The following is a 57,431-nucleotide window of genomic DNA, read 5'->3' as shown; positions in this document are numbered from 1 at the left end:
TCGATCTGGAGCGTCAGCGGCTTTGGCAGCGCAGGGTTCATCCCGTTGAGCCCGACGCCCTCGCCACTGATGAACGTCTTCCAGTCCTTCAAGGCCGGCTCGACCTCGCCATAGCCGGCCATCGCCCACACGCCGTAACGCTCCAGCGCGAACACGGGCCCGAGCGCGCGGAGCGCCTCATAGGCAGGATAGGGGTTCAACAGGAAGTCAGGTGCAAACGGGTCGACCTGACTGGAGGCGATGCCGCTCATGGTCAGCTCCGCTTCTATGGCTTGCTGAGCGGGCACTGGCCATCGCTCTCCGAGCGGAACGCGTCCTCGCCCTTGATGGTGGCGACGACCTTCAGCAGATCCCACGCCGAGGTCGATTCCTCCGGCGACTTGACCTGCAACAGGTAGAGCGGGTGGATCTTGCGACCGTCCTTGCGGATATAGCCTTTGCCGAACAGAACATCGTCGGTTGGCATCTCCTTCATCGCGGCGACGACGGTCTTGCCATCCTTGGCGCCTCCGACCTTGTCGACCGCCTTGAGATAGTGAATGACCGAGGCATAGACGCCGGCCTGCATGTCGTTCGGATAGGCTTTTGACGGAATGCGCTCGGCGAAGCGTTTGGCGAAAGCGCGCGTGCCGTCGTTCAGATCCCAGTAGAACGGGTTCATGATCTGCGCGCCTTGCGCGAATTTCAGGCCGAGGGCGGGAAGCCCGTTCATGCCGAGGATCAATCCGACCAGCTTGTGGTCCTTGGTCAGCCCGAACTCGGCGGCTTGCTTCATCGACGTGATGGTGTCGTCACCGGCATTGGCGAAGCCGACGACGTTCGCGCCCGACGCCTGGGCCTGTAGCAGGAAGGAGGCGTAATCGGCCGTTCCCAGCGGATGCCTCACGCTGCCGAGCACCTCGCCGCCGGACGCTTTCACCGCCTCCGCAGCCTGCTTTTCCAGATCGTGACCGAAGGCGTAGTCGGCGGTGATGAAGAACCATTTCTTGCCGCCCTGCTGCACGATCGCTTTGCCGAGACCGCGTCCGTAGGCATAGGTGTCGTAGGTCCAGTGCACGGTGTTCGGCGTGCACTTCTCGCCGGTCAGCAGCACCGTTCCGGCACCCGATCCGACGAACACCTTGTTCTTCTCGGCGCTCATGCCGGCCACCGCGAGCGCGATCGAGGAGTTCGGAAGGTCGAAGATCGTATCGACGCTCTCGTTCTCGTACCAGCGGCGAGCGATGCCGATCCCGATGTCGGTCTTGTTCTGGTGATCGGCTGCGACGACCTCGACCGGCTTGCCCGCGGCTTTTCCGCCGTAGTCTTCGACGGCCATTTTGGCGGCAACGACCGAGCCGATGCCCTGGTAGCTCGCGAACGGACCGGACTGGTCGTTCAGGATGCCGATCTTCACGACGTCCTGGGCAAACGCCGGCGCCGTGGCGAGCGTTGCGGCCAAAATGCACAATTTGTGCAGGAATTTGCTGTTCATTGTGTCCCTCCGATAGGCGGTCTTGGTGCCGCTGAATAATAGTTATATTTTATAGCTATTTTTGAGAGTGTCAATTCGGCCGTCCCTGGGATTGAGAATCATGAGCCCGAAGCCTCTAAGACCCGGAGCCAAATCCGCTCCGCAAAAGTCCGCTCAGCAGACGGAGAAATCCCTGGACCTGCGCGCGCTCCAGCGCACCCCCGGCTTCATGCTGCGCCTGGCGCAGCTGAAATTCTTCGAGGGTTTCTACGAGGAGTTCGCCGCCTTGGGCCTGACGCCCGCGACCTATGCGATCTTCGCCGTCATTCGTGACAACCCCGGCGTGCCGCCGAGCAGCCTCGCCAGCCTGCTGCGGCTGCGGCTGCCGAACCTGATCAAGATCCTGAACGAGCTGGAATCATCCGGCTTCATCAGGCGCAACCGCTCGAAGTCCGATCGCCGCGCCGTCGAGCTCATGCTCACGCCAAAGGGCGCAAAGCTCATTGCGGAGGGTGCAAGGCTGACGGAGCCCTATAATCGGAAGATGCTGGCGCCGCTCAGCGAGGCCGAGCAGCGCACGCTGCTCGAATTGTTGAACCGGATGCTGCCATTTTAGCCATTCGCGAGCGAGGATGAGGCCAATCGTCGCAAAGCCCGGTCGCGCCGGCAGGCGTGCGGTGGGAGATCGCGCCCGGAGGGGATGGAGGCCGGTTCCGTGCCCCAAATTCCACCCAATCGGCCGTCACTAAGCCCGCGAGGGAGGTGATCGCCTCCCGTGGCGGGACTGCTGGACTGATGATTGATTTGAGGCGACTAGTCGCGCTGGCAGCCGTTGCGCTGCTCGTCCTGAGCCCCGGCATGGCCGCCGCCTCACCTGCCAAGTCCAAGGCTACCGCGGCCGCACCCGCCGCGCCGCCGCCTCCGCCGTTCGAGCCGTTGCCGCCGCCGAAAATCTACCTGTTCCGCGGCGCCATGGGGCCGATCTTCTCGACCGGCATGGACCGGCTCGGCGAGAAGCTGACACAAGCCGGCTTTTCCGCCGATGTTTATGAATTCACCCTCTGCCGGTTCATCGGCAGCCGCGTCATCGCCAGCTACAAGGAGAAGGCGGCGCCGATCGTGCTGATCGGTCATTCCATGGGTGGACTGTGCTCGATCGTCATCTCCGAGATGGCGGCCAAGGAGAGCATCCCGATCAGCCTCGTCATCGCCATCGATCCCGCGCATGCGACCGGCGACGTGCCGCTCAATGTCGAGCGCTTCATCAACATCTTCCTGTCCGATAGCGTGCTCGGCGGCGGCGACGTCGTCGCGGTCCCCGGCTTTCGCGGCCATTATGCGAGCTATGACCTCAAGGAAAACGCGCGCGTCTCCCACATCAACATCGAGAAGTCCGACGATATCCATCGCCAGATCGTCGAGATGGTGACGCAGTTGCCGCGCATTCCGCCGCAGACCCAGGCCGGTGCCGTGCCGCTGCGTTATCTGGTGCCTCCGGATACGCTGGTCGAATTGTGGGATAGCGGCGTGCGGGTGCCGGTGCGCCGCGGCGACACCATGGAGAGCATCGCTGCAGCCAATCGCGTGCCGCTGTGGACGCTCGCGCAGAGCAACTCGCTTGCAGAGAACGCGCAGCTTACGCCCGGCCAGACCATCATCGTGCCCCGGCATCTGACACCGCCCGAGCCTGCGGCCGCGATGGTGACGCCGCCGCCGGCTCCGGCGAAGCGGAAGTAGGGATGTTCTCCCTCTCTCCCCGCGTGCGGGCAGAGAGGGAGAGAGCTACAGGTTCGACCCGTTGATCGCGTCGATCACGGCGTCCGTCACTTCCTTCGTCGTCGCCTTGCCGCCGACATCAGGCGTCAGCACGCCCGCTGCGCAGACGCGCTCGACCGCCGCCATCAGCCTTGAGGCAGCATCCTGCTCACCGAGATGTTCGAGCATCTGCGCACCGGTCCAGAAGGTCGCGACGGGGTTGGCGATACCCTTGCCGGTGATGTCGAAGGCCGAGCCGTGGATCGGCTCGAACATCGAGGGGAAGCGGCGCTGCGGATCGATGTTGCCGGTCGGCGCCACACCCAGGCTGCCGGCCAGCGCGCCGGCGAGATCGGACAGGATGTCGGCATGGAGATTGGTCGCGACGATGGTGTCGAGGCTCTTCGGATGCAGCGTCATGCGCACCGTCATGGCATCGACCAGCATCTTGTCCCAGGTCACATCGGGGTATTCGCCGGCGACCTCGGCCGCGATCTCGTCCCACATCACCATGCCGTGGCGCTGCGCGTTCGACTTGGTCACGACGGTCAGGAATTTACGCGGGCGCGATTGTGCGAGCTGGAACGCATAGCGCATGATCCTGGTGACGCCGACGCGGGTAAAGACCGCGACTTCGGTGCCGACCTCTTCCGGCAGGCCCTTGTGGGCGCGGCCGCCCATGCCGGCATATTCGCCTTCCGAGTTCTCGCGCACGATCACCCAGTCGAGATCGCCGACACCGACATTGCGCAGCGGCGAGGCGACGCCGGGCAGGATCTTCGTGGGGCGCACATTGGCGTATTGGTCAAAGCCCTGGCAGATCGGGAGCCGCAGGCCCCACAGTGTGATGTGGTCGGGCACATCGGGCGCGCCGACCGCACCGAAATAGATCGCGTCGAACTTCTTCAGCTCGGTGAGGCCGTCCGCCGGCATCATCACGCCGTGCTTCTTGTAATAGTCCGAGCCCCAGTCGAACGTCCTGACGTTGAAGGCAAGATCGCCGCTGCGTTTGGCCAGCGCCTCCAGCACGCGGACGCCGGCCGAGATCACCTCGGGGCCGATGCCGTCGGCGGGAATGGCCGCGATCGAATGGGTGCGCATGAGAATGCTCCGTTTGGGATGTCAGTGGGTTTGCGGGACGGGTTCGACGGGCGCGATTTTCACCCGTGACAATAGCAAAGTGAGGGCCGCGGAGAGAACGAGCAGGCCGGAAACGAAGTAAAGCCCGCCGACGAAGCTGCCGGTCTGGTCCTTGATCCAGCCGATCATGGCGGGGCCGACGAAGCCGCCGAGATTGCCGATCGAGTTGATGGTGGCGATGCCGGCCGCGGCGGCGGGGCCGGACAGGAACAGCGTCGGCATGCTCCAGAGCGGCGGCTTGGCAGAGGAGATGCCGATATTGACGAGAGCGAGCGCGAGCAGCACCGCGACCACGCCGGTCGCAAGTCCGGCATAGGCAAGGCCCGCGGCAGCGATCAGGCAGGCCCACACCACGTGCCAAGTGCGCTCGCCGGTGCGATCCGAATGCCGCGCCCACAGGATCATGGCGATGACGGCGGCCGTTGCCGGCAGCGCATTGAGGAAGCCAACCTGGAGCGAGGACAGGCCGAACTGCTTGATGATTTGCGGCGCCCAGACGCCGAGCGTGTAGAGCCCGGCCGAGGTGCCGAAATAGATCAGCGACAGTGCCAGCACGCGCGGATCGGCAAGCCCGCGCCAGATGCTGTGGCTCGCGGTCGCGGCCTTGCTGGTGGTCTCCAAGTTCATGGTCTCGACCAGCCAGCGCCGCTCGTCCTCGGCAAGCCATTTCGCTTTCTCGGGACGGTCGGTCAGAAAGCCGAGCACGACGAAGCCGAGCACCACGGCCGGGAGCGCCTCCAGCACGAACAGCCATTGCCAGCCCTTGAAGCCAAGCAGGCCATCCAACTCCAGCAGTGCGCCTGAGATCGGCGATCCCAGCACGGTCGAGAGCGGGGCGGCGGCCATGAACAGTGCGGTCACCGCGGCGCGCTGGCGCGCCGGGAACCAGTAGGAGAGATAGAGGATGATGCCCGGGAAGAAACCGGCTTCGGCGACACCGAGCAGGAAGCGAAGGATGTAGAAACTGGTTGCGCCCTGCACGAAGGCCATCGCGGCCGAGACGAGGCCCCAGGTGATCATGACCCGCGCGATCCAGATCCGCGCACCGATCTTGTGCAGGATGATGTTCGAGGGCACCTCGAACAGGAAATAGCCCCAGAAGAAAATGCCGGCGCCGAAGCCGTAGACCGCGGGCGACAGGCCGATATCTTTGTTCATCGTCAGCGAAGCGAAGCCGATGTTGACGCGGTCGATGAAGGCCACGAAGTACAGCAGCATGATGAAGGGAACGATGCGCCAAGTGATCTTGCGCAGCACGCGCGTCTGAATCTCGCTTGTCATCCTTGCCTCCCTCGAGTTCCGGTTGTTGTTGTGAGGCGGACCGAAAGGTCCACGCCGGCCATGAGCCTAGGTTGGGGGAGGAGGCATACTCAATCGGCGCTGGTTTATACAAAAAAATGATATAATCAGGTCGGTGCGAGACGAGAGGACGGTATATGGAATTGCATCAGTTGCGATGCTTCGTGGCGACGGCCGAGCAGCTGCATTTCGGCCGCGCGGCGCAGCAGCTCCAGATGCTGCCTTCCGCGCTGGGCCGCCAGATCAGGCTGCTGGAGGAGGATCTGGGCACGCGGCTGTTCGCGCGGACGACGCGTGCGGTGTCGCTCACCGAGGACGGCGCAACCCTGCTGCGTGATGCCCGCGCCATCCTTGCCCGGGTCGAGGCGGTCGAGAGCAATCTGCGCAACCGCTCCCGGGCGGGGACCGCGCGGCGGCTCCGGATCGGCGCCATCGACAGCGCAGCCGCCGGGCTGCTGCCGACGCTCTTGCGCGATTTACGCGCCAAGCATCCTGACATCGGGGTGCAGCTGCTCGAGGACAAGACCGTCCGGCTGCTGCCGAAGATCCTGACCGGCGCGCTCGATCTCGCCTTCGTTCGCCCGCCCGATCGTGCGGACAAGCGGCTCGAATTCCGCGATCTGCTCCAGGAGACCGCGATCGTGGCGTTCCCGCAGCGGCACGCGCTGGCCGCGCGCAAGTGGGTCACGCTGGCCGACATCGCCGACGAGGCGATGCTGGTGCCGGACCGCCGCTCGCGGCCGCACAGCCATGATCTCACGATCAAGCTGTTCGAGCAGGCAGGCCTGACGCCGCGCATCGTGCAGGTTGCCGACGAGAAGCAGACCATCATCAACCTGGTGGCCACGAAGCTCGGGGTTGCGATCGTGCCGCGCTGGACGGCGCGGATGGCGGTCACGGGCGTGCGCTTCGTGCCGTTGCGGCCAAGGCAGAGCGGGCCGGTCGGCCGGCTGCCGCTCGCCGCCGCGTGGCTGCGCGGCTCGCGCGATCCGGCCCGCGATGCCATGCTGGCGGTGCTCGAGGCGCGGCTGCGCAGCTATGCGCGTGAGGCGTGAGGCGCTATGACGGAAGCCCGGGAAAGGTGAGTGCGATGACTGAACAGAGAGCTTCGAGCGAGTTGCGGGTCGCCATTGCCGGGCTGGGCTCTATCGGCACGAAGATCGCGACCGCGCTCGATCAGGGCATCGAGGGGCTGGCGTTGTCGGCCGTGGCCGTGCGCGATCCCGCCAAGCATCAGACCTTCATCGGCGGTCTGCGTCATCCGCCAAAGATCCTGCCGATCGATCAGCTCGGCGAGGTCGCCGATATCGTGGTCGAGTGCGCACCGAGCAGCCAGTTGCGCGCTATCGTCGAGCCTGCGGTGAAGCGCGGCAAGGCGGCGGTCGTCGTCAGCGTCGGCGGATTGCTCGACAATTTCGATCTCATCGATCTCGCGCGTGCCAATGGCGGCCGCATCATTGTGCCGACCGGCGCGCTGATCGGGCTCGATGCCGACAACGCCGCTGCAATCGGCACCATTCATTCCGTGAAGATGGTGACACGCAAGCCGATCGACGGGTTGAAGGGCGCGCCCTTCATCGTTCAGAACAAGATCGACATCGACAATCTGCGCGAGCCGCTGAAACTGTTCGAGGGCAGCGCGCGCGAGGCGGCGAAGGGCTTTCCGGCGAACGTCAATGTCGCCGTTGCGTTGTCGCTGGCGGGCATCGGGCCTGATCGTACCCAGATCCAGGTCTGGGCCGACCCGACCGTGACGCGCAACGTTCACCGCATCGAGGTCGAGGCGGATTCGGCGCGGTTCTCGATGGGCATCGAGAACATCCCGTCCGAGAATCCCAAGACCGGTTTGATCACCGCGCTGTCCGTGATCGCGCTGCTGAAGAAGCAGCGCGCCACGCTTTGCGTGGGGACGTAACCTTTACGCCCCCGTCACGCGCCAGATCACGTTGCCGACGTCGTCGGCCATCAGCAGCGATTTCTTGTCGGGGCCGATCACGACGCCGACCGGGCGGCCGTAGGATTCCTTCTCGTCGGGGGACAGGAAGCCCGACAGGATGTCGCGACCGGGGCCGGACGGCTTGCCGTTCTCGAACGGGATGAACACCAGCTTGTAGCCGGACAGCTTGCTGCGATTCCACGAGCCGTGCTGGCCGATGACCATGCCGTCGGGGAAGCCTGGCAGCGTGCCCGCGGGCATCCAGCACAGGCCGAGCGAGGCGGTGTGGCCGCCGAGCGCGTAGTCCGGTTGAATCGCCCTAGCGACCATCGCAGGATCCTGGGGCACGCGGTCGTCCACCGTCTTGCCCCAATAGCAATAGGGCCAGCCGTAGAAGCCGCCGTCGCGCACCGACGTCAGATAATCCGGCGGTGTTTCGTCGCCGAGCCCGTCGCGCTCGTTGACGACGGTCCAGAGCACGCCCGTATTCGGCTCCCACGCAAGCCCGACCGGGTTGCGCAGGCCCGCGCCGAAAATGCGGTGCGTGCCGGCAACGAGATCGAGCTCGTAGACCGCGGCGCGGCCTTCCTCGACCTCCATGCCCATCTCGGCGATGTTGCTGAGCGAGCCGACGCCGGCATAGAGCTTCTTGCCGTCGGGGCTTGCCAAAAGACTGCGGGTCCAGTGTCCGCTTGGCTTGAACGTCGTGAGCCGCTTGCCCGGCGCAGTGATGCGGTCGGCATTGGTGACGTAAGGGAAAGCCATCACGCCGTCGGTATTGCCGACATAGAAGGTGTCGCCGACCAGCGCCATGCCGAATGGCTGGCTGAGATTTTCCATGAACGCGCCACGCACATCGGCGACGCCGTCGCCGTCCTTGTCACGCAGCAGCGTGATGCGGTCGGCGGACACGCCGAGCGCCGCGGCGCGCCGCATCGTTGCCTGCATCGCGTAGTGAAACACGCTGCGCGGCGCGCCTGCGATCTGCGTCGCTTCCGCGATCAGCACGTCGCCATTGGGCAGCACCTCGATCCAGCGCGGATGGTCGAGCCCGGTCGCAAACGCATTGACCTTGAGCCCGGGTGCGACCGTCGGCTTCTGGCCCTCGCTCCAGCCGCGCGCGGTCGGCATCTTCAAGGTCGGGATCGCGCCTTGCGGCTTCGCCTCGGGAATGGCGGGCTTCTCTCCCCAGGCCGGCGCAGGCACGGTGCCCGACAGCTTCCGCCATTGCAGTGCGATGCCGCCGAGGAGCGCAACGAACTGCGCAAAGATGCTGGAAAAGGTCATGAGAGGGCCCCTGATTGCGCGCGCATCCAACTGGCTGACGGGGCAGACGTCAACCTGTGCGGGGTGCCCGCCGGGCCTATTCCCGTGGAATGGCAGCCGATCGATTTTGCATGGGACGAACGCCGATGGCCTTTGCCCGGAGATCAGCGAGGGATTTGACGCTCCAGCCGCCGTGCCGCGCGAAAATCGTCGAGGTGATGCATGTTCGGCACCAGCGCGGCCTCCTTGGACAGGAGATGATAGACCCGCGCCACTGTGCGCTGCTTCTGCTTCGGCCGCCCACGCGGCAGCGCCCGCGCCTTGCGGACGGCGGCGATCGCATGCTCGCGAAAATAATCGTAGGCGTCCGACATGGCTCGATGCTCGCGCAGGTGGCAGCTGTCGAGGGGTAACGGGATTGGGGAGGCGCGGTTCCTAGATGGGTCAGATCGTGCGCTCGTGCCCCGGACGCAGCGCAGTGCGCCTTCGCGGTGCGCTGCAGAGCCGGGGCCCATCTCACCGCGCACTGTGTCGCTATCTGGGTCCCGGCTCTGCGCAGCAGCGTTGCACGCTGCAGCGCGTCCGGGACACGAGAGCGGCGCGAGCTGCTAAGCCCTCACCGCGGCGACAGGAACGGGATGATCATCGGCACGCGGCGGCAATAGGCGCCGTAGGCGTCTTCGCCGAGCTCCTTGGACAGGAACACCTCTTCCATTCGGCCCTTTTGCCACATGCCGAGCGAGATCAGGATCGCGCCGAGGATCGTCGTTACGAGGCCGATTGCGATGCCGGTGACGAGCATGCCGAAGATCAAGCCGGTGTAGATCGGGTGACGCACGATGCCGTAGGGGCCGGTGTCGATAACGCGGTGATCTTCTTTCTGGGTGATGGTGTTCGACCAGAATTTTCCGAGATGCAGCCGGCCCCACCATGCGAAAGCGATGCCGGCGGCCGAGAGGACCGCGGCGATGTAGATGCCGGTATTGCCGAGCACCCAAAGCGGCTTCCAGCCCAGGAGCTGTGCAACCCACGGGGTGTACAGGATGCCGCCGACCAGGATCGGCAGACGATAGCGCTGCGACTCCAGCGTCATGACCTGCTTCTTGGTCCGCCCCTGCCAGAACGAGGCGCCGACCCAGCTGGCGAGAAAGGCGAGCCAGACCAGGGCCAGAAGTTCGGTCGGCCAGGCCGTGGTCCAGCCACCCCAGGCGACGGAGAGAAGCTTGCTGAAATCGAAGGACATGAAGGTTCTTTGCGTTGGGCGGCGGCTTTAGCTCGCGCGCGAGGAGAGCGCGTGATGCTTGATGGCGCCGGAGGGCTGCTGGCCGTTGCGGGCGAGCAGATGGGTGATGGTTTCGCGCAGCACCGGCTCGATCGGACGCGGCGCGTAGCCGAGCTCGGTGCGCGCCTTGCCGATCGAGAGGTCGCTCGCGGCGAGCGCAATGCGCACGCCCTCGGCGGTGCCGTTGGGCGGCCGGCGCGTGACACGATCGGCGAGGTATTCGAGCATGATGCCGGAGAGCTCGGCGATCTTGCCGGGCACGACGACCGGGAACTGCCGGCGGCCGCTCATCGCCGACATCATCCGCAGGATGTTGCCGAGCGGGACGCAGTCGCCGCCGAGGATGTAGCGCTGGCCGGTGCGGCCGCGCTCCATGGTCAGCACGAGGCCCATGGCAACGTCGCGGACATCGACGAGGTTGACCAGGAAGTTGAGATGCGGCTGCACCTTCTTCTGGAGGAAGTACCACAGCATCGCCGTCGGCGGTGTCAGATTGTGGTCGGCCGCACCGATCGGCATGGTCGGCGTGCCGATCACGAGCGGAAAGCCGCTGGCCGCGGCCTTCGCGGCATGATGCTCGGCGAGCGACTTCGAGCGCGTATAGGCACCCGGCATCGCGTCGGCCGGCTGCAGCGCCTCTTCGGCGGCAGCGCCTTTGAGGTCGGAATAGGGGAACAGGATCGATTCCGTCGAGCAGTGCAGGAAGCGCGAGACGCCGCGCTTCATTGCGGCCGCGAGCATGATTTCGGTGCCGCCACAGTTGACGTCGTGAAAGTCCTGCTTGTTGGCGACCCACATGCCGGGCAGGCCGGCGAGGTGATAGACCTGATCGACCCCGGCAATCGCAGTATCGACCGCGGCGCCATCGAGCACCGAGCCGTGGACGAATTCAACATCCGCGTTCGCCGCGGCAGGCGCGCGGACATCGAGAACGCGCACCCGCTGCCCACGGGCGCGGAGCGCTTCGACGAGGTGATGTCCGATGAAGCCACTGCCACCGGTAACCAGTACGAGAGCCATGCAGAAGGTTGCTGTTTCGCGTCTAGAGCTATCGGGTTGAAAGGGAATTGGTCGGAAGAGGCGCCAGAATCGCGGCAAGGTCGCGACGGAAGCCCAATGCAATGAATAATTTTGCCATCACGAACATCGGTCCAAGCAAAAGATGCGAAGGAAAAGTGAACAACGAGGCTTCGCGGCCCTCAAAAACCTTGTGGCCGATGGCCTGCGCGGCGAGGCCGAGCGCCACCAGCGCGGCGAAAATCGCCCACATCGTCGCGGTGCTGACTTGCGCCGCAACGGTCGTCGCAACCGAAAACAGCACGATCGAGACGACCAGAATGCCGATCCCGAGCGCCACATCGAGCAGCAGCCAATACATCAGGACCGGCAAGGCCAGGATCACGGCGAGGCTGACATCGAAACCGAACAGCGGAAGCCTGACCAGCGTCAGCGGCATCACGGCGCCTGTGAACAACAGGAGAATACCGACCACATGCATCGCCGTGTTCCGTGGGTCGCGATGGTACTCGACATAAACGGCAAGTTGGCGCTGAAAATAGCCACCCATTTCGGTCTCATGCAGCACGGGGTCGGGGAAGGGCGAACAGAGGCTATAGCACTGGACCGGGCGGTGCACAAACCGGCGCTTTTGTCGCGTGAAACCGTATTTGTGCGCCCCGGACAGGTTACAAAACGATCGGGACTTCAAGGGGTTCCGTCGGATGCGAAGCTGCGTTCGCTCAGCGCTTCTTGGCGGGCTTTTTCGCCGCAGGCGCAGACGCCGCAGCCGGATGCGCAGGCGCGTCCTCGGGTACCTTGGCGTAGGTCAGGATTTGCAACTGGCCGTTGACGGTCGAGGTCGGCTTGGCCCGGTCGAGAAATTGCTCCTCGCCGAGGCCGATCGGATGCAGCCGCTTGGTCGAGATCTTGAACGTGTTCACCAGCACGTCGCGGATCGCGTCGGCGCGGCGCTGGCTCAGGATCGCGTTGGTCTCGCGCGTCTTCGAGTTGGATTCGACGTGGCCGACGATCAGGAACGTGTAGGGCAGCAGCGAGGAATGAACCAGCGCGTCCGCGATGCGGCCGACGGTCTGGTAGGAGGTCGGCTGGATGATCGGCGTGTCGGCATCGAACTGGATCTGCGCGTTGAAGGCCGGCAGCTTGGCGAGGTCAGGCGCGATCGGCGGCCGGTTCACCGGACCCGGATCGTTCTTGATCCTGGCCTTGGCGCGCTCCATCACCTGCTGCTTCAGCGCGGGAAAGTCGACCTCGGCGGCCTCTTCGAAATGGTTGAGCTTGCTGACGATGTCGTCGCGGGTCGGTGCCGCCGTCTGGGCGACGGCAGTGCTCGCGAGCAAAGCGAGACCGAGCGCGACTGCAGTTCCGGCAATGAAAAGCCTGCTCGCGCGCATCAGCGGTACCCCGCGTCGTCGACGGCTTTCAGGCAGTTGTTGCTGATGCCCTTGGGCGTCGAAACCAGGCAGGGGATCGACTTGCTGGTCTCCTTGGTCGAGCCGCCGCAGACCTTGACGATCTCGCGCTGGCAGGCGTTCGCCACCGTGACACGCGCGGCGACGCGCTTCTGGATGGCGTCGAACGCGCCGAGATAGTCGCTCGCGCACTGCTGGGACAGCACGTCGCGATTGCGCGACAGGCACTCCTTCAGGCGGGTCGAATCCGGGTTGACGCCGCGGCAATTGGCGACGATTTCCGCACCGCAACTCTTGGCCAGCAGCCCGATCGAATCGCCAAAGCTCATGGTCTCCGCCGCCGCAAGCGACGGCATCCCCAATGCCAGCAAGATCAGTGTGATGGAGCCCCGGACCATGGCTGCATCTGATACGGGGAAGTTCGGGCGGGTCAAGGGCTGTTCGGACGAGAACTGTCGAAGGCCCGGCGAGTGCGGCGAACAGTCCTCACTCGTCGGCGTCTTCACGGGGCGGCCATTCGATCAGGGCGACCGTGTGTTTCCTGAGGTCGTCGGCGAACTCAGGCTCGGCCTTGAGCTCGTCCAATGTTCTGGGCGGAGGAAGCTGCCGGCCGTCCGCGATCAGCTCCTGCGCATAGAAGGCGAGTGCCTCGGGTGCACTCTCCAGGGCCTCGTCGACGTCATCACCGCCGGAAATGCAGCCGGGCAGGTCGGGAAACCATAGGCTGACAGTGTCGGGATCGGTGTCTTCGATGATGGCAACATACGGAGCCATATCGGGCGCTCACGCCCGCTGCACAAAGCTGTCCACGACCTTCTTCTCGCCGGCCTTGTCGAAGGCGATGGTGAGCTTGTTGCCGTCGATCTTGGTGACGCGGCCGTAGCCGAATTTCTGGTGGAAGACGCGATCGGACAACGAGAATTCCGAGGTGGTGCCGGTCGATTTGGCGACCAGCTCGCCCTCGATCGTCAGGGGACCGCGGCGGCGTGAGGAGAAGCTGCCGAAGTCGGGGCCTGATGACGAGGAGGATGAGAACGACGAGGCCTGTTCCTCGAAGCCACCGCCACCGCCGCCGGTACGGCCGCCGCCCCGGTTGCGGTTGGCCTGGGCACGCTGCCAGCCCGGCGTCGAATAGGTGGAGCCGAACGCCTCCATGTCGTCGAAGCGCGAGGCGCCGTAGCCGCCGGTGCCGCCCCAGGCCGAGCCGCCCTTGGATTCGGTGATCTCGACATTGGCCGCCGGCAATTCGTCGAGGAAGCGCGACGGGATCGTGGTCGACCAGGTGCCGTGGATCCGGCGGTTGGTGGCGAAATAGATCATCGCGCGGCGGCGGGCGCGGGTCAGGCCGACATGGCCGAGCCGACGCTCCTCTTCGAGGCCGGCGCGGCCCTGTTCGTCCAGCGTGCGCTGGCTCGGGAACAGGCCTTCCTCCCAGCCCGGCAGGAACACGTTGTCGAATTCGAGCCCCTTGGCCGAGTGCAACGTCATCAGCGACACCGCGTCTTCGTCGGCGCCGCTGTCGCGGTCCATCACCAGCGAGATGTGTTCGAGGAACCCTTGCAGGTTCTCGAATTCCTCCATCGAGCGCACCAGCTCCTTCAGGTTTTCGAGCCGGCCCGCGGCGTCCGCCGAGCGGTCCTTCTGCCACATCTCGGTATAGCCGCTCTCGTCGAGCACGATCTGGGCGAGGTCGGTGTGCGCGGTGACCTCGCGCTGGGCGCGCCAGCGGTCGAACTGGGCGACGACCTCGCGAAGCGAGCCGCGCGCCTTCGGCTTCAGCTCATCAGTCTCGACCACCGCGCGGGCCGCCTCGAACAAGGGAATGCGGCGCTTGCGGGCGTGGTCGTGCAGCATCTGCACGGTGGCGTCGCCGAGGCCCCGTTTCGGCACATTGACGATGCGCTCGAAGGCGAGGTCGTCGGCCGGCGAATTGATGACGCGCAGATAAGCCAGCGCGTCGCGGATTTCGGCGCGCTCGTAGAAGCGCGGGCCGCCGATGACGCGATAGGGCAGGCCGAGCGTGACGAAGCGGTCTTCGAACTCGCGCATCTGGTAGGAGGCGCGCACCAGGATCGCGATCTCGTTGAGCTTCTCGCCGCGGCGCTGGATCTGCTCGATCTCCTCGCCGATGCCGCGGGCTTCCTCTTCCGAATCCCACGAGCCCGTGACCGTGACCTTCTCGCCGTCCTGGTCCTCGGTGCGCAGCGTCTTGCCGAGCCGGCCTTCGTTGTGCGCGATCAGATGCGATGCGGCGGCGAGGATGTGGCCGGTCGAGCGATAGTTGCGCTCGAGGCGAATGACCTTGGCGCCGGGGAAATCGTGGTCGAAGCGCAGGATGTTGTCGACCTCGGCACCGCGCCAGCCATAGATCGACTGGTCGTCGTCGCCGACGCAGCAGATGTTTTTGGTTGGGGCATTGGGCGCAGCCGCGATCGCCGCTTGCTCGGTCATTCCGGGATGCGCCGAAGGCGCAGACCCGGAATCTAGAGCTGAGGACTCATCTCGAGATTCTCCGACGCGCAATTGCGCGTCGTAGTTCGCGTCTTCGACGCGCCCCGGAACGACGGCTTTGGTCGCCGACGGCGCCTGCGACAGCAGCCGCAGCCACAGATATTGCGCGACGTTGGTGTCCTGATATTCGTCGACCAGAATATATTTGAAACGCTGCTGGTACTGCCTGAGGATATCCGGGTGCTCGCGGAAGATGCGGATGTTCTCCAGCAACAGATCGCCGAAATCGGCCGCGTTCAGAATCTTCAGCCGCTCCTGATAGCTCGCATAGAGCTTGCCGCCTTTGCCGTTGGCGAACATGGCGGCTTCGCCGGAGGGCACCTGCGACGGCATCAGGCCGCGGTTCTTCCAGCCGTCGATCAGGCCGGCGAGCATGCGTGCCGGCCAGCGCTTGTCGTCGATGTTGTCGGCCTGCAGCAGCTGCTTCAGCAGCCGCACCTGGTCGTCGACATCGAGCACGGTGAAATTCGACTTGAGCTGCGCCAGCTCGGCATGGACGCGGAGGATGCGGCCGCCGATGGAGTGGAAGGTGCCGAGCCACGGCATGCCCTCGACGGCGTGGCCGAGCATCTGGCCGAGCCGGTGCTTCATCTCGCGCGCCGCCTTGTTGGTGAAGGTCACCGACAGGATCTCGGCGGGGCGGGCGCGGCCCTGGCTCAGGATGTGGGCGATACGCGTCGTCAGCACGCGCGTCTTGCCGGTGCCGGCGCCGGCCAGCACCAGGACCGGGCCGTCCAGCGTCTCCACGGCCTCGCGCTGCTCCGGATTGAGCCCGGACAGATATTTCGGGCCCACCGAGGCGCGCGCACGCGCGGCAATGCCGCCGGCTGCGGGCTGGTGGTCGGGGACGTTCTGGGACGTGATCTTGCTCGGCTCGGTCATGCGAATCATGGGCCCCACGATGGCACCGCGGGGTGGCGGAAGGGAGCCTTCTAACAGGGATTGGTGCCTATATGGGGCGGCGGAACGAGGTTTTCCACGTGCGGGGCACGTCAATTTGTTCCAGCGGTCCTCGCGAATTTCCACCCTGTCCGGGCCGGAACCATCGTTCCCGCCTCGAGATTGTCTGGACAGGTGGCGCGGCCAGCTGCGCCAGACGTAGACAGACATCAAGACGAGGGTTTGACCATGCTTGGCTGGGTTGTGACGTTTCTGGTTATCGCACTGATCGCCGGCATCCTGGGCTTCGGCGGCATCGCCGGCGCTTCGATCGAGATCGCCAAGATCATCTTCTTCATCGCGGTCGTTCTGTTCCTGGTCTCGGCCGTGGTCGGCCTGGCCCGCGGCCGCAACAGGGTATAGGCCGCCGGATCACGCGCTACCGCTTCGAGGGCATCGCCACGTTCCGGCCGATGCCCTCGGGGCGCGAGACCGCGCTGTGGGCCTTTGTGACCGCAGCGATGCGCTCGCTTATATCCGGCGGAAAAGGCGCAACCTTGCGCGAGCTCATGTCCATGTGAAGCGACATGTTCTCGGAAGTCGCCGACAGCCAGCCCTCGGTTGCGTGCCGCATCTCCTCGAACGTGTGCAGCCGCTTGTTGTCGGCCTCCAGCAGCCAGACCAGGATCTGCACGGGATCGCCGAGGTGGATCTCGCGCAAATAACGCACATGGCATTCGGCAGTGAAGGTCGAACCGCCTCGCTCCTTCATGTAAGTCGGCCCGATGCCGAGCTCGGCCCAGAGCTGGTCGATCGCGCGGTCGAACATCACGTTGTAATAGGCCATGTTGAGATGGCCGTTATAGTCGATCCATTGCGGCTCGATCTGCATGATCGAGGCGCGGAACGGCTCGGCTTTGGGCGCTGAGGCGGCAGTCTCCGGCATGTTTCCTTCCAGCTATGCGTCCGGTCGCTTGACTTGACCGGTTTTATATCCTTTGCCACGGTTCTTCTGTCGGGAGGAATGTCCGTGGGTACCACCATCACCAATAATCCGCCGCGGCCGGAGCCGAAAGCCCTCGCGAGCGCGCTGGAGCAGCTTGCCGCACGCTTCGGTAACCGCCTCATCACCTCGCAGGCCGTGCGCGAGCAGCATGGCCATACCACCACCTGGATCCCGAACCAGCCGCCTGATGGCGTGGTGATGGCGCAGGAGACCGCCGACATCCAGGACGTGGTGCGGATCTGCGCTAAAAATCGCGTCCCCGTCATTCCCTTCGGCACCGGCACCTCGCTCGAGGGCCAGGTCAACGCGCCGGCCGGCGGTATCTCGATCGACCTGCGCGACATGAACAAGGTGCTCGCGGTGCACGCCGAGGACCTCGACTGCGTGATCCAGCCCGGCGTCACCCGCAAGGCGCTCAACGAGCATCTACGCGACCAGGGCCTGTTCTTCCCGATCGATCCCGGCGCGGATGCCTCGCTCGGCGGCATGGCCTCGACCCGCGCTTCCGGCACCAATGCGGTGCGCTACGGCACCATCCGCGAGAGCGTGCTGGCGCTGAAGGTGGTGCGCGGCGACGGCGAGATCATCACCACGGGCACGCGCGCCAAGAAGTCATCCGCCGGCTACGACCTCACCCATCTGTTCGTCGGCGCCGAAGGCACGCTCGGCATCATCTCGGAATTGACCATCCGCCTGCGCGGCATCCCCGAGACGATCGCGGCCGGTGCGGTGTCGTTCGAGAGCGTGCACGGGGCCTGTCAGGCCGTGATCCTGGCGATCCAGACCGGCATTCCCGTGGCGCGCATCGAGCTGCTCAACGCCGCGCAGGTGCAAGCCTGTAACGCCTATTCGAAGTTGGCGCTGCCGGAGACGCCGCTGCTCCTGATGGAATTCCACGGCAGCGAGATCGAAGTCGCCGAGCAGTCCAAGGCCTTCGGCGAGATCGCAAAGGACTGCGGCGGCGGCGAATTCTCCTGGACCACCAAGCCGGAGGACCGCACGAAACTGTGGCAGGCGCGGCACGATGCCTATTGGTCCGTGAAGGCGCTGCGGCCCGGTGATAGCATCGGCGTGGTCGCGACCGACGTCTGCGTGCCGATCTCGCGGCTCGCCGATTGCGTCAGCGAGACCGAGGAAGATCTCAAGCGGCTCAACCTGCTGTCGCCGATCGTCGGCCATGTCGGCGACGGCAATTTCCATTGCTCGCTGGTCTGCGACACCAAGGATGCCGCCGAGATGGCGCGCGGCGAAGAGTTCATGCATCGCCTGGTCGAGCGCGCGCAGGCGATGGACGGCACCTGCACCGGCGAGCACGGCATCGGCCAGGGCAAGCAGAAATACCTCCAGGCAGAGCTCGGCCCCGAGGCGCTCGATGCGATGCGGGCACTGAAGAAGGCACTCGATCCGCTCAACATCTTCAATCCCGGCAAGATTGTGCCGGAGGCGTAGGCCTTCGGCACAACAAAGCCGCCGCAAGGCCGATGCCGTCCACCGGTCGGGGCGGGAACTTTCGGCAATCCTGTCGGTTCCAATTCCCGCCAAGTTCCGATGCCTCAATGGCGCGGCTCTGCGGGAGGATGCGATGGTGCGACCGGTCATTGGAATTGCCGCGATGGCGCTTGCCTGCATGCTGGCGGGCGCGGCTATGGCCAAGGGCGGCCATGGGGGTGGACATGGGGGCGGACATGGCGGTGGCCATGGAGGCGGGCACGGCGGTGGCCATCACGGCGGCGGACATTTCCGTGGCCACGGCGGTGGACATGGGCATGCCGGCGGGCATCATCGCGGCATGCGGTTCACGTCCGGGGTCCGACGCGGCGGGCCCAACTTCGGTCAGATCCGCAATGCGGCGATCCGCCCCGCGAGCTTCCGCAACGCCCTGAACACCAGCGCATTCCGGAATGGCCGGCTGATCAGCAATCCGGCAGCGCGTACACAGATCGTGGCAGCGGCCGCATTGGCCGGCTGGAGCGGCGCAAGCAGCGGATGGTGGCAGCATGCGGGCGGCGGCTATGGCTGGGTCGGGCCGCTGTTCTGGCCGTTCGCCTATAACGACCTTTACGATTACACGATCTGGGGCGACGGGCTCGGCTTCTGGGGTTACGGTTACCCCGACATCTATGCAGGCATTTTCGGCCCCTATGGCTATGATCGCCTGTCGGCCTATCTGCCGCAGCAACCGCAGGGACGACGACGGGCGCGTAGCGCACCGCTCGATCAGCTCTGCGGCAGTGACCGCCGTGCCATCGCCGGACTACCGATCGATCAGATCGCATCCGCGGTGCAGCCGACAGATGCGCAGGGCGCCGCTCTCGATGCGCTCGGCAATGCCTCAGTCGACGCGGCAGCGCTGATCCGCACATCCTGTCCGACGCAGGCCGCAGCGACGGCGCCCGGCCGGCTCGCAGCGATGCAGCAGCGCATCGAGGCGATGCAGAAGGCTGTCGAGCTGGTCCAGCCCGCGCTCGACCAATTCTATGGCTCGCTGAACGACGAGCAGAAGGCGCGCTTCAATGCGCTGGCCGAGGATCAGCGTCGTGCGACGGCATCGAACAATGCGAGGGAAGCGTCGGTGCAGTCTTGCAATGTGACCGCCGCGTTCGATTGGCCCGGTGCTGCGATCGATGAGCGGCTTCGTCCGAGCGACACCCAGCGCGCGGCGCTCCAGGTGCTCCAGGATACAAGCGCCAAGGTCAGCGCATCGCTCAAGGCGGGCTGCGAGCCCAATGACGTGATGACACCGCCGGCACGCATGGCCACAATCCGCAAACGGCTCGATGCGATGCTGGACGGGATCAAGTCGGTGCGCGCGGCGCTCGATGATTTCTACGCCACGCTCAACGACGAGCAGAAGGCGCAGTTCGAGGCGATCGGGCCGCGCCGCACGTCCTGAACGGTGCAAGCCATAAAGGCCAGGGGTGGGGCAATGAATTGGTTCGCAAGGCGGCAGCCGGCCGACATCTGGGATGAGCCGATCCAGGGACCGATCGGCGATATCGACGCGGCGGAGCGCATTCGTAACATCTGCGAGGCTGCGAGAGCGGGCGCGGAGGCTGTCGGAGGCTCCGCACAGGCTGATAAGCGCGAACGTGAGCGCTTTGAACGTGCAGCCCGCGTCGCGATGGAAATTGCGATGAAGATCGCAGACGATCTGATGCGCGACGATGCGGTCCGCCGCATCGTCGACCTCTGCGTGAAGGCAAATGATATCAAGACGGCGCAGATCCTGTTTCGCGCGATCCAGGCGGGCTGGATCCGGGAGGCCGTCCAACACGACTATCCAGCGCTGGCGCAGTAGATCCGGCTCGCGCGTCGGGCGCGAGCCAGATCAATGTCTATGCTGGACAGTCTCAGTATCTGCGGTAGTCGCCGCGATAATGGTCGCCGCCGCGGCCGCCCATTCCAATGCCGATCCCGATACCGACGCCGATGCCTTGCATAACGGCGGCTGGCGGCGGCCCCGGGGGCGGCGCGCGCTCGTAGACCACTTCCTCAGGCGGCGGCCGGCGCTTCGGCGGTGTCTCGACCACCTTGCGCTTGGGCGGGGTGTCGTCGACGCGCTTCTTGATCACGGGCGCGACGCTCGGATTGACGGGCGTTGCCGGGCTCGACGGCGTCGAGCACGGGCAGGTCGGCGCCATCGCGACGGCGACCGGGGCAGGGCTCGCGGCGGCGGCGGCGACAGGCAGGCCGTAGTTGCGGTTCTGGACGCGGAGCAGCAGCCTGCGCGCGGTTGCCGCTAGATCGCTGTTGTCCCAGTTCGCAAGATAAGCCTCGAACGAGGCGCGGGTGTTGATCGCAGTTGCGCGTTCCCAGGCCAGCATCTGGCGTCGCCGTTCCAGCACCGTGCGCAAGCGCGGCGTGCGGGTGTCCTGAGCGTACAGCTCGATATAGGCCTGATACGCCGGCACCGTGTCGTCGGTGATGACGAGTTCATAGGCGACCATGGCCGGCTTGCCTTGCAAGTCCCTGCGCCAATCCTCGACGCTGCGCGTGCCGCTGGCGAGCGCCATCGAGGACGCGCCCGGCATGGCCGGCTGGCTGCCGCTGCTCTCGCCGAAGAACTTGAAGTCAGTCGTCAGCGAGGAGCTTTCCCAGGGGATCTGCCGTCCGTCGGTCGATTGCGCGACGGCGACGCGGATGCGCTTGAACACTTCCTCGATCGGCAAATTGGGCTGCTTGGCAACGGTCAGCGCCGCCGTGGTGTAGGGGCTGTCGATGCCGCTGCCGTCCTCGGCCTCGGCGCCGGGGGAGGTCGAGTAGGAGATGAAGGAGCCCGGCGCGCCGGCCTTGGTGTCGACGATCGCAAGCCCGTGGCCGGCGCCGCTGAGCGCCGGGAACGGATTGTTGCGACAGGCATCGAGCATGAAGATGCGCGCCCGCGTCGGCAGCGCGCCGAGCGTGTTGAGCATGTCGTTCAGCCGCACGCCCTGAAGCGGAATATCGGCCTCGCGCTTGGGATCGAGATCGACCGGCACCAGGTAGTTCTCGCCGTCGATCTGCAGGCCATGGCCGGCATAGAACACCAGTGCCACCGTGTCGGCGCCGCTGGCGCTGACCTTGCCGGCGAAATCCGAGATCGCCGCGCGCATCTCGTTCTGCGCCAGGTTGGCGGCCGTGGTGACGCTGAAGCCGGCATTGCCGAGCAGCTCCGTCATGCCCTTGGCGTCGTTGGCGGCGTTGGGCAGCTCGGGCACGGTGCGATAGGCGGATTGGCCGATCACCAGCGCGAGCCGCGCTTCGGCCGCGGCTTCCGTCGGTGTCATCAACTGTGCGAGCGCGAGAAAACCGGATGCAAGAAGCAAATTGGGAAAGGCTGGACGGCGCATGGTGTCACCTCCATCGGCAATACGTGCGATGATGTCACTTTTTCTAGGGGGCCGCCATGCGTCTGTCTGTGCACTGGATCACGCTCGGTGTGCGGCAAAATGGGGCAGAATGTCCGCCGGAGCCTGAAGGGCATCGTTCTGGGCTCATCCATGTGAATTGCGCATTGATCCATGCTCCAATTGGATCGATGCCGGGCCCACGCGAAAGCGCCCTCGCGCAGATGAGGCCACAAGCCGATCCTCGTCGCAAATCCCGGGAATCATAGTCGTTTCGGAGCGCTCACGGACTGACGGAACGCGCCGCGGGCGCGCTCTGCGGCGGCCGACCGCCACGCTTGCCTGCGCCGTCGCTTTGGCCATACAGTCCGCGCAACAGGCCACGGCAACGACCGCGGCGAACAAAAAATAATGTGGGAGAGACCGCACCATGACCATCGTGCCCGTGAACCGTCGCGCGTTCATCAAGTCATCGGCGGCGGTCACCGCCGGCCTCGTGCTCTCCCCCGCCATCATCGGCCGCGCCGAAGCGGCGACGCTCAAGCTGAAATGCTCCTCCTCGCTGCCGAACGATCCCAAGTTCGCCAACGGCCGCGTCTATTACGACAACCTCGTCAAGAATTTGAAGGGCAACGGGCTCGGTGAGCAAATCGAGGTCGCGTTCTTCCCCGACAACCAGCTCGGCCAGGAGATCGACGTCATCAACTCGGTGAAGCTCGGCGTCATCGATCTCATGGTGTCAGGCTCCTCGATCTCGGCCAATCTGGTGCCGCTGGTCGGCACCTACGATCTCGGCTTTCTGTTCTCCAGCTTCCCGCAGCAGACCAAGGCGTTCGATGCCGGCGCTGCCAAGCCGATCGAAGACGCCCTGCTCAAGGGCGGCAACATCCGCATCATCGCCTGGGCCTATAATTTCGGCTCGCGCAGCGTGCTGGCGAAGAAGCCGGTGAAAACGCCGGAAGATCTCGCCGGGCTCAAGATCAGGACGCTGCCCAACCCCGTCATCACGGAATGCCTGCGGCTGATGGGCGCCGCCGCGACGCCGCTGGCCTTCGGCGAGATCTACACGGCGTTGCAGGCCGGCGTGCTTGACGGCCTGGAGCACGATCCGCCGACGATCCTGGCCAGCAAGTTCTTCGAGACGGCGAAATTCTACGCCCTGACGCAGCATAATTTCTCGCCGCTTGCGATCTATTTCAGCGACATGACCTACAACCGCATGGACCCGAAGCTGCGCGACGGCTTTCTCGATGCCGCGAAGAAGGCCGCGGCCGACACGCGTGCCCATGGGCTTGCGGTCGAGAAGGAGGCGCTGGCGGCCTTGACCGAGAAGGGCGTGACGGTTGCCGAATGCGACCGCGAGGCCTTCAAGAAGCGGGTCGCGCCGCAGATCGAGAACTTCATCAAGACCCGTCCGGAGTCCAAGGCCGTCATCGACATCATCCGCGCGACGCAAGCCTGATGGCCAGGTCTGAGATGGTGGTGACAGCCGCCGTGCCCGTTTCGGCCGGCCGCCACGGCAGCATCGCCCTGCTGCTTCGGCTCAGCGATGCGATCGCGGCCATCCTGCTCGCCGCCGATCTCGTGGTGGTCTGCGTCTCGGTGCTGCTGCGTTTCTTCTTCAACGCGCCGGTCGAATGGTCCGACGACGTCGCACGCGGATTGATGGTCGGCTCGGCCTTCTTCGGCGCCGCGAGCGCGCTCGCGCGCGGCGAGAATGTCGGTGTCTCCTTCTTCCGCGATCTCCTGCCGCTGCGCCTGCGCGCGCTGGTCGATGCCGCCGGCGCGCTGCTGGTCGTGCTGATCTCCGGCTACGTCGCCTACAACGCCATCAAGCTGGGCTCATTGACCGCAGGCCAGACCACCGGCTCCGGCCTGCCGCTGGAGCTGACCTTCTATCCGATGGGCGTCGGCGCGCTGTTCATGACGGTGTTCGCGATCGACCATCTCTGCGCGAGGCCGCTTCCCGACATCGTCAGGGGGCTCGTTGCGATCATCGTCGTCACCGGGCTATATCTTGCCTGGGATTATCTGTCGCCATCCTCGGTGCCGTCGGCCGGCACCTTGATGCTGATCGGCTTCTTCGTGACGCTGTTCGGCGGCTTGCCGATCGGCTTTGCGCTGGCGCTCGCCGCGCTGATCTTCATCTGGGTCGAGGGCGCGCTGCCCGGCGTCATCTTCGCCCAGCAGATGGCGCGCGGCATCGACAATTTCGTGCTACTCGCGATCCCCTTCTTCATTCTCGTCGGCTACCTCATGGAAGCCAACGGCATGTCGGTGCGGTTGATCGAGCTGCTGCAGCGCGCAGTCGGGCGCATGCGCGGCGGGCTGAACGTCGTGATGGTCGCTTCCATGGTGCTGTTCTCGGGCATCTCGGGCTCGAAGATGGCCGATGTCGCCGCGGTCGGCTCGGTGCTGATCCCGGCGGCGCGCCGCTCGAAGCAGAACCCTGGTGGCGCGGTGGCGCTGCTGGCGGCGTCCGCGGTGATGGCAGAGACCATTCCGCCCTGCATCAACCTCATCATTCTGGGCTTTGTGGCCAATTTGTCGATCGGCGGCCTGTTCGTCGCCGGGCTTTTGCCGTCAGCGCTGATGGCGCTGGTGCTGATCGCGGTGTCCATCATCTTCGGCAAGCGGCCGGACAAGGTCGAGGACGTCGAGCCGCAGATGCCGGTGTCGGGACTGTGGAGCGGCGCGATCGCCTCGTTCGGCCTGATCTTCATGATCTTCTTCGGCTTCAAGAGCGGCTTTGCCACGGCGACGGAGATATCGGCCTTTGCCGTGGCCTATGCGCTCGTGGTCGGCAGCGTGGTATTCCGCGAGCTCAGCTTCAAATCGGCCGCGCACAGTTTCGTGCAGGCGGCGACGCGCGCTGGTCTCGTGCTGTTCATCGTCGCCGCCGCGCAGTCGCTCGCATTCACGCTGACCTTGCAGCAGGTGCCGCATGCGGTCGGCGATTTCATGCTCGGATTGTCGAAGACCTCAGGCGTCTGGCTGTTCATCCTGCTCGCGATCGCCGTGCTGATCGTGATGGGCTCGGTGTTGGAGGGCGCGGCCGCGCTGATCATCTTCGGGCCGCTGCTGTTGCCGGTCGCGGTGCAGCTGGGCGTCGATCCCCTGCATTTCGGCGTCGTGCTGGTCATCGCCATGGGCATCGGCCTGTTCGCGCCGCCGCTCGGGCTCGGGCTCTACGGCGCTTGCCTGATCGGCAACGTGCCGATCGAGCAGACGGTGAAGCCGATCATGGGCTATCTCGGCCTGTTGTTCCTCTGCCTGCTCGTCATCGCCTTCGTGCCATGGCTGAGCACCGCGCTGCCGCGGGCATTCGGCTACTGAAGGAGTTTTGTCGTGAAGGTTCTGCTGGCTCACACACCGGAGATGCGGCGCAATTACTATGGCGATCGCAGCCTGAGCGGCCTGCGCGCGGCCGCCGAGGTGATCCTGCACGAGAGCGACGAAACCCTGGACGCCGCCGGCCTCGTGCGCGCTGCGCAAGATGCCGACATCATCGTCGCCGATCGCATGACCGAAGGGCGCGGCGAGATCTTTGCGCAATTGCCGCGCCTGCGCGCCTTCGTCCGCTGCGCCGTCGACATCCGCAACGTCAATGTGGACGCGGCCTCGGAGGCCGGCGTGCTCGTGACCCGCGCCGGGCCCGGCTTCGTGCAGGCGGTCGCTGAGCTCGCACTCGGCTTCATGGTTGATCTCTCCCGCGGCGTCTCGCGGGCGACGGCGGACTACCAGGCCGGCCGCAAGGTCGAAGCGCGGATGGGCCGCCAGCTCGCCGGCAGCAAAATCGGCATCATCGGCTACGGCAGCATCGGCCGCTATCTCGCCGAGGTCGCAAAAGTGCTGCGCATGGAGGTGCTGGTCGCCGATCCCTTCGCAGCCGTCGGCGATACTGGGATCCGGCAGGTCGGTCTCGACGAGCTTCTCGCCGCGTCGGACTATGTCGTCTGCCTCGCGATCGCCAACGAGCAGACCGAGAATTTGATCGGCGAAGCGGCGCTGGGGCGCATGCAGAAGCACGCGGTTTTCGTCAATCTCTCGCGCGGCAATCTCGTCGACGAGGCAGCATTGGCGCGCGCGCTGCTGGAGCATCGCATCGCCGGCGCGGCGATGGATGTCGGCCGCGCGCCTGATCAGATGCCGACGCCGGAGCTGGCGAAGCTTCCCAACGTCATCGCGACGCCGCATGTCGGTGGGCTGACGCCGCAGGCGATCGAATATCAGTCGCTGGAAACGGTTCGGCAGGTGGAAGCGATCGTCAGAGGCGAGGTCCCGCCGGGTGCCGTCAACGCCGAACGCTGGACGCGGCGGCCGTGAAGCGGCTTCATAGCCGGTCCACCGCCTTGAACGTCCCGTCCTTCTGGATCACCGTCAAAAACACCTTCGGCGGCGTGTCGATCATGCGCAGGCCGACGGTGACGATGCTGCCGCTGATGTCGAAGCGGCCGACATCGTTGATGGCGCGGAGCAGGCTCGCGCGCGTCGGGTTCGGTCCGGCCTTCTCCAGCGCCGCAGCCGCGAGGCGGCCGGAGAGATAGCCTTCCAGCGACACGAAGTCCGGTGTCAGCGTCGGATCGAACGCTTTCTGCGCCGCCTGGTAGTCGGCGACGAGCTTGAGCGAGCGGTCCCATGGAAACGGCACGACTTGCGAGACGATGACGCCTTCACCCTCGGGGCCGAGTTCCTTGGCCAGCGCATTGGCGCCGACGAAGGAGACGTTGACGAAGGTCGGATGGAAGCCGCTGCGGTGAGCGAGCTTGATGAACTCTGCGCAGGGCCCATAGGTTCCGACCATCACAATGGCCTCGGGTTCGGCGCGCCTGATCACCCGCCACGCTGCGGTGACCGCGCGGGTGTTGCGCTCGAACGTGCCCTCGGCGGCAAGCTCGAGGCCGCGCTTGGCGAGCGCGCGCTTGACGCCCGTCAGACCGTCGCGGCCGAAGGAATCGTCCTGGTAGAAGATACCGATGCGAGTGAAGTGGCGATCCTCGGTGAGGTGCCTGATCCACGCCTCGGCCTCCGCGCCGTAGCTCGCGCGGATGTTGACGACGTTGGGAAGCTCGAGGTCGCGCAGGAATTCGGCGCCGCTGAACGGACCGATGAAGGGAACGTTCCTGGCGCTGGTGATCGGAATTGTCGCCATCGCGGTCGGCGTCCCCACCGCGCCGATCAGCGCGAACACCTTGTCGTCCTCGATCAGGTGCAGCGTCTGCGCCACCGAACGGTCGGGGTCGTAGCCGTCGTCGCGGCTGATGAGCTGGAGCTTGCGGCCGTGGACCCCGCCCTTGGCGTTGATCTCGGTGAATGCCGCGACGATGCCTTGCCGCATGCGCTGTCCGAGCGCGGAGGAGGGACCTTCCAGCGCGGCGGCCTGGCCGAACAGGATCGCATCCTCGCTGACGCCGGCTTCGTCGGCTCTCGCCGCAAGCATGGTCGCGGCGAGGAGCGCGACGGTCAGGACGAGGGATGTCGCTGATCGAAATCGATACATCGGGGACGTCTTGCCGAATGATGGGGGGAGCCTCGCGCAACATATTCCCGCGAGCCTGAACAGCTCGCTAACCGGCGACGTGTCGGCAGCCCGTATTACTCCGGGCAAAACCGGCAACTTGTTTCCACAATGCCGGATCATTCGGACACTTCGTTAACTAATTCACGCGTTGCGGAATGGAGGGGTTCCGAAATTGTGCAGTTCTTAACCGCGGTCTTGTTCCGATAGCGGCGCCGGCACCTCAACCAGAGGTTCGGTTCGTCGGGGACAGGGGGACGGCGGCTTCAAGATGGGCGATCGCGATCAGAACGATCAGGATCGGAGGCGTATGACCGGATGGTGGCGTGCTGCGCCGCTGCTCGGGCTGTATCGCCCTGCGCTCGTCGCGGTCGGCGTCGGTCTTCTGTTTTCGGTCGTGGGCGCGGCTGCCGTGGCGCGGTGGGAGGATCGGGTCAACAGGATCGAGTTCGAGAACGCGGCCGAAACCGAAGCGATCGTCATGCAGAACGGCATGGGCGAATACATCTCCCGGCTCGTCGCGTTGCGCACGCTGTTCGAATCGACCAACGACGAGGTCACCCGCAGCGAGTTCGAGACCTTCAGCGCCCGCCTGTTCGAGCGCCATCCCGGCATGCTGCGCATCGCCTGGCTGCCGCGCGTCAACCGCAAGGAACGCGCCGAATACGAGACCGCGGCGATCGCGGACGGCGTGTCCGGCTATCGCATCAAGTCGCTCCAGAGCGAGGGCTTTGCCACGGCGCCGCAGACCGATGAGTATTTTCCGGTGTTCTACTCGACCCAGCCGAAGACCTCGGCGGTCTACGGCATGGATTACGCCACCGTCCCGGAGCGCCGCGCGGTGCTGGAGCGGGCGCGCGACAATGACAAGGTCGTAGCCATTCGCACGCGCCTGTTCGAGCCGAAGGAGGGAGGTCGGCTGCCCGACGTCCTCGTTGCCGTTCCCGTCTACGCCAAGGGGACGTCGCGCGAGACGGTCGCGGACCGGCGCCGCAATCTGGCCGGCTTCGTGGTCGGCATCTTCGACATGCCGCTGCTGATCCAGGCCATCCGCGTGACCACCGGTGCAAGCCCCGCGGTCAGCATGAATGTTTACCCACCCTTCACGGCGCAGATCGTCAGCCTGGAGCAGATGCTGCCGGATTATTCCTCGGCGGCCACGGCGCCGCAGTCGATGCGGGATGTCGCGCGGGCGCTGCACTGGGCGGGCAGCCTCAAGATCGGCGATACCGATTGGCAGGTGCGGGCGGTTCCAACCGCGGGCGGCCCGCTGGAGACGACTTACGATCGCGCGGGCGCCGTGCTGATCGTCGGCTTGCTGCTGACGCTGTCTCTGTCGACCTATCTCATCCTCGCGAGCCGCAATTCGCGGCGGCTGTCGCTGGCGAACCGGCGAGTGCTCGAGCTCGCCCAGACCGACATCCTGACCGGACTGCCGAACCGCGCCTTCTTCCTCACCCGGCTCGACGAGATGAACAGCCAGCTGAGCGTGCGGGGCCTGCCTTTCTCGATCCTGATGCTCGACCTCGACCGCTTCAAGAACGTCAACGACTCCCTCGGTCACGGCGCCGGCGATGCGCTGCTGCGCCAGGTGGCGCAGCGGCTTAAATCCGCCGTGCGCGCCAACGACGTGCTGGCGCGCCTCGGCGGCGACGAGTTCGCCATCATCCAGGAAACCGGCGAGGATCAGCGCGCCTGCTCGACCGAGCTGGCGGCGCGGATCGCCAAGCTCTTGACCGAACCATTCCTGCTGCCCGGTCATCGCGTCGAGATCGGCACCAGCATCGGCATCGCCATCGCGCCGGATCACGGCAGCGATCAGGAGCAGCTGCTGAAGAAGGCGGACCTTGCGCTCTATCGTTCGAAATCGGCAGGCCGCAACTGCTTCACCATCTACGACGAGGCGATGTCGGCCGAGCTGGAGGCCCGCAACACGCTGGAGGGGGATCTGCGCGATGCCATCGCGCGGTGCCAGCTGGAGGTGCACTACCAGCCGTTCGTCGACGCCCTCAGCGGCGCACGGCGCGGCTTCGAGGCGCTGGTGCGCTGGCGGCATCCGACACGCGGCCTGATCCCTCCGGACCAGTTCATTTCGCTTGCGGAGGAGACCGGGCTGATCGTGCCGCTCGGCGAATTCGTGCTGCGGCGCGCCTGTGCGGATGCGGCCGGCTGGCCGTCCGGCCTCGCGGTCGCCGTCAACCTGTCGCCGATCCAGTTCAAGGAGGCCCGGCTGTTCGAGGTGATCTGCGCGGCGCTCGCCGATTCCGGCCTGCCGCCCCAGCGGCTGGAGATCGAGATCACGGAATCCGTGCTGCTGGAGCGCGGCGGCGAGAACCACGCCTTCATGCAGCGGCTGAAGCAGCTCGGCGTCGAGCTCGCGCTCGACGATTTCGGCACCGGCTATTCCTCGCTCAGCTATCTGACGGCGTTCCCGTTCGACAAGATCAAGATCGACAAGTCGTTCATCCGCAACCTCACCCAGCAGCCGCGCAGCTCCGCCATCATTTCCTCGATCGTGACACTGGCGCGTGGGCTGGACATGTCGGTCACCGCCGAGGGCGTCGAGACCCGCGAGGAGTACGAGCGGCTGAAGGCGCTCGGCGTCAATTTCGCGCAAGGCTATCTGTTCGGCCGCCCGCAGCCGATCGAGCGAATCCTGTTCGACGCGCCGGCCAAACCCTCACGGCGCGACGCCGCCTGAGATCGCCCCGACGCATCTCGCTCAAGGGGCATGCGTGAAAAGCGCTTGACCCGGACATCTCCAGATGGTCCGAAAGACCGTCCAGGGATGAAACATACAAACATGCGGCTTCCGTTCTTCTACGGCTGGGTCGTGGTCGCCGTGACCTTCGTCACCATGGCCATTGGCGTCAACGCGCGCACCGCCTTTTCACTGTTCTTTCCTCCCATCGTCTCCGAATTCGGCTGGGAGCGCGGCGTCACCGCGGGCGCCTTCTCCTTCGGCTTCGTGGTGTCGGGCGTGGTCAGCCCGCTGATCGGCCGCCTGATGGATCGCGCCGGCCCGCGCGCGGTGATGGAGCTCGGCGTCGTGCTGATGGGCGGTGGGCTGCTGCTTGCGCCACTCACCAGCGCGCCCTGGCATCTCTATGTCACCATCGGCGTCATGGTCGGCGCCGGCTCGGTGTGTCTCGGCTATTCCGGCCAGTCGCTGTTCCTGCCGAACTGGTTCATCCGCAAGCGCGGCTTCGCCATCGGCATCGCTTTCGCCGGCGTCGGCATCGGCTCGGTGACGTTGCTGCCTTGGGTGCAGCACATGATCGAGCAGACCGGCTGGCGCACCGCCTGCACCGCGATGGGCCTGCTCGTCCTGGTCGTGCTGGCGCCGGTCAATCTGCTGCTGCACAAGCGCCCGCAGGACATCGGCCTCGAGCCGGACGGCGATGCCGTCCCGGCCGCGGGCGCGGCCGAACCGATCTCCAACGTCGTCGATCCCGTCTGGGTCGGGACCGACTGGACGCTGAAACGCGCCGTCGCGACCGCGCGGTTCTGGTGGATCGCGCTCGGCTATTTCTGCGGCCTGTACATCTGGTACGCGGTGCAAGTGCACCAGACCAAGTTCCTGCTCGACATCGGCTTCAGTCCCGGTGTCGCGGTGTGGGCGCTCGGCATCGTCAGCCTGCTCGGCATTCCCGGCCAGATCCTGCTCGGCCATGTCTCCGACCGGGTCGGGCGGGAATGGGTGTGGGCGATCAGTTGCGCCGGCTTTGTGATCTGCTTTGCGGCGCTGATGGCGCTGAAGTTCCAGCCGTCGCTATGGCTGGTCTACGTGATGGTGTTCACGCAAGGCGCGCTCGGCTACGGCCTGACCTCGATCATGGGCGCCGTGGTGTTCGAGATTTTCCAGGGCAAGCACCAGGGCAGCATCTTCGGCACGATCATGCTGGCGGCGCTGGCGGGCGGTGCGGCCGGACCGTGGGTGACCGGTTTCCTCTACGATCGCACCGGTGACTACACGCTCGCCTTCGCCATCGCGATGATCGTGAGCGCCTTGTCGGCGCTCTCGATCTGGCAGGCCGCGCCGCGGAAGGTGCGGGCCGTCGCCGGCCGGCTGCACAAGCTCCAGGCTGGAACTGGCGCGGATTAGGTTCCGCACGCATCAACATACCGTCGTCGTTTTCGCCGGTCGTTAAGTATGTCGCGTCTTGGCCCCGAGGCGATGGCGCGGCAAAAACGTCTTGGACACCATCGGAGCGTTAGCGTCGGACCGCTTGCCGTATTTTCCCGATATCGCCGGGTCAAACGATGTCCGCCTTCGATTGTCTCACTGAAATTCCGGACGTGCTGCGAGCCGCGCTCGAACGCGCCGACGATGGCGTCGTCATCGTCGATCACGCCCATCGCATCACCCATTTCAACGCCGCGGCGGAGCGCATCTGGAAGCTGGCGAGCTTCGACGTGCTCGGTCGCGATGCCGAAATTCTCGCCCTCAAGGGCCTTCAGGCCGATCCGGTGGCCGATCTCCGGGACGAGATCAGTCTCGTGCGCCGTGACGGCAGCCGCATCAGAACGGCTATCGCGCTGTCTTCCGTGAAAATCGGCGGCGCCAATCATTACATCGTGTTTGCGCGTGACGTCACCATCGAAGCCGAGCGCCGCGTCAGGATCGGGCTTCTCCACGCCGTCTCCGACCAGACCAACCGGGCGGTGATCATCAGCGACACCGAGCAGAACATAGTCTACGTCAATTCCGCCTTCACGACGCTGTTCGGCTACACCAACGCAGAGGCCGAGGGTCGCCGCGCAGGCGAGCTGATTGCCGGCCGGCACACCGATCGCAAGGCCATCGCGAAGCTCATCAAGCGCCTGATGCATGGCGGTCGCCGCGGCGAAGCCGAGGTGCTGGTCTACGACAAGGACGGCGAGGAGATCTGGGTCTGCGCCCGGATCGATGCCTTCCGCGACACGAAGGGCCGGGTCAAGCACATCTTCGCGCTGCTCGAGGACATCACCGAGACCAAGCAGCTGCGCTCGCTGCAGCAGCTCATCATGGGCGCGCTCGCCGACGAGGTGCCGATCGGCGAGATCGCCGACAGGCTGTGCCGTCGCGTCGAGGAGATCGCGCCCCACGTGGTCTGCTCGTTGCTTCATGTCGATGCCGCGGGCCTGATCCATCCGCTCGGCGGCCCGAGCCTGCCCGATGATTATTCCCGCGCGCTGGACGGCGTGGCCATCGGCCCCGATGTCGGCTCCTGCGGCACCGCCGCCTTCTACGGCGAACCGGTGCTGGCGACCGATCTGGAGACCGATTCGCGCTGGCAGCCCTACAAGGCCATGCCGCTCGCGATCGGCCTGCGCGCCTGCTGGTCGACGCCGGTCAAGGCCAAGGACGGCCGGGTCATCGCGACCTTTGCTTTCTACTATCGGGAGCCCCGCGCGCCCAGCAATTGGCACCGGCGTATCGTCGAGGCCTGCGTCAATCTCGGCGCCTTCGCGATCGAGCGCAAGGAAGCGCGCGCCGAGATCGCGCGGCTCGCCTATCACGACATCCTCACCGGCCTGCCGAACCGCGCGCAGCTGCGGCACCTGATCACCACGGCGATTGATGCCTGCCCGACCGGCAGCCATGTCGCGCTGGCCTTCCTCGACGTCGATCATTTCAAGGACGTCAACGACACGCTCGGCCACGCCGCCGGCGACGAGCTCCTGATCCAGCTCGCCCAGCGCCTGCGCGAGCAGATTGGCCCCGAGGACATGCTGGGACGGCTCGGCGGCGACGAGTTCGTCATCCTGCTGCCGCAACGCAACGCCGAGAGCGCCGCGCGCGTCGCGGCCGACATCACGGAGGCGCTGGCTGCACCCTTGAAGCTTGGATCGAAGCTGATGCCGATGTCGGCCAGCATCGGCATCAGCCTCTATCCCGACCATGCCACCGACATCGACACCCTGATGCAGCAGGCCGATGCCGCCATGTACATGGCCAAGCAGGCGGGCCGCTCGACCTATCGTATCTTCAGCGCCGAGATGAACGGGCTCACCGAGCAGCGGCTGGCGCTGATTGCGGCGCTCCGCCGTGCCATCGCCGAAGGCGCGCTGACCCTCAGCTACCAGCCGCAGATCCGCAGCTGCGACGGCGCCATCCACGGCGTCGAGGCGCTGTCGCGCTGGCGTGATGCCGTGCTCGGCGACGTCTCGCCGGCAAAGTTCATCCCGCTCGCCGAGGAGTGCGGCCTGATCGAGAAGATCGGCCTGTGGTCGGTACGCGAGGCCTGCCGGCAGATGGCGAGCTGGCGCCGCGCCGGGCTCAACATCCCTTGCGTGTCGGTCAACCTGTCGCCGATCAATTTCCGCAACGTTACGCTGGCGGCGCGGCTCAAGGACATCCTCGCCGAATACGATCTGCCGGCGGACGCCTTGATGCTGGAGATCACCGAAGGCACATTCATGCAGGACGGCGTCGCCGCGCTCGAGACCATGAACGCGATTCGCGAGCTCGGCGTCGGGCTCTCGGTGGACGATTTCGGCACCGGCTATTCCAGCCTCAGCCGTCTCGCGCATCTGCCGATCCGCGAATTGAAGATCGACCGCAGTTTCATGCGCGACATCGAAAAGGACGCGGCCGCGCTTGCGATCGCCACCGCCGTGGTGCGCGTCGGTCAGGGCCTCGGCATGACCGTCGTCGCCGAGGGCGTCGAGACCGAAGGCCAGCGCAAGACCCTGGCCGAGCTCGGCTGCGACGTCGTGCAAGGCTTCCTCTACGCACCCGCACTTCCCCCCGTCGCCTTCGAGCGCTGGCTGATCGAGCACTGCGCCGAGCAGGCGAGGGCGATGCAGGGGCGGCTGGATGTTGGGCCGGCAGGCAGCGACGCCGTGAGGCGGTCGGCTTAGAGGCAGGTTCGAACACAGGGGGCGAACTCACGCATGCGGTGAGTACGCACCCCGGTTCGGCTCTAACCCGACGAGCGGTCAGTAGTCCCAGAAGGCCGGCACCCAGCGAAAGTGGTCGCCGTCGACCGCCACCCGGCCGGTGGACGGGAACGGCATGTGCGTGGCGACGAGGAGCTCTCCGTTCGCTGCCAGCTCGCGCAGAAGACGGACACGGACGCGGGCCGCCTCTTCGGGATCGTGCTCGAAGCCGTTGTGCCAGTCGGGGTGGTCGAACCCGACAGTGAACACGGCGTCGCCGGCGAATGTCAGCCGATCGCCGCCGGATGCCAGGCGGACCACGCTGTGCCCGGGGGTGTGGCCGCCGGTGCGGGTGACCACCACTCCCGGCGCGACCTCGTGCTCGTCCTCGAAGGTACGCAGCTGGTTGTGGTATTCTTTCGCGAACCGCTTGGCGGTCGCCCGAAGCGCGTCCGGGAATCCCGGCGGCATCGAGACGTGGGAGAAATCGGGCGCCTCCCAGAACGCGACCTCGGCAGCTGCCACATGGATGCGCAGGTCGGGGCGCAGCCGCTCCTTCACTTCGTCGACGAGCAGCCCGCCAATGTGGTCCATGTGCATGTGCGTCAGCACCACGTCGGTCACGGACTCAAGGTCGATACCGGCGGCTTCCAGTCGCTTGCTCAACTGGCCGGCCCGCGGCAGGTGCAAGTCCGGGTCGGATCCCAGTCCGGCGTCGACGAGGATGGTATGGTCGCCGCTACGCACCACGACCACGTTCAGCGCCCAATCGAACGCATCCGGCGGCAGGAACATGTCCTTCAGCCACGCCGCGCGGACGGCCGGGTCGGCGTTGTGGGCCAGCATCGCGCCTGGCAGCGTCAGTACGCCGTCGCTGATCACCATCACGTCGATCTCGCCGATCTTCAGCGCGTAGCGCGAAGGAACCAGCTCTTGGGGCCCCGGCCCGCCGGGGCGTGTGGTGTTGTGCAGGTTCATGTTCGTCTCCTGAGTGTTGCGGATCGTCTGGTTCATCTTGAAAGCTCCTTCGTTCTGTCTTGACGCAGTTCTGTAAGAGACCGCGCGTCGCCGGTCGGCAGTGCGACTAATGGTGATGAGGTGTCCAACACGCGGTCAGTAGTCCCACCAGGTCGGTACCCAACGAAACAGGTCGCCTGCGGCCGCGACCCGGCCGATCGACGGGAACGGCATGTGCGTGGCGACCAGCCACGCGCCCGTCTCCACCAGCTCGCGCATGAGCCGGATCCGGACGCGGGTCGCCTCCTCGGGATCGTGCTCGAAGCCGTTGTGCCATTCGGGGTGGTCGAACGAGACCGGGAATATGGCATCGCCGGCGAACATCAGCCGGTCGCCGCCGGATGCCAGGCGGACCACGCTGTGCCCGGGCGTGTGACCGCCGGTGCGACTGACGACAACGCCCGGCGCCACCTCGTGCTGCTCCTCGAAAATGCGCAGCTGGTTGCGGTATTCGTCCAGGAATTGCCTGGATGCTCGCCGAGCCAGGTCAGCGAGCGCCGGCGGCATGGCGGTGCGGGAGAAATCGGGCGCTCCCCAGAACTTGACCTCGGCCGCAGCCACGTGAATCCGCAGGTCCGGACGTAGCCGCTCCTTCACCCCGTCGACGAGCAGTCCGCCAACATGGTCGAAGTGCATGTGGGTCAGCACCACGTCGGTCACCGATCCAAGATCGATGCCGGCAGCATCGAGTCGCGAGCCTAGCTGCCCGGCGCGCGGAAAGTCCGGGTACTCCACACCGAGCCCGCTGTCGATGAGGATGGTCTGGTCGCCGCTGCGCACCACGACCTCGTTCAGCGCCCAATCGAACGCGTCCCGCGAAAGGAACATGTCGTCCAGCCAGGCCCCTCGGACGGCTGGATCTGCGTTGGTGGCCATCGACTCCGCGGGCGGTGTCAGCACGCCATCGCTGATCACCATCACGTCGATCTCGCCGACGCGGAGCGCATAACGCGACGGAACCAGTTCGTCGGACCGCGCTCTGTCGAAATGTGTGGCGTCGTGCACGTTCATGCTCGTCTCCTTCTGAGCGTGAGAGATCATTTGATTCATCTTTCAAGGCTCCTCTGTTCGCATTGATGATGGGATGTTCAGAGACTGGTGGCGCGCTCCGAGGCGGCCAAGGCGAGCGCTCGACCTTCAGGGAGATCGGTTCGGCTGATGCCGATTTCCTGCTTCGTCGTCTCGGCGATATTCGCTCCGATCATTCTCCGTGCGCTGCCTGGGCATGGTGATGGTTTACCGGATCGGATTTGCCGCTGCGCCAGAGCGATTGCCGTCGCTGTAGAGCAATTGCTGCCAATGCATGCGCTTGCGCACTCGACGGAGATCGCGATGCCAGTGCTCTGCGACTCTCCGGTCCGGCGTGACTGCGCAGCGCGCATTTGGGCGTATCGGTGCAGTCCCAGCTTGACGGTGACCAGCACCGGCACCGCGAAGACAAAGAGCAGGGCAACGGCATTGAACGCCGTGTCGAAGGCGACCACTGTCGACTGGCCGATGAGGACGCGGTCCAGCAGGCTCGTCGCAGCGCGGCCGGCCAGCGCGTCCATTCCCCTCGCGGCGAGCATTGCGGCGGTCGAGGTCAGCCGCTCGCTGACTGCGGGCACGCCGGCGGTTAGGTTGGCGCCGAGCACCGTCAAATTGCCGGCGGTGTGGTGCTCGATCAAGGTCTCCAGGCCAGCGACGCCGATGAGGCCGCCGAGCTGCCTGCTCGTGTTGAAGAGGCCGATGCCGAAGGCGCGGTTGCGTTCGTTGAGGTTGCCGAAGGCGATCAGGGTGATCGACAGGAACAGGAAGCCAAGGCCGAGGCCACGCAAGAGGATGGCGGCCATCATGTCATGGGCACCGCTTTCGCTGGTCGAACCGGACAACATCCACATCGCAACCGTGATCATCAGGATGCCAAAGGGGACCGTGGCGACGGGGGGAACGCGACGGACCTGCATGAGGAAGGCGGCCACCAGCAACGTGGCGACGAAGAACGCGCCGCTCGGCAGCAAGAGAAGACCGGCGTCGGTCGGCCTGAACGCCAGAACCGACACGGCAAAGGACGGGATCAGGAACGCGCTGCCGAACAGTGCGGCGCCCGCAACGAAGCTGACCACAAAGGCGAAGCAAAAATCCTCGCACTCGAACAAGGAGAAGTCGAGCAGGCCCTCGCCCCTGGCCAGCACCTGCCTGCCGAGGAAGGCCAGCAACGCGGCCGTCCCGCTCACAGTGAGCCAGAGGATGCCGGGCTCCTCGAACCAGGCCCATCGGCTGCCCTGGTTGAGGACGTAGGAGAAGCAGATGAGCGCGACCGAGATCAGCCCCAGGCCGACCCAGTCGAGCGGGCGGCGCTGTCGCGTGATGGGCTTCGGGTCATCCGCGATCAACAGCAGACCGGCAGCCGCCAGCGCCAAGGGAACGACGCTGAAGAAGATCCACGCCCAGGACCGGCTGTCGATCAACCAGCCTTGCAAAGCCGGGGCGAGCGTTGTGGGAGCGACCACCGATCCCATCGCAAACACGGCCTGGAGGATCGGCTGGCGGGATCGCGGATAGGCGTGAAAGAGCGTCACTTGACCCGCGACGAGCAGGATGCCGCCAGCGAGGCCCTGAATCATGCGGAGCACGATCAGCAGATCCAGCCGCGCCGTCACGATCGTCAAGCCGCACGCGGCGCCCATCACCAGGGTCGAGCCGATGATCAGGCGGCGAGAATCGACACGGTGCACCAGCAAGGGCGCGGTCATGAACCCGATCAGCTTCAGGGCGATGTATCCGATGTCGAGCCAGGCGAACTCGTCGGGCGTGACATGGACGTCGCCGATGATGTAGCCGCGCCCGAGCGACAGAACCGTGCTTGCGATCGCCTCCGTCAGCGTGGCCAGCACGATGCCCGCGACGAACAGGGCCCCCGCTGCAGATCTTGCGCGGCGCGGCGCGGTGGCGACGGTCGCCGTCATGAGCCGCTCCCTTGATCAACCTCGACGCGCGCCGACAAGCCCGGTACCAGCCGGCCGGGCAGCCGATTGCTGGTGAAGCGGATCTTCACGGGGACGCGTTGAACGACCCGAACGAAGTTGCCTGTCGCGTTGTCCGCGGGGAGCATGCTGAAGGCGGATCCGCTGCCAGGCGCAAAGCTGTCCACCACGCCGTCAAGCGCCGTGTGGCTGTAACCGTCGACGGTGATGCGCACGCGCTGGCCCGGCCGGATGTGCTCGACCTGGGTCTCCTTGAAATTCGCCACGACCCACACATCCTTGACCGGGACGATATCGAGCAGGGAGGTGCCCGGCGCGACCAGGCGGCCGATGCGGACCTGGCGGTTGCCGATGACGCCCTCGACCGGCGCACGGACGACGGTGTTGTCGAGATCGATTTGCGCGAGATCGCGTGCGGCCTGTGCCTGCGCCACCGCGGCCACGGCAGCTTCGCGCTGGCTGGCGAGGACGGCGATGCGCTGCCGCTGGGCCTCGATCGTTGCCTCCGCCGCGGAGACGGCCGCCTCGGCTTTCGACAGCGCCGCGTCGCTTTCATCGACCTGGGCCTGGCTGACGGCATTGGTGCGGATCAGTTCGCGGCGACGGTCGGACGCCTTGCGCGCCAGATTCCTCTCGGCCACGCTCGCAAGCCCTTGAGCTTCGGCCTGCCGGATCAGGGCATGCTGAAGCTGTATCTCTGCGTCGACATTGGTCAGGCGGGCCCGTGCGGCTTCGAGATTGGCGACCGCCTGGGCGAGCCGCGCGCGATGGTCCCGGTCGTCGATTCGGAACAGGACGTCACCCGCCCGCACAGCCTGGTTGTCCTGCACCTCCACTGCCGTGACGTAACCCACAACCTTTGGCGCGAGCGAGGTGACGTCGCCGCGAATATAGGCGTTGTCGGTCGAAGTCTCGCCGGATTGAGCATAGGTAAATCCCGCGGCGACGACCGCGACGGAGGTGAGACACAGCGACAGGCCGATCACCCTTTTGTTCAGATGCATCACGACAGCCTCCTGCAACGGTTATGGTCACTGTGTCCGCGTTCGTGCGCCCGGTTACTGCGCGGTCCACCCGCCATCGACCGAGATCGCGGTCCCGGTGATCTGGTCCGCCGCGGCCGAGCACAGGAAGGCGACCGTGCCGCCCAGTTGCGCGGGAGAGACGAAGTCGAGCGACGGCTGCTTTTCCGCCAATAGCTCGTGCGTCGCCTGCTTCTGACTGATGTGCTTGTCGGTGGCGATATCGCTGATCTGTTTTTCGACCAGCGGCGTGCGCACCCAGCCGGGGCAAACCGCGTTGCAGGTGACGCCGCTGCCGGCGGTCTCGAGGCCGACCACCTTGGTGAGGCCGACCAACCCGTGCTTGGCCGCGACATAGGCGGCCTTGTGCGTCGAGGCGACGAGGCCATGCGTGGAGGCGATGTTGACGATCCGTCCCCAGTGCTGCCGCTTCATCTGCGGCACTGCGATGGCAATGCCGTGGAATGCCGCCGACAGGTTGATGTCGATGATGGCCTGCCACTTGGCCGGCGGGAATTCGTCGACCGGTGCGGTGAACTGGATGCCGGCGTTGTTGACGAGGATATCGAGGTGCCCGAACTTCTCGATCGTTGCCCCGATCAGGCCGCGCACGGCTTCGCTCTTCGACATGTCGGCACCGTCATAGACCACGCGCACGCCATGCTCCCGCTCGACGCTGCTGCGGATCGTCTCGATCTCGCCTGCCTCGCCAAAACCGTTCAACACGATGTCGGAGCCGAGGCGCGCGAGCTCTTTCGCGATCCCGAGCCCGATGCCGCTGGTCGATCCGGTGACGATGGCGATCTTGCCCTTCAACATGGAATGTCCTTTCTGTAATCGTTGTCGTTTGCGCTCGTTCATGCCTGTCCCGATGCGGACATGGCATTCTTCCGGGCCGGTGGCGCTGCTGCCTGCTCAGTCGTGGCGATGGATGTCGTGGGTTACGATGCCGAGCTCGGGTGGCGGCGGGTCGAGACGACGCCGGTCGGACAGCGTGCGGCGGATGTCCTCCAGCCCGCTCTGCCAATGCCTGCGCATCGCGCTCAGCCCGAACTCGTAGTCTCTCGAGTGGCCTTCGTTGAGCTTGGTCTGATAGATCAGGTGGACGATGTTGTGGGAGCGATGGCGAGCCATATCTGCGATGGTTCTGATTTCCGGTTCCTGCTTCGCCGCCTCCGGCAATTTATCGATTGTCCGCTGGAGCGCCTGGCGTCTTCTGCATTTGCAGCACCTGGTCGGTGACGGCGCGGGTGCGGCTCGAGTACTGGATGTCTTTCTGACGACTCGACACTTCCATCATGTCGTAGGGAACGCGCCCCTTGGCCGACCAGAGGTCGATCTGGAACGTCAGCGAGTCGCGTGCGTCGCCGGAGAGCACGCGCGACAACGGCGTGTTGGAGACGACACCACCGTCCCAGTAATGCTCGCCCTCGATTTCGACGGCGGGAAATCCCGGCGGCAGTGCGCCGGACGCCATGAAATGCTTCGGCCCCAGCCGGCGCTCGGCGGTGTCGAAATAGGTCAGGTTGCCGGTGCGGACGTTGACCGCGCCGACGCTGACGCGCACGTCGCCCGAGTTCAACCGGTCGAAATCGACGAGCCGCTCCAGGGTCGCGTGCAACGGTGCCGTGTCGTAGAAGCTGGTCGCCGCATCGCCCGCGAATGGCGACCAGAGCGGCGACGGGAAGCGCGGCTTGAAGAAGCCGGGCTGGCCCTGCATCAGGGCGCGCATCGCCGCCAGGGCGTTCCGCACCGAGCTGATGTCGAATGCAAAGGGCAGGGCATTGGCCAGCCCCTCGCCGGCAGGCCACTCGATCGAGGAGGCGCAAATGGTCTCCCAGAACTCGCGCAGCCGCTCCACGCGCTCGGCCTCGGGCGAGCCCGCGATGATGGCAGCGTTGAGCGCACCGATCGAAATGCCGGCAAGCCAGTTCGGCCGGATGCCTGCCTCATGCAGGCCTTCGTAGACCCCGGCCTGATAGGCGCCGAGGGCACCGCCGCCCTGAAGGACCAGCGCGACGACATCGTAAGGCAGCGAATCGATCTGCTGCGCAGGATTGATGGGCTCCCGCATCACATTCAACATTGCCAGTACTCCCTGCATTGCGGCCGAGCCGGTCATCCGGCGATCAAGATTTCGGAAGTCGATGCGCGCCGTTGTTCGGATGCGCGCGGCGACAGATAGTCGTGCACGACGGTTCCGAGCCCGAGAGTGAGATCGGCGACGACATGCTTGGCCGACAACACTTGCAGCACCGGCAACTCGGCGACGGGTGCAAGTGCATGCGAGCAGAGGTCGAGCGCCGCCGGCCCGGTCCACGCGCCCTTCACCGTGATGTCCTCGCAATGGAAGCGCACCAGCTCGCAGATGCGCGCCGTACCGTCGACGTGCGGGATGACCTTGAGCAGGAAATTCGGGGCGGCGAGTTTCTTCGCTTCGGCAGCGGCATCGAGGGCGCGATGCTTATAGCCCATGGTGCCGGTGGCGATGCGGACCGAGCCGTAGTTCAGGGTGCCGACGAGCGTGTCGATCTCGACCGCCAGCTTCGGCTGCGCCAGCTTCTTGGGGAAGCCCCACAATTCGCGCCCGCCAGCGATCGGCGGATGATCGTTCAGGAACATCTGGTGGACGAAGCTTCCGGCCTGACCCTGGTAATTCACCGGGACGACCTGGCCGCTTTCGGTGTAGTCGCCGAAGCCGGTCGAGTCGGGCATGCGAATGAACTCGTAGTTCACGACGGGGTCGGTGATCACGAGCGGCTCGGGCACGATCCGGCGTAGCGCTTCGGGATCGGTCCGGTACTGGATGATGAAATATTCGCGGTCGACGAAGCGGTAGGGCCCGGGTGGAAAGGCGGGGTTGGTCAGCGGCATGGCGAATGCGCTGGTGCGCACGGTCTCGTGTTTCATTGTGGTCGAGCTCCAGAGTATCCAGGGGGAGGCTGCGCCTCGGCGACGATGCGCAGCCCGTTTCGTGTGAAGGGACTAGAGGAAGCCGGTCACGTCGGTCACATGCTCCGGATCGGCGGAGGCGAGCGCGGCGGCGCGCTCGGCCTTGGGCGGATAGATCCAGACGGTGTTGATCTCCCGCTTGGTCTTCTTGGCGACCTCGCCGACCATTGTCACCTCGCGCTGCCAGCCGCGCGTGAACAGCGCGCCGGCTCCACCGAGGTCGAGGCAGGTGACGTAGCCCTTCTGGTGATAGGGCCTGGTCGCGAGACCGAGCAGTTCGGCTGCGGCATTATTGCCGGCGAAGGCGCCCATGCGCGTGGCGTGCTGGCACGACATCAGCGCGTAATTGCCCTCGTCATCGCAGGCCGCACGCGCCGCGTCGCCGGCGGCGAAGACGCCCTGAACGCCTGTCACCTGCAGGCAGCGGTCGACAAGCAACCGGCCGAAACTGTCGCGCTCGGCGGGAATCTGCGTCGTCAATGGCGCGGCGCGAATGCCCGCCGCCCAGATCACTGTCTCGGTTTCGATGTGCTCGCCACTCGACAGCGTGACGCCGGATTCATCGAGCGAGGCGACCCCTGCACCGAGGCGGGCTTCCACGCCAAGCTTGCCAAGGGCTTCCTCGATGATGGGCCGGGGACCCGCGCCCATGTCGGGCGCGATCGACGTGTTGCGTTCGACGATGATGACGCGGGGCCTGGCGTTCGCGCCCAGGATGTCGCGAAGCCGCGCCGGCATTTCGGTGGCCGCCTCGATGCCGGTGAAGCCGCCGCCGGAGACGACGACCGTGTCGCGCCCGTTCGTGGCCGGCCGCTTGGCGAGGCCATGCAGATGCTTGTCGAGCGTGATCGCATCGTCCAGCGAATCGACGCTGAAGCCGTGCTCGGCAAGACCCGGGATGTTCGGGCGAAACAGTCGGCTGCCGGTGGTCACGACGAGGCGGTCGTAAGAGAGCATCTTTTTCGTGCCCTTCGCCGTGGCGATCTTCACCATGCTGGATCTGGTGTCGACCGTCTCGGCAATGCCCTGCACATAGGTAACATCGATGGCCCTGAGCACGTCGAGCAAGGGCGCCGTCAGGGTCTCGGGCTTTCGTTCATAGAGCCGCGGGCGAACCACGAGCGTCGGCTCGGGGGCAACCAGCGCGATCTCGAGCTGGTCTGGCGAGACGCCCTGGATCTCGCGCAGGCGGGCTGCGGAAAGGGCGGCGTACATGCCGGCGAAGCCGGCGCCGATGATGACTAGTCGCATGGGTTTACTCCTTGATCTCTGCGTTTCGATCTCTGCGTTTCGAAAGTCCGTGCGCGCGCCGTCGCTGCTCCGCTTGAGGCAGCGTCCGGTGATGGCACGAAGGGTTGAAGTGAACCGTCGGTGCTAAGGCGCGGCGCAGCGCGACAGCGGCGAACTCGATGGCCAGCCTTGGTGCAACGAACTTTGGCGTAACCAACCTTGACGAAAGACGACCGGCTGAGTCGTCCTCGGGCCCCAGTCCTGGTAGGGAAGACCGGAGCCATCCCGGGTCATGATGGACACCAGCGGGTAGGTCGGATGCATGGCTTGCGCCGGAATCTCGACCTGCTCGCCCGTCGCCGACGTGAAGCGAACGGCCAGCGAGAGTCCGTACAATGTTGCGGTTGCAAGGCCTCGGCGTCGCGAAGCGATCACCCGCCGGCTGATGAAGTTTTTCCAGGTCATCTTCGGTCTCCGTCGATTGGTCTGGCACGGTGATGGTCTAGCGGATCGAATCTGCCGCTGCGCCAGAGCGATTGCCGTGGTTGCATCGCGATTGCTGCTAACGCTTGTGCCTGCGCCAGTCGCTCGGGCTCTCGCCGGTCAGCTTTTTGAAGGCGACTGCGAACGCCGTCTGCGAGGAATAGCCAAGCGCAGCTGCGATCGAGACGATCGAATCGTCGGAGTCGCGCAGCATCTTCATGGCGTGCTTGAGCCGGTGCTGGCGCAGCCATGCATGCGGCGAAAGCCCGGTGCTTTTCTTGAACGTGCGGCAGAAATGGAAGCGCGACGGGCCGGCATCCGACGCCAGCGCGGCGAGTGGGAGGTCCGTCTCGACTTCGGACCGCAGGCGTTAGGATCGCGCGGTTCAGTGTCGTCGCTGACAACCCGTCGATGACGGACCGGACCGGCGGGGCTCGTTAGCGTGCGTGTCGCCTGCGCCAGTCGCTCGGCGTCTCGCCCGTCAGCTTCCTGAAGGCTGCTGCGAACGCCGTCTGCGACGAATAGCCCAGCGCCGCAGCGATCGAGACGACCGCTTCGTCGCTGTCGCGCAGCATGCTCATGGCCTGCTCGAGCCGGTGTTGGCGCAGCCAGGAGTGCGGGGAAAGGCCGGTGCTTTCCTTGAAGGCGCGGCAGAAGTGAAAGCGCGATAGTCCGGCATCGGAAGCCAGTGCATCGAGCGAGACGTCCGCATCGCTGTCCGAGCGCAACCGTTCGATCGCACGGAGCAGGATCTTCGGCGACAGCCCGCCCATGGTCGGCTGGAGCATGGTTGGCGAACCTGTGTGCGCAACCAGCAAGCGCGTGGCCAGAAGATCTGTCAGTTGATGCCGGAACAGCGTATCCAGGGCTTCATTGCCTCCCAGCGCATCTGCCGCGCTTAGGAGCAGCCGAGACGTAATGGGGTCAGGATGCGCCGTCCGCTCCAGCAGGTCGTCCGTTCCCGTGATCTCGGCTTCGCGAGCAACGCGCTTCAACGTTGCATCAGGAAGATACAGTTGAACCACGTCGACGGGCTTCGGAATGTCCCATCGGGAGCTTGATCCTTCCGGAATGACGATCACGACCCCGCGACGAAACGTACCGATCGCAACCGATTTTCCCGTCCGCCGCTCCATGCGTTGCATCACGCCGTTGTAGGCCATGATCACGTGGTGGCTCATGGGCTCGACGACGTCGTGCAACGGATCATGTTGCCAATGGGCGATCCCGGCACCGGAGGACTCCAATGCCATGCGAAGTGGTTCGGTCCCGAGCACGCGCGCCATCTCCGCCTCGGCGCGTCGCTCGGAATTCGAGCGATCGTCCGGCTGTGAGCCCGGCGCGGGTGGCAAGCCCTTGTGCGAGGGATTGCGCATGAGTGCAGTGCTCCCGGTCATTGGGTGGCTCCTCCTGATCAGCTCAAGCTTTCGATCAGCTGTCCGTATTTGTACGGGTCGGGGCGTGTTCTATGCGCTGCGAAGGTTCAGCGTATTTCCTGAAGCGGTGATGCTTTGTCCGATCCTGCTCCAAGGCGGCGCGCGCTTTCACAAACGCACGATGGGCCGGCGATGCGCTTACCGAGGCACTGAACCGGGATTGCGCGAGAGGTATCAAAACCCGTTGAAATTGCTCGTGAAAGGCGGTCTGAGGCAATAAATGCGGCGGGCCGTCACACGGCTGTCGCTCCGAGCCGCTGGTCTGGACCGTCGCTTGGCGATGTCGGATAATCGGGGGTGATTTGGCGATGGCGCCGCGCTCCCAAGTCTCCTCTCATACGAGATCACGCCCGAGATTCCCGCCATGACACAGGCAGCTGCCTTCGCGCAGAAGGTCGAACGATTTCTGCATTTGAAAGATGCGCCGCCCACGCTGGTCACGCGTTCGCTGCGCAGCGCCGAGCTCGCCGTCACCGAAACCCGGGATGACCATCCCATGCCGCGTCTTTCCGATTCGATGCCCTCGGAGGACGCCTATCTCGTCAGCCTCAAATTTCGCGATTTCGCCGAGTGCGAGTGCTGGGAGCGCGGTCGTTGCGTAACCAAGAGCGATATCCGCGCCGGCGCCACCTATCTGTACGACCTGAAACGCGATCCGTGCTACGTGATCGACAAGCCTTTCCATTCTCTGTTCTTCCATCTGCCCCGTTCGGTGTTGGACGACATGGCGAGGCAAGGCGGCGCGCCACGGATCGGCGAACTCGCCTACCAGCCCGGCGTCGGCCATGACGATATGACGATCCGCCATCTCGGCGCATCGTTCCTGGCGGCATTGCGCCAGCCTGATGAGGCCAACCAGCTCTTCATCGACCACATGATGCTCGCGCTCGCCGCGCATGTTGCGACGACCTACGGCGGATTGCGGTGCGCCGCCGAGCCGGCGCGCGGCGGCCTTGCCCCATGGCAGATCAAGCGGGCTTGCGAGAAGCTGGAATCCGATCTCCGTGGAAAGCTTTCACTGGACAAGATCGCAGCCGAGTTCGATCTCTCCGTCAGTCATTTTTCGCGTGCATTTCGCGTCTCCACCGGCCTGCCGCCGCACCAATGGCTGCTGCGCCAGCGCGTGGACACGGCCAAGCAATTGATGACGGTGCGCGACCTGTCGCTGGCGGAGATTGCGATATCGGCCGGGTTCGCCAATCAAAGCCACTTCACCCGGGTATTTTCCTCTGTGGTCGGCATCAGCCCGGGAATGTGGCGCCGCGAGGCGCAGGGCGTGCCGGAAAGCGAAACGTGATCGGGCTCAAGACGCCTTCCGCTCAACGGCGCCTTGCCTGAGAGATGGCATAGGCGGCGCGACGCGCTGCAAACATCTCGTCCGGCGGGTGGCCGATACCTTCGGCCAGATTGGCCGGATTGAACGCGGAGCCGTCGCACGCCTCGTTTGATTCTGTGCCCGTGATCACGATCGTTCCGAGGCGTACCGCTTCGCGCGCATCCTCATCGGGCCAACGGTTGGTCACGTCCATGACGGGGGCGCCGGGCTGGTCGAGCAGCGCCAGCACGCTGAACCTGACATCGCGTGCCCTGATCCGGGCTTCCAGCTCGCCGCGCAGAAAGCCGGTGAACTCGGCTGTTGCCGCATCCTCGGGCGGCCTGCCTTCCTCGCCGACCGGCGCGACCTTGAATTTGATGAACCGTGTCTCGCCCTTTGCGTTCGTCGCGGGAAAGGCGTGCACGCCCCAATAGGTCGTGCACGCAAGGCTTGCGGGCGGCGGATGCACGGCAAGGTAGCTTGCCTGGTGCAGCGTTTCGGGATTGGCGGCGGAGAATGCCTCGACCTGCGCCATGTCCTGCTTGCCGTCCGGTCCCGGCATGCGCGCCTGGAGGAATGCCAGCATCTGGTCGAGTGTTCTGGCGAAATGAACCGGCGCGCTCTGGGTGAATATCGCGGAGCGCTGCCCCTCGCTGCCGAGCCGGTAGCTGAAGCCCCGCAGCGAGCACCTGCCAGTGACCACCGCATCCGGCGTGCAGCCGTCCGCCGAGAACCGCGCAAGCACCCGGGACGGCTTGGTGAAACTGCGGGATTTGGTGATCTCCTTGGCCTGATGCGACGGGGAGTAGGTGCCGCGAACGCATTGGCCCCAGGAAAAGCTCGCCCGCGCCTTTGGCGGAAGCCCGGCAACCGCCTTCAGGGCATCGACAATAGACGTTGGCGTCGCAGCGCCGCTGGGGAACTGAGGCAGGACGAAACCCTGGGTTCGAACGATGGCACTCGTTTGTGGCGCAGGGCGGATCGAGCTTCTTTCCCAAAGCGGGCGGGCCTTGTCCGATCCTGCGACAAATCTCGCGACTCGCTTGCTCGGGGCCACCGCGATCTATGAAGACGCCCCCGTGTCCGACGCCAGCCCCGTCCTCCGCCGCAAATCCGTGATCGCGCGCAAGAAGCTATCCGCCGGCGTCGTCTCGGGCGGCGCTTCTCGGCGCGCGCGACGAACAGGATCATCTCCATGTGCAGGAGCGGCGAACGGGCGAGGGGATCTTGCCGCGTGCGGTCCATCGCTTTCAACGCCGCGATAAAGTCGTCGAGATTGTCGTGCTGGGCGAGGATGTCGAGGTTGCGCCGGATCGACTGCGTTACATGGTCCTCGAGCATGGCGATGATCAGCTCGTCCTTGCTCTTGAAGTTCGAATAGAACGCGCCGCGGGTGAAGCCGGCGCCTGCCGCTCGTCAGCAGAGGAAGCGGAGGCTTTACCAACAGCCGCCCTGCAGATCATATTCATCTCTGCCGTTCGGCACAGGCATCACGTACTGCGGCTGCTATATCGCGTCACCGAACGAAACAAGCACTAAAGCTTAGCCAGTTCTGCGGTGAGTGTCTTGGCGGCAAGGAGGTCGGACGTTTCGAAGCCTTCCGTAAACCATCCGTACGTTGAGGCAAGGAGAGCCCGCGCTTCGACAAGCCTGCCTTCGTCGCGCCAAAGCCGAGCCAGACTCATGGCCGCGCGCAGCTCGAACGACCGCGCGCTTTGCCTGCGTGCGACATCAAGTGCAGTTTGCAAATAAGCCTCGACCTCATCGGCTGGAGCTCCACGAATGCGCCGCAGTTCGCCACCGATGCATGCAATCTCTGCCTCCCAGATATGTTCGTCGTGGCACGCGGCGAGATCCTTTGCCTCTGCCAGCGCAGTAAGCCCTTTCTCGCCGTCACCGAGTCGCAAACAGGTTGATGCCAACATGCACAAGTACCGGACCTGGTACCAACTGGCTCCGAGCCCGCCGCGATCGTTCAACCCTCGGCGCATGAGCGCCAAGCCACCCTCCGCGTCGCCTTCCTGCGCCATGGCCCACCCCCGAAGGATGAGGCCGCTCAGCCGCCAGTAGTTCAAGCTGTGCTGATCGGCGAGGTCGACGATGGCGTCTGCGTGCGCACGCGCGGCCGCCACGTCCCCCATCAGCTCCGCAGGTCCCGCTCCGCCATAGACCGCGACGTGGGCGGTAAGGTTCGTCTGGTTCAGCTCCGCAGCGTACTCAAACGCCGCACGGCTTGTTCTCAGGGCCTGATCGGGGTAGCCGAGGATCCAAAGCACGATCGCCATGTAGGGCAGCGCGGAGGCCTTCGGGTCATGGACATAGTGCACAGGCGCTGGCCGATGGGCGTCCGGGTCATAGCGGCTTAAGATCGTCTCGAACTCGGCGCGGGCCGTCAGAAAGTCACCGGCGTGCATGGCTGTGAGAGCCGCCAAACGATGCGCGCCCAATTCCAGTGCCATGTCCTTGGTGCGCTCGGCGGCGAGGCGAGCCTCGGCAGCCAGGCTCTGCATGGCTCCGTAGTCGCCTCTCACGAAATGGAAAATATACTTGCCGCTAAGCGTAGCGAACAAAGCATTCGTGTCATCGAGTTCGTAACAGAGCGCATGAGCCCTGCTGAAGGCCGTGCCAAGCTGGGGGGCCGTGTAGCCATGAATGGCGATCAGCGGACCTCCAATTGCCGTCTGGAGCGCGAGTTCATGGCGATCCCGCTCCGGCCCTTCCGGACAGGCCTTGAGTGCCTCCAGCCCTCTTGAGAGATGAGTGATCGCTTCGAGATTGGCCGAACGCCCCGCGGCGTTCCGGCCGGCCTGCAGCCAATAGCCGACCGCGTTGGCCGCCAGCCCGGCCTCTGCGAGATGCAAGGCTATCGTCTCCGGCTCCATCTCCGCACGGGCAGGATAATGTTCTTTGAGAGCTGCGGCGATACGCGTGTGGATCTGCTGTCGCTTGCTCTTCAAGAGGCTCTCATGCGCGATGTCCTGGACCAGCGCATGCTTGAAGCTGTAGCCGATATCCGGAGGCACTCCACGTCGGAAGATGAGTTCCGCGTCCAGGAGCTCATTGATCGCGAGCTGGAGGGCATCTTCACCGAGCGGCGTTACTGCTTTCAAAAGGTTATGTCCAAACTCACGCCCAATGCAGGCCGCGATCTGCGCGACCTCCTTGACGGGTGCCAACCGGTCAAGACGAGCCATCAACGAATCCTGGAGCGTTGTCGGAATCGCCAGCGGGGGCAACGGGCCTATCAGCTCATAGCGGCTCCCCCGATCCCTGAGCAGCCCGGATTCGAGGACGGTCTTGGTGAGCTCCTCGACGAACAAGGGCACACCGTCCGTCTTGGCCAGGATCTGATCGAGCACCTCCTGCGGAAGCAGTTTGCCGCCGGTGATCCGGTCGACCACGGCAGTACCTTGCCTGCGCCCCAGCCGGCTCAAAAAGAGTGCCGCCACGTGTCCATGCGCCGTCCAGCGCGGGACGAATTCCGGTCGGAAAGTAACGATCATCAGGATCGAGTGCCGCTGCACCTCGTCAACAGCCCGATCAATGAGTTCGAGCGTGGTGGGATCGGCCCAGTGGACGTCCTCGTAAATGGCAAGAACCGGTTGCTTTGCCGCCAAGCCCTTTATCTGCTCCAACAGAGCCTGGAACGTTCGCTCCTTCTTTTGGTGTGGACTAAGCTCCAGCGGAGAGTAGCGCTCGCCCGTCGGGATGGCCAACAGGTCCGCGAGAACCGGCGCGCTCGCACGCACGTCGTCTGTCGCAAGTGTGAGCATCGCCTCGAGGTTATCGAGCTGTTCTTTGGAAGGGTCCTCTCGCCGTATTCTCGCTGCACGTTCAAGGAGCCCAACGATCGGATAAAGGGCGCTGTTGGTATGGAATGGCGAACAGAAATGGCTCAGCCGTGTGTGCGGCACGCCTGCGAGCCGGTCGCGCAGCGCGCGCACTAGGTGGGATTTGCCGATGCCGGGTTCGCCGCCGAGCAGGACGATCTGTCCCTCTCGCCCGTTCGCCTGTTCCCAGCGGTCCAACAGAAGTGCGAGTTCCTGGTCGCGCCCGACCAGCGCGGTCGTCGACATCCCGTGCTGGGCGTCAAATCGACTCTCGGCCGCGCCCTCACCCATGACGAGCCACGCCTGCACCGGTCCAGGGAAACCCTTGAGAGGCACCGTCCCCAGGTCGTGGTATATGAAGGCGTCTCCGATAAGGCGGCGCGTTGAATCGGCGATGACAACGCCGCCGGGTTCGGCGAGCCCTTGCAGGCGGGCGGCCAGATTTGGTGTCTCTCCAATGACCGACCGCTCGCGCGCTTCTCCCTCGCCAATCAGTTCGCCGACGACAACGAGACCCGTCGCGATGCCAACGCGAGCGGCGAGTGCCGCACCAGTCGGCTCGGTAAGGGCCGCGACCGCCTTGGATATCCGAAGCCCGGCGCGAACTGCACGCTCCGCCTCATCTTCATGCGCCCGCGGCCAGCCGAAGTAAGCGAGAACGCCGTCGCCCAGGAACTTGGCAACGTGGCCCTCGAACCGGGTGATCTCGCTCGCCACGGTGTTGTGGTAGGCCTGTATCAGATCTCTCAACTCCTCAGGATCACGTCCCGAGGAGAGCGCAGTCGAGCCGACCAGATCGACAAACATGACCGTGAGCTGCCGCCGGTCTGCTTCCGACGGCAGTGGAAATTTTGGCTGTCCCGCCGAGGCACGAACCTCCACAGGTGTGGGACCGCTCGACAGAGCGAGAGCGTGAATCGCCTTCAGCACCGTCTTGCGCGGGCCGAGTGGCAAGCCAAGTTCCCGCAGGTCATCCTCGGTCAGCTCTGGCAGGACCTCAGGCGTGACTTCCGCATCGTGGAAGGCCTGGGCGTAGCGCTCCAGCCCAAGACCATGAAGCCATTCCGCGATGTTCACGCGACGCCTCCTCGCCTGGTGTCCGGTGAGGCGTACGGCCGGCTTAGTTGAAGGTGTGCAACCTCAGCTTCAGCGAACCGTCCGCCTGACGCTCAAACACGTGCGTAGCAATCCCGCCGGCAGCTTGGCGGGACCCATCCGCTCCCTTGCCGTTGGCGCTCCATCTCGCCGTGCCGTAGACGACCTTCTCGTCTCCACCCGCATCTATGATCGTCAGGTTGTGATTGACGAATCCGCTCGAAAAAAGCCCAGCGAAGAAATTCTCGATCTCTGCCGGACCCGAAATGATTTGATGGGTCGGAGGCAGCACTTTGGCATTCGAAACATAGGCTCTCGCGACTGCTTTTGCGTCAGCTTTGTTGAATGCCGAATCCCAGGCGGCATAAGCCGCGGTAATCTCGGCTCTGACGTCGAAGCTCGTTGAGGGGGCCAAGTTCGTCATGATTCCCTCCCTCAGGGTTAGCCCTAGTGACCGACGGATCATACTCCAACTGAGCCGTGGGGAAATCCCGGAATGTGGGGAACCAGCGGCGTATGAGCACACACGCCCCAGTAGCTTTCACTCCGACGCCAGCCCCGTCCTCCGCCGCAAATCCGTGATCGCGCGCAAGAAGCTATCCGCTGGCGTCGTCTCGGGATCGATCAGCCGGTGCAGCCGAAAGCCGTCTTCCAGCGCCAGTACGACGGAGGCAATCCAGGGCGGGTTCAGATTGCCGCCGCTCGCCTTGCTCTTCAACGTGGCCTCGACGATGTCGGCCACCAGCTTGCGCCGGGCGCGCAGGCGCTTGGCGAGCTCGGGACGGCGCTTCTCGGCGCGCGCGACAAACAGGATCATCTCGATGTGCAGAAGCGGCGAACGGGCGAGGGGATCTTGCCGCGAGCGGTCCATCGCCTTCAACGCCGCGATGAAGTCGTCGAGATTGTGGTGCTGGGCGAGGATGTCGAGGTTGCGCCGGATCGACTGCTCGACATGGTCCTCGAGCATGGCGATGATCAGCTCGTCCTTGCTCTTGAAGTTGGAATAGAACGCGCCGCGGGTGAAGCCTGCCGCCGCCGCGATCGCCTCGATGCTGGCGCCGCCGATGCCGTCCTCCTCGAACACGCGCGCGGCCGCCTCGAACAATTTGTCGCGCGTATCGTCCCTGGTCGGCCTGGTTCTCACCCTTGACATCGGACGAGGTTAGGGCAGAATGCAACTCGATACAATAATGTATCGAGTTGATAATTCAGGGATGGTTACGCCGGGCAGTGGGGCTGCGATCGGCGTATTCGTGTCATCGGCAACCGATTGAGGTCACCATGAACGAGCACGTGCAAGGCGCCGGCGGACCGCTGTTCAACCCGCTGTCGCCGGACTTCATCCGCGATCCCTATCCGCACTATGAACGGCTGCGCACGAACGATCCGATCCACGTGACGCCGTTCGGCCAGTTCGTCACCAGTCGCCACGCCGACGTCAGCCTCGTGATGCGCGACAAGCGCTTCGGCAAGGATTTCGTCGAGCGCTCCAAGCGCCGATATAGCGCCGCCATCATGGACGAGCCGGTGTTCCGCAGCATGAGCCACTGGATGCTGCAGGCCGATCCGCCCGACCACACCCGCCTGCGCGGCCTCGTCGTGAAGGCCTTCACCGCCCGCCGCGTCGAGGACATGCGGCCGCGCATCCAAGAGATCGTCGACCAGGCTATCGATGCCGTGATCGACCGCGGCCACATGGACCTGATCGAGGATTTCGCCTTCCGCCTGCCCGTGACCATCATCTGCGAGATGCTCGGCATCCCCGAGGACCATCGCGAGGTCTTCTACAAGAGCTCGCGTGACGGCGGGCGGCTTCTCGACCCCGTGCCGCTCACTGCCGAGGAGATCAGGAAGGGCAACGAGGGCAACCTGATGGCGCAGATGTATTTCCAGCAGCTGTTCGAGCTGCGCCGCAAAAATCCCGGGGATGATCTCACCACCCAGCTCGTGCAGGCCGAGGAGGACGGCAACAAGCTCACCAACGAGGAGCTGACCGCCAACATCATCCTCTTGTTCGGCGCCGGCCACGAGACCACCGTCAATCTCATCGGCAACGGCCTGCTCGCGCTCCACCGCAATCCGGACCAGCTTGCGCTGCTCAAGGCGCGCCCCGAGCTGATGGCAGGCGCGATCGAGGAATTTTTGCGCTACGATTCCTCGGTGCAGATGACCGGACGCGTCGCGCTGGAGGAGATCGAGGATCTCGGCGGCAAGAGGATCCCCAAGGGCGAGACCGTGCTGTGCCTGCTCGGCTCCGCCAACCGCGATCCCGCGGTCTATCCTGATCGGCCCGACCGGCTCGATGTCACCCGCCAGAACGTGAAACCGTTGTCGTTCGGCGGCGGCATCCATTTCTGCCTGGGTGCCCAATTGGCGCGCATCGAGGCCGAGATCGCCATTGCCACGCTGCTGCGGCGGCTACCCGATTTGCGCATCGACGACGTCGAAAACCCCGAATGGCGGCCGACCTTCGTGCTACGCGGCCTGAAGCGGCTACCGGCGAGCTGGTGAGGCGCCCCGGCGTTAACCTCCGCGCGCAACAGTCGCTGTGACTTCGCCACACTTCCCCCTATATAAGGGGCTGTTCCGGCACGCCTGAAGTCCACTAAGGCCAGGGTTTGGTCCGGATGCCGGTTTGGCCGAGGGGAGACCCGTGCAGACGACGCTGCTCGGATTGGCGATTGCCTTCATTATTGCGCTGCTGGCCGCGCTGATCGGGCCTTACTACGTCGACTGGAACCAGTTCAGGCCCCAGTTCGAGGCGGAGGCTGGCAAGATCATCGGCGTGCCGGTGCGGGTCGCGGGCGAGCTCGACGCGCGGCTGCTGCCGGCGCCGACGCTGCGGCTGCGCCAGGTCACCTTCGGCGGCAATAACGATCTTGGCCGCCTGCGCGCCGACAAGCTCGACGTCGAGTTCAGCCTGGGCTCATTGATGCGCGGCGAATGGCGCGCCACCGAGCTTTCGGTGGGCGGCATGGCGGTCGATCTCGGCCTCGATGCCCGGGGGCGGGTCGATTTGCCCTCCACCGCGAGCGGCACCTTCAATCTGGCGTCGCTCGCCATCGAGCGGCTGAATCTCACCGGCCGCATTGCGCTCCACGATGCCGCCAGCCGCTCGACGCTGGAGCTGAACGACATCGCCTTCGCCGGCGACGTCCGCTCACTCGCGGGCTCGGTGCGCGGCGACGGAAGATTCACCGCCGGCGGGGTGCGCTATCCGTTCCGCGTCTCCTCCGGGCCGAGCGCCGACGGCAGCGCCACCCGTCTCCACCTCAACATCGATCCCGGCGAGCGCGCCATCCTCGCCGATCTCGAAGGCGTGCTCGCCTTCGACAACCGCCTGCCGAAATTCGACGGTGCGCTGACGCTGGCCGTGCCGGCGGTCAAGAAGGCGGGCGAGGCGGGTCCGACGCCGTGGAAGCTCACGACCAAGCTTAGGGCGGATCCGGCCGGCGCGAAGTTCGAGCAGATCGACGCGAACTTCGGCGCTGAAGACAATGCGCTGAAGCTCGGCGGCGTCGGCGACCTCAAATTCGGCGCCTCGCCGCTGCTGCGCGCGGTGCTGTCGGCGCGCCAGGTCGATGCCGACAAGCTCGCGGGCAAGGATGATGCCGAGCCGCTCCGCATCCTGCCGGCGCTGCGCGCGGGGTTAGCTGCAATTCCGCAGGCGCCAATCCCGGCGCAGATCGAGTTCAACTCCGACCAGATCATGCTCGGCGGCCGCCCGCTGCAGAACATCGCGGCCGAGCTTCAGACCGATGGAAGGTCCTGGACCTTCCAGCGGCTCGAGCTGCGCGCGCCCGGCATGACGCAGCTCTCGCTCAACGGTGCAGCTCCGGGCGCCGACAGCTTCAGCGGCCGTCTCAGCATCGAATCCTCCGATCCTGACGCGCTGGTGGCCTGGCTGCAGGGCCGCAGCGAGATCAACCGCCGCAGCACGCGGCCGCTACGCCTTGCCGGCAACGTGACCATCGCCGCCAACCATCTCGCCATCGACAGGCTGAAGGCCGACATCGAAGGCGGCGCCGTCGAGGGCCGCATCGCCTTCGTGCAAACAGGCGCGAGCAAGGGCTCGCGGATCGACGCCGAGCTGAAGGCCGACCGTCTCGACCTCGATGCCGCTGCGAGCTTCGTGCGCGCGCTTGCGGGGCCGCAAGGCGAATGGCCGGAAGAGGCAAAACTCTCGCTCGATATCGGCCGCGCGATCTCCGCCGGCCAGGAGCTGCGGCCATTCGCGGCAAAGCTCGGTTACGGCCCGGCATCGCTGTCGCTGGAGCAGCTGCGCTTCGGCCAGGCCAGCGGCGTGACCACGGAGGCGAGCGGCAGCTTCGACCGCACCAAAGCCACCGGCAAGCTCGCGCTGAAATCGTCGGCAAATTCGCTGCGCGAGCTCACCGCGCTGATCGAGCCGTTTGCGCCGGCCGTGCGCGCGCGCTTCGATGCCATGCCGTCATTGCCAGGCGCGACCCGCCTCAAGCTCGATCTCAGTCTCGACAGGAATGCCGAGCATGCCGATCGCGGCAATGCCCGCGCCGTGCTCGATCTCGACGCGCCGCAGCTCAAGGCCACCGCGACGCTGGCTGCGCAGACGCCGGTGGCGGCGGTCAACGGTATCGACATGGACAAATTGCGCAACAGCGACTTCACGCTGGACTCGAAGGTATCGACGCCGCAGGCCGGCGCGCTGCTGGTGCTGCTCGGGCTCGATCGCGTGGTGGCTGCAGGCGAGGGCGCTTCGCAATTCGAAGGCAAGCTGACCGGAGCGTGGCGGCGGCCGCTGCAATTGAACGCCAAGCTCAGCGGCGGCGGGCTGGACGCCGATGCGCAGGGCAGCGTCGAATTGTCGGAGCCGAAAGCCAGCGTGAACCTGCGCGTGCGCAGCGCCAATCTGGCGCCGCTGTTCGGGACCAGCCCGGCCGACAAATCGATGCAGGCCGTCAGCCTGTCCTCCCGCCTCACGCTCTCCGGCAACCGCCTGACTTTCGACGATCTCGACGGCAATGCGGCCGGCTCGCATTTGCGCGGTCATCTGGCGCTAAGGCTCGATCAGGAAAAGAGCGTCGACGGCGAAGTCGGCCTCGATACGCTCGATCTGGCGCCGGCGCTGGCGATGGCGATCGGCGCGACGGGACATGAGTCCGGCGAGCCGCTGAGTGCGGGGTTGTTGGGCGGCTGGCGCGGCCGCATCGCTTTCCAGGCGCTGCGCGGGATGTTGCCCGGTGGCATCGAGCTGCGCCCATTCGGCGGCACGCTTCGAAGCGACGGTCAGTCGCTCGCGCTCGATGCACTGAAGGGCGGCCTCAGTGGCGGCGAGATGTCGGCGAGCTTCGACGCACGCAACGGCGCGAATGGTCTTGCGCTGAACGCGCGCATCGATCTCAGCAATGTCGATGCGACGACGCTGCGCTACCGCGATCTCGCGCTGCCGAAGGGGCGCGCCACGGTGCAGATGGCGCTGACCAGCCAGGGCCGCAGCGTCGCGGCACTCACCGGTGCGCTCGCCGGCAACGGCACGGTGACGCTGGACTCCGCGGAAATCGGCGGCCTCAATCCGCGCGCTTTCGAGATCGCCATCCGCGCCAGCGACGGTGGCCAGGTCGCCGACGACAACCGCCTGCGCCAGCTGGTCGAGCCCGCGCTTGCCGCCGCGCCGATCGCGGTGGCCTCGGCGCAGATCCCGTTCACGATCCGCGACGGACGCTTGCGCGTCGGCGCGACGCCGCTGGAAGCGAAGAACGCCCGCGCCATCGTCTCCGGCGGCTACGACATCCCCGCCGACCAGGCCGACATCCGCGCCAGCCTGACGCCGATCATGACCGGCCTCTCCGGCGCCCCGCCGGAGAGGCCGGTCATGATCGGCGTCAGGCTGGCGCGGATGTCGGCCTGGTCGGCGGGGATGTCGTAGCCGCCGGAGACGATGG

Annotated in this window: 47 protein-coding genes and 2 pseudogenes (1 of these 49 running past the window's edge); 18 read left to right on the top strand and 31 right to left on the bottom strand. The window is 65.5% G+C overall.

Translation table 11 applies throughout. From position 1 onward, the window contains the following. On the bottom strand, nt 1-251 hold the 5' portion of the coding sequence (locus CV770_RS19500; RefSeq protein ID WP_104463459.1) for a cytochrome P450. Its footprint begins 931 nt before the window's first position; only the first 251 of its 1,182 coding nucleotides appear in the window; its start codon is at nt 249-251; its stop codon lies off the left edge, out of view. A 14-nt stretch (nt 252-265) separates the two neighbouring features. Further along, nucleotides 266-1,474 carry an ABC transporter substrate-binding protein gene (locus tag CV770_RS19495; RefSeq protein WP_104463458.1) on the bottom strand — a complete coding sequence of 403 codons (1,209 nt, stop codon included), beginning with the start codon at nt 1,472-1,474 and terminating at the stop codon, nt 266-268. Nucleotides 1,475-1,574: 100 nt separating this feature from the next. On the opposite strand from CV770_RS19495, the gene CV770_RS19490 reads away from it, so the two are divergent. Both CV770_RS19490 and CV770_RS19485 read left to right on the top strand, forming a co-directional pair. Then, the gene (locus tag CV770_RS19490) at nt 1,575-2,069 is read left to right on the top strand and encodes a MarR family winged helix-turn-helix transcriptional regulator (RefSeq protein WP_091961624.1); all 495 of its coding nucleotides are present in this window, start codon (nt 1,575-1,577) and stop codon (nt 2,067-2,069) included. 179 nt (nt 2,070-2,248) lie between these two features. Continuing rightward, the gene (locus CV770_RS19485) at nt 2,249-3,190 is read left to right on the top strand and encodes a LysM peptidoglycan-binding domain-containing protein (protein ID WP_091961621.1); all 942 of its coding nucleotides are present in this window, start codon (nt 2,249-2,251) and stop codon (nt 3,188-3,190) included. Nucleotides 3,191-3,235: 45 nt separating this feature from the next. Here CV770_RS19485 and CV770_RS19480 read toward each other — a convergent pair whose 3' ends face one another. Continuing rightward, nucleotides 3,236-4,309: a tartrate dehydrogenase gene (locus tag CV770_RS19480; protein WP_104463457.1), complete on the bottom strand. Its 1,074-nt coding sequence runs from the start codon at nt 4,307-4,309 to the stop codon at nt 3,236-3,238. A 21-nt stretch (nt 4,310-4,330) separates the two neighbouring features. Continuing rightward, nucleotides 4,331-5,629, bottom strand: coding sequence for an MFS transporter (locus CV770_RS19475; protein ID WP_104463456.1), 1,299 nt, complete (start codon nt 5,627-5,629; stop codon nt 4,331-4,333). 155 nt (nt 5,630-5,784) lie between these two features. Between CV770_RS19475 and CV770_RS19470 the strand changes: the two genes are divergently transcribed. Continuing rightward, entirely contained in the window at nt 5,785-6,702 is a 918-nt protein-coding gene (locus tag CV770_RS19470) for a LysR substrate-binding domain-containing protein (protein WP_104463455.1), read from the top strand. A gap of 35 nt (nt 6,703-6,737) precedes the next feature. Continuing rightward, on the top strand, nt 6,738-7,562 hold the full coding sequence (locus CV770_RS19465; protein ID WP_104463454.1) for an aspartate dehydrogenase: 825 nt from the start codon (nt 6,738-6,740) through the stop codon (nt 7,560-7,562). A 3-nt stretch (nt 7,563-7,565) separates the two neighbouring features. Here the strand turns inward: CV770_RS19465 and CV770_RS19460 are convergent, their stop codons facing one another. The 9 genes from CV770_RS19460 to CV770_RS19425 form a co-directional block, all read right to left on the bottom strand. Next, nucleotides 7,566-8,870: a PQQ-dependent sugar dehydrogenase gene (locus CV770_RS19460; protein ID WP_104463453.1), complete on the bottom strand. Its 1,305-nt coding sequence runs from the start codon at nt 8,868-8,870 to the stop codon at nt 7,566-7,568. 143 nt (nt 8,871-9,013) lie between these two features. Then, entirely contained in the window at nt 9,014-9,223 is a 210-nt protein-coding gene (locus CV770_RS19455) for a hypothetical protein (protein WP_104463452.1), read from the bottom strand. A 242-nt stretch (nt 9,224-9,465) separates the two neighbouring features. Further along, entirely contained in the window at nt 9,466-10,092 is a 627-nt protein-coding gene (locus CV770_RS19450; protein ID WP_091961596.1) for a methyltransferase family protein, read from the bottom strand. Nucleotides 10,093-10,119: 27 nt separating this feature from the next. Next, a complete protein-coding gene (locus CV770_RS19445) occupies nt 10,120-11,151 on the bottom strand; it encodes an NAD-dependent epimerase/dehydratase family protein (RefSeq protein ID WP_104463451.1) in 1,032 nt (343 codons plus the stop codon). Nucleotides 11,152-11,179: 28 nt separating this feature from the next. After that, complete coding sequence (locus CV770_RS19440; protein WP_245453799.1) at nt 11,180-11,839, bottom strand: Mpo1 family 2-hydroxy fatty acid dioxygenase; 660 nt, start codon at nt 11,837-11,839, stop codon at nt 11,180-11,182. A gap of 31 nt (nt 11,840-11,870) precedes the next feature. Continuing rightward, nucleotides 11,871-12,542, bottom strand: a complete 672-nt coding sequence (locus tag CV770_RS42670) for an OmpA family protein (protein ID WP_201759926.1) — start codon at nt 12,540-12,542, stop codon at nt 11,871-11,873. Continuing rightward, entirely contained in the window at nt 12,542-12,958 is a 417-nt protein-coding gene (locus tag CV770_RS42665) for a hypothetical protein (protein ID WP_028145495.1), read from the bottom strand. The genes CV770_RS42670 and CV770_RS42665 overlap by 1 nt, the downstream gene beginning before the upstream one ends. 88 nt (nt 12,959-13,046) lie before the next feature. Next, nucleotides 13,047-13,334: a type II toxin-antitoxin system HicB family antitoxin gene (locus CV770_RS19430; protein WP_104463448.1), complete on the bottom strand. Its 288-nt coding sequence runs from the start codon at nt 13,332-13,334 to the stop codon at nt 13,047-13,049. A gap of 9 nt (nt 13,335-13,343) precedes the next feature. After that, nucleotides 13,344-15,962, bottom strand: a complete 2,619-nt coding sequence (locus tag CV770_RS19425) for an ATP-dependent helicase (protein WP_104463447.1) — start codon at nt 15,960-15,962, stop codon at nt 13,344-13,346. 237 nt (nt 15,963-16,199) lie between these two features. Between CV770_RS19425 and CV770_RS19420 the strand changes: the two genes are divergently transcribed. Continuing rightward, the gene (locus tag CV770_RS19420; protein ID WP_018319670.1) at nt 16,200-16,373 is read left to right on the top strand and encodes a DUF1328 domain-containing protein; all 174 of its coding nucleotides are present in this window, start codon (nt 16,200-16,202) and stop codon (nt 16,371-16,373) included. A 16-nt stretch (nt 16,374-16,389) separates the two neighbouring features. Here CV770_RS19420 and CV770_RS19415 read toward each other — a convergent pair whose 3' ends face one another. Then, nucleotides 16,390-16,896 carry a thioesterase family protein gene (locus tag CV770_RS19415; protein WP_104463446.1) on the bottom strand — a complete coding sequence of 169 codons (507 nt, stop codon included), beginning with the start codon at nt 16,894-16,896 and terminating at the stop codon, nt 16,390-16,392. Between the two features lie 84 nt (nt 16,897-16,980). Between CV770_RS19415 and CV770_RS19410 the strand changes: the two genes are divergently transcribed. The 3 genes from CV770_RS19410 (at nt 16,981) to CV770_RS19400 (ending at nt 20,254) form a co-directional block, all read left to right on the top strand. Continuing rightward, nucleotides 16,981-18,405, top strand: coding sequence for an FAD-binding oxidoreductase (locus tag CV770_RS19410; protein WP_104463472.1), 1,425 nt, complete (start codon nt 16,981-16,983; stop codon nt 18,403-18,405). Between the two features lie 133 nt (nt 18,406-18,538). Further along, nucleotides 18,539-19,849: a Spy/CpxP family protein refolding chaperone gene (locus CV770_RS19405; protein ID WP_104463445.1), complete on the top strand. Its 1,311-nt coding sequence runs from the start codon at nt 18,539-18,541 to the stop codon at nt 19,847-19,849. Nucleotides 19,850-19,882: 33 nt separating this feature from the next. Next, nucleotides 19,883-20,254 (top strand): hypothetical protein, encoded by a 372-nt coding sequence (locus CV770_RS19400; RefSeq protein ID WP_104463444.1) that lies wholly within the window; start codon nt 19,883-19,885, stop codon nt 20,252-20,254. Between the two features lie 52 nt (nt 20,255-20,306). On the opposite strand, the gene CV770_RS19395 is transcribed toward CV770_RS19400, so the two are convergent. Next, nucleotides 20,307-21,785: a caspase family protein gene (locus CV770_RS19395; RefSeq protein WP_091961572.1), complete on the bottom strand. Its 1,479-nt coding sequence runs from the start codon at nt 21,783-21,785 to the stop codon at nt 20,307-20,309. Between the two features lie 427 nt (nt 21,786-22,212). On the opposite strand from CV770_RS19395, the gene CV770_RS19390 reads away from it, so the two are divergent. Genes CV770_RS19390 through CV770_RS19380 form a run of 3 tightly spaced genes read left to right on the top strand, consistent with a single transcriptional unit; the run spans nt 22,213 to nt 26,108 of the window. Further along, entirely contained in the window at nt 22,213-23,244 is a 1,032-nt protein-coding gene (locus CV770_RS19390; protein ID WP_104463443.1) for a TRAP transporter substrate-binding protein, read from the top strand. Continuing rightward, complete coding sequence (locus tag CV770_RS19385) at nt 23,244-25,118, top strand: TRAP transporter large permease (protein ID WP_245323494.1); 1,875 nt, start codon at nt 23,244-23,246, stop codon at nt 25,116-25,118. Before CV770_RS19390 ends, CV770_RS19385 begins: the two co-directional genes overlap by 1 nt. 12 nt (nt 25,119-25,130) lie before the next feature. Further along, nucleotides 25,131-26,108 (top strand): NAD(P)-dependent oxidoreductase, encoded by a 978-nt coding sequence (locus tag CV770_RS19380; RefSeq protein ID WP_104463442.1) that lies wholly within the window; start codon nt 25,131-25,133, stop codon nt 26,106-26,108. Between the two features lie 7 nt (nt 26,109-26,115). Here the strand turns inward: CV770_RS19380 and CV770_RS19375 are convergent, their stop codons facing one another. Beyond that, a complete protein-coding gene (locus tag CV770_RS19375; protein WP_104463441.1) occupies nt 26,116-27,282 on the bottom strand; it encodes an ABC transporter substrate-binding protein in 1,167 nt (388 codons plus the stop codon). 328 nt (nt 27,283-27,610) lie between these two features. On the opposite strand from CV770_RS19375, the gene CV770_RS19370 reads away from it, so the two are divergent. From CV770_RS19370 to CV770_RS19360, 3 genes are all read left to right on the top strand, one after another. Continuing rightward, nucleotides 27,611-30,001, top strand: a complete 2,391-nt coding sequence (locus CV770_RS19370) for a bifunctional diguanylate cyclase/phosphodiesterase (protein ID WP_245453798.1) — start codon at nt 27,611-27,613, stop codon at nt 29,999-30,001. 102 nt (nt 30,002-30,103) lie between these two features. After that, nucleotides 30,104-31,405, top strand: coding sequence for an MFS transporter (locus tag CV770_RS19365; protein ID WP_104463471.1), 1,302 nt, complete (start codon nt 30,104-30,106; stop codon nt 31,403-31,405). Between the two features lie 158 nt (nt 31,406-31,563). Continuing rightward, on the top strand, nt 31,564-34,146 hold the full coding sequence (locus CV770_RS19360) for an EAL domain-containing protein (protein ID WP_104463439.1): 2,583 nt from the start codon (nt 31,564-31,566) through the stop codon (nt 34,144-34,146). Between the two features lie 78 nt (nt 34,147-34,224). Here CV770_RS19360 and CV770_RS19355 read toward each other — a convergent pair whose 3' ends face one another. The 11 genes and pseudogenes from CV770_RS19355 to CV770_RS19305 all read right to left on the bottom strand — a co-directional run bounded on the left by CV770_RS19355 (nt 34,225) and on the right by CV770_RS19305 (nt 45,120). Further along, nucleotides 34,225-35,178 (bottom strand): MBL fold metallo-hydrolase, encoded by a 954-nt coding sequence (locus tag CV770_RS19355; protein WP_104463438.1) that lies wholly within the window; start codon nt 35,176-35,178, stop codon nt 34,225-34,227. A gap of 99 nt (nt 35,179-35,277) precedes the next feature. Next, complete coding sequence (locus CV770_RS19350; protein WP_104463437.1) at nt 35,278-36,231, bottom strand: MBL fold metallo-hydrolase; 954 nt, start codon at nt 36,229-36,231, stop codon at nt 35,278-35,280. 38 nt (nt 36,232-36,269) lie between these two features. Further along, nucleotides 36,270-38,129, bottom strand: coding sequence for an MFS transporter (locus tag CV770_RS19345; RefSeq protein WP_104463436.1), 1,860 nt, complete (start codon nt 38,127-38,129; stop codon nt 36,270-36,272). Further along, nucleotides 38,126-39,151 carry an HlyD family secretion protein gene (locus tag CV770_RS19340; protein ID WP_104463470.1) on the bottom strand — a complete coding sequence of 342 codons (1,026 nt, stop codon included), beginning with the start codon at nt 39,149-39,151 and terminating at the stop codon, nt 38,126-38,128. Before CV770_RS19340 ends, CV770_RS19345 begins: the two co-directional genes overlap by 4 nt. Before the next feature lie 54 nt (nt 39,152-39,205). Further along, nucleotides 39,206-39,988 (bottom strand): 3-hydroxybutyrate dehydrogenase, encoded by a 783-nt coding sequence (locus tag CV770_RS19335; protein WP_104463435.1) that lies wholly within the window; start codon nt 39,986-39,988, stop codon nt 39,206-39,208. Nucleotides 39,989-40,084: 96 nt separating this feature from the next. After that, nucleotides 40,085-41,255, bottom strand: a pseudogene (locus CV770_RS19330) (DUF3734 domain-containing protein). A 32-nt stretch (nt 41,256-41,287) separates the two neighbouring features. Continuing rightward, nucleotides 41,288-42,079 (bottom strand): acetoacetate decarboxylase, encoded by a 792-nt coding sequence (locus CV770_RS19325; protein ID WP_104463434.1) that lies wholly within the window; start codon nt 42,077-42,079, stop codon nt 41,288-41,290. Between the two features lie 75 nt (nt 42,080-42,154). Further along, nucleotides 42,155-43,372, bottom strand: coding sequence for an NAD(P)/FAD-dependent oxidoreductase (locus CV770_RS19320; RefSeq protein ID WP_104463433.1), 1,218 nt, complete (start codon nt 43,370-43,372; stop codon nt 42,155-42,157). A gap of 123 nt (nt 43,373-43,495) precedes the next feature. Next, nucleotides 43,496-43,816: a hypothetical protein gene (locus tag CV770_RS19315; protein WP_104463432.1), complete on the bottom strand. Its 321-nt coding sequence runs from the start codon at nt 43,814-43,816 to the stop codon at nt 43,496-43,498. A gap of 97 nt (nt 43,817-43,913) precedes the next feature. Then, nucleotides 43,914-44,244, bottom strand: a pseudogene (locus CV770_RS19310) (helix-turn-helix transcriptional regulator); the annotation flags it as partial. 27 nt (nt 44,245-44,271) lie between these two features. After that, entirely contained in the window at nt 44,272-45,120 is an 849-nt protein-coding gene (locus CV770_RS19305) for a helix-turn-helix transcriptional regulator (protein ID WP_502693605.1), read from the bottom strand. Between the two features lie 514 nt (nt 45,121-45,634). Between CV770_RS19305 and CV770_RS19300 the strand changes: the two genes are divergently transcribed. Further along, nucleotides 45,635-46,567, top strand: coding sequence for a helix-turn-helix domain-containing protein (locus CV770_RS19300; protein WP_091961535.1), 933 nt, complete (start codon nt 45,635-45,637; stop codon nt 46,565-46,567). Between the two features lie 22 nt (nt 46,568-46,589). On the opposite strand, the gene CV770_RS19295 is transcribed toward CV770_RS19300, so the two are convergent. Further along, on the bottom strand, nt 46,590-47,516 hold the full coding sequence (locus tag CV770_RS19295; protein WP_104463469.1) for a catalase: 927 nt from the start codon (nt 47,514-47,516) through the stop codon (nt 46,590-46,592). Nucleotides 47,517-47,812: 296 nt separating this feature from the next. Here CV770_RS19295 and CV770_RS44235 point away from each other — a divergent pair, with 296 nt between their 5' ends. Continuing rightward, a complete protein-coding gene (locus CV770_RS44235) occupies nt 47,813-48,124 on the top strand; it encodes a hypothetical protein (RefSeq protein WP_502693604.1) in 312 nt (103 codons plus the stop codon). On the opposite strand, the gene CV770_RS19285 is transcribed toward CV770_RS44235, so the two are convergent. The 3 genes from CV770_RS19285 to CV770_RS19275 all read right to left on the bottom strand — a co-directional run bounded on the left by CV770_RS19285 (nt 48,121) and on the right by CV770_RS19275 (nt 52,663). After that, nucleotides 48,121-51,492 (bottom strand): adenylate/guanylate cyclase domain-containing protein, encoded by a 3,372-nt coding sequence (locus CV770_RS19285; RefSeq protein ID WP_104463430.1) that lies wholly within the window; start codon nt 51,490-51,492, stop codon nt 48,121-48,123. The two genes, CV770_RS44235 and CV770_RS19285, sit on opposite strands and share 4 nt — an antisense overlap. Before the next feature lie 43 nt (nt 51,493-51,535). Further along, the gene (locus CV770_RS19280; protein ID WP_091961891.1) at nt 51,536-51,934 is read right to left on the bottom strand and encodes a YybH family protein; all 399 of its coding nucleotides are present in this window, start codon (nt 51,932-51,934) and stop codon (nt 51,536-51,538) included. A 117-nt stretch (nt 51,935-52,051) separates the two neighbouring features. After that, nucleotides 52,052-52,663 carry a TetR/AcrR family transcriptional regulator gene (locus CV770_RS19275; RefSeq protein WP_104463429.1) on the bottom strand — a complete coding sequence of 204 codons (612 nt, stop codon included), beginning with the start codon at nt 52,661-52,663 and terminating at the stop codon, nt 52,052-52,054. A 128-nt stretch (nt 52,664-52,791) separates the two neighbouring features. On the opposite strand from CV770_RS19275, the gene CV770_RS19270 reads away from it, so the two are divergent. Further along, a complete protein-coding gene (locus CV770_RS19270) occupies nt 52,792-54,021 on the top strand; it encodes a cytochrome P450 (RefSeq protein ID WP_104463428.1) in 1,230 nt (409 codons plus the stop codon). Nucleotides 54,022-54,163: 142 nt separating this feature from the next. Beyond that, the gene (locus tag CV770_RS19265) at nt 54,164-57,415 is read left to right on the top strand and encodes an AsmA family protein (RefSeq protein WP_245453795.1); all 3,252 of its coding nucleotides are present in this window, start codon (nt 54,164-54,166) and stop codon (nt 57,413-57,415) included. Nucleotides 57,416-57,431: the final 16 nt, after the last annotated feature.

Source organism: Bradyrhizobium sp. AC87j1, assembly GCF_002936975.1.
Lineage (GTDB): Bacteria > Pseudomonadota > Alphaproteobacteria > Rhizobiales > Xanthobacteraceae > Bradyrhizobium > Bradyrhizobium shewense.
The sequence above is the reverse complement of the archived record's forward strand: the minus strand, read 5'-3'. Positions and strand labels throughout refer to the sequence as shown.

Excerpts from the sequence above, each read along its gene's own strand:
- CV770_RS19455 (WP_104463452.1), bottom strand. The coding sequence starts at position 9,223 with ATGTCGGACGCCTACGATTATTTTCGCGAGCATGCGATCGCCGCCGTC.
- CV770_RS19405 (WP_104463445.1), top strand. The coding sequence starts at position 18,539 with ATGGTGCGACCGGTCATTGGAATTGCCGCGATGGCGCTTGCCTGCATG.
- CV770_RS19490 (WP_091961624.1), top strand. The coding sequence starts at position 1,575 with ATGAGCCCGAAGCCTCTAAGACCCGGAGCCAAATCCGCTCCGCAAAAG.
- CV770_RS19325 (WP_104463434.1), bottom strand. The coding sequence starts at position 42,079 with ATGAAACACGAGACCGTGCGCACCAGCGCATTCGCCATGCCGCTGACC.
- CV770_RS19340 (WP_104463470.1), bottom strand. The coding sequence starts at position 39,151 with ATGCATCTGAACAAAAGGGTGATCGGCCTGTCGCTGTGTCTCACCTCC.
- CV770_RS42670 (WP_201759926.1), bottom strand. The coding sequence starts at position 12,542 with ATGCGCGCGAGCAGGCTTTTCATTGCCGGAACTGCAGTCGCGCTCGGT.
- CV770_RS19270 (WP_104463428.1), top strand. The coding sequence starts at position 52,792 with ATGAACGAGCACGTGCAAGGCGCCGGCGGACCGCTGTTCAACCCGCTG.
- CV770_RS19280 (WP_091961891.1), bottom strand. The coding sequence starts at position 51,934 with ATGACGAACTTGGCCCCCTCAACGAGCTTCGACGTCAGAGCCGAGATT.
- CV770_RS42665 (WP_028145495.1), bottom strand. The coding sequence starts at position 12,958 with ATGGTCCGGGGCTCCATCACACTGATCTTGCTGGCATTGGGGATGCCG.
- CV770_RS19415 (WP_104463446.1), bottom strand. The coding sequence starts at position 16,896 with ATGCCGGAGACTGCCGCCTCAGCGCCCAAAGCCGAGCCGTTCCGCGCC.
- CV770_RS19425 (WP_104463447.1), bottom strand. The coding sequence starts at position 15,962 with ATGATTCGCATGACCGAGCCGAGCAAGATCACGTCCCAGAACGTCCCC.
- CV770_RS19370 (WP_245453798.1), top strand. The coding sequence starts at position 27,611 with ATGACCGGATGGTGGCGTGCTGCGCCGCTGCTCGGGCTGTATCGCCCT.
- CV770_RS19345 (WP_104463436.1), bottom strand. The coding sequence starts at position 38,129 with ATGACGGCGACCGTCGCCACCGCGCCGCGCCGCGCAAGATCTGCAGCG.
- CV770_RS19475 (WP_104463456.1), bottom strand. The coding sequence starts at position 5,629 with ATGACAAGCGAGATTCAGACGCGCGTGCTGCGCAAGATCACTTGGCGC.
- CV770_RS19365 (WP_104463471.1), top strand. The coding sequence starts at position 30,104 with ATGCGGCTTCCGTTCTTCTACGGCTGGGTCGTGGTCGCCGTGACCTTC.
- CV770_RS19335 (WP_104463435.1), bottom strand. The coding sequence starts at position 39,988 with ATGTTGAAGGGCAAGATCGCCATCGTCACCGGATCGACCAGCGGCATC.
- CV770_RS19360 (WP_104463439.1), top strand. The coding sequence starts at position 31,564 with ATGTCCGCCTTCGATTGTCTCACTGAAATTCCGGACGTGCTGCGAGCC.
- CV770_RS19385 (WP_245323494.1), top strand. The coding sequence starts at position 23,244 with ATGGCCAGGTCTGAGATGGTGGTGACAGCCGCCGTGCCCGTTTCGGCC.
- CV770_RS19485 (WP_091961621.1), top strand. The coding sequence starts at position 2,249 with ATGATTGATTTGAGGCGACTAGTCGCGCTGGCAGCCGTTGCGCTGCTC.
- CV770_RS19300 (WP_091961535.1), top strand. The coding sequence starts at position 45,635 with ATGACACAGGCAGCTGCCTTCGCGCAGAAGGTCGAACGATTTCTGCAT.
- CV770_RS19420 (WP_018319670.1), top strand. The coding sequence starts at position 16,200 with ATGCTTGGCTGGGTTGTGACGTTTCTGGTTATCGCACTGATCGCCGGC.
- CV770_RS19350 (WP_104463437.1), bottom strand. The coding sequence starts at position 36,231 with ATGAATCAAATGATCTCTCACGCTCAGAAGGAGACGAGCATGAACGTG.
- CV770_RS19445 (WP_104463451.1), bottom strand. The coding sequence starts at position 11,151 with ATGGCTCTCGTACTGGTTACCGGTGGCAGTGGCTTCATCGGACATCAC.
- CV770_RS19480 (WP_104463457.1), bottom strand. The coding sequence starts at position 4,309 with ATGCGCACCCATTCGATCGCGGCCATTCCCGCCGACGGCATCGGCCCC.
- CV770_RS19460 (WP_104463453.1), bottom strand. The coding sequence starts at position 8,870 with ATGACCTTTTCCAGCATCTTTGCGCAGTTCGTTGCGCTCCTCGGCGGC.
- CV770_RS19305 (WP_502693605.1), bottom strand. The coding sequence starts at position 45,120 with ATGGCGCGCGTGCTCGGGACCGAACCACTTCGCATGGCATTGGAGTCC.
- CV770_RS19275 (WP_104463429.1), bottom strand. The coding sequence starts at position 52,663 with ATGTCAAGGGTGAGAACCAGGCCGACCAGGGACGATACGCGCGACAAA.
- CV770_RS19390 (WP_104463443.1), top strand. The coding sequence starts at position 22,213 with ATGACCATCGTGCCCGTGAACCGTCGCGCGTTCATCAAGTCATCGGCG.
- CV770_RS19395 (WP_091961572.1), bottom strand. The coding sequence starts at position 21,785 with ATGCGCCGTCCAGCCTTTCCCAATTTGCTTCTTGCATCCGGTTTTCTC.
- CV770_RS19470 (WP_104463455.1), top strand. The coding sequence starts at position 5,785 with ATGGAATTGCATCAGTTGCGATGCTTCGTGGCGACGGCCGAGCAGCTG.
- CV770_RS19430 (WP_104463448.1), bottom strand. The coding sequence starts at position 13,334 with ATGGCTCCGTATGTTGCCATCATCGAAGACACCGATCCCGACACTGTC.
- CV770_RS19355 (WP_104463438.1), bottom strand. The coding sequence starts at position 35,178 with ATGAACCAGACGATCCGCAACACTCAGGAGACGAACATGAACCTGCAC.
- CV770_RS19375 (WP_104463441.1), bottom strand. The coding sequence starts at position 27,282 with ATGTATCGATTTCGATCAGCGACATCCCTCGTCCTGACCGTCGCGCTC.
- CV770_RS19320 (WP_104463433.1), bottom strand. The coding sequence starts at position 43,372 with ATGCGACTAGTCATCATCGGCGCCGGCTTCGCCGGCATGTACGCCGCC.
- CV770_RS19465 (WP_104463454.1), top strand. The coding sequence starts at position 6,738 with ATGACTGAACAGAGAGCTTCGAGCGAGTTGCGGGTCGCCATTGCCGGG.
- CV770_RS19495 (WP_104463458.1), bottom strand. The coding sequence starts at position 1,474 with ATGAACAGCAAATTCCTGCACAAATTGTGCATTTTGGCCGCAACGCTC.
- CV770_RS19400 (WP_104463444.1), top strand. The coding sequence starts at position 19,883 with ATGAATTGGTTCGCAAGGCGGCAGCCGGCCGACATCTGGGATGAGCCG.
- CV770_RS19315 (WP_104463432.1), bottom strand. The coding sequence starts at position 43,816 with ATGACCTGGAAAAACTTCATCAGCCGGCGGGTGATCGCTTCGCGACGC.
- CV770_RS19450 (WP_091961596.1), bottom strand. The coding sequence starts at position 10,092 with ATGTCCTTCGATTTCAGCAAGCTTCTCTCCGTCGCCTGGGGTGGCTGG.